The sequence below is a fragment of the Bacillus sp. FSL L8-0199 genome, from assembly GCF_038005705.1.
In the GTDB taxonomy this organism is placed as follows: domain Bacteria; phylum Bacillota; class Bacilli; order Bacillales; family Bacillaceae_G; genus Bacillus_A; species Bacillus_A cereus.
This window is the reverse complement of sequence record NZ_JBBOTS010000004.1, coordinates 1-57,671: the sequence shown is the minus strand read 5'-3', so window position 1 is coordinate 57,671 and position 57,671 is coordinate 1. Positions and strand designations below refer to the sequence as shown.

Here is a 57,671-nt window from a genome sequence, read left to right as displayed (position 1 = left end):
TTCAAACAGTTTATAATTATCGTAACAATAGTCATGATATTTTCCCCCCTCTTTTCTTATAAATTCCATTCTGTTCATTGTTTTCCCTCACTTCTCAAATTATGTATTCTATAAATTACTGTAACAGATTTAATATAACTTTTTGGACTATCTTATCTTGTTACTTGAAGAAAGAATGATGAATACTATATACATATGAGGTTGATATATCCACTCATTATTGGTAGTATCCAAAAAATCTCACTTCTTTTTTCGAATAAGAAGTGAGATTTTTCATTTTTTTGGGGACTTGATTTCTTAGCTTGATGGGCATGGGGTAGCACCACACATCCATCAAGCTATAATTTTAGATTATCCCCAAAATGAAATATTTATCTTTCTATAGTGATCTATGAGCCTTTAACTCATTTTTTTGTTTTGGGGAACAATGAATTTCTTAGCTTGATAGGCATGTGGCGAGACTCCTAAAACACCTATAAAATTTTACAGCTAAAAAATGAGAATATACATATTTTCAAATAAAATAACAAAATTGCGAATATATAGGTTACAATAGATTTGTAGACACTCTCCGAGTCTCCTAAGTATCTATTTTTCGATACGAAGTCTCTTTATAGACTTCGTTTTTTTTATAAATAATGAATTTATCTAAAATCCCCTGCCCCCTCAGAAACACAAACAAAAGTATACATTCAAAACAATGTAAATAAAGAAATTAGGACATCTTTAAACAAAAAATAGATCCAAACTAATTTTTTATAAAAATACAATTATGATAGCTGTATACACAAAATTAAGGAAACTACTTATTAACGTGAAAATATTTGCATAAAATAAACATGTTTTCATACTAGAGAATGAGCATTAATCCCCAATAGTATGAATATGTTAAATTAATGTATTATTTTCTATTTAAAAGAGGATAGCTACTCTATAAATTTTCTTGAACTACTCATCACTTAACGTCCTAACGGACTGTTTGAAGTGGGAGATTCCTGCGAACACCGATGTATCCATCAGTTATCTTAGCAGGCTCTACCCGCAGTCCCTACGGTGAGAACATAAGTATCTTGTACGTTGACTCACCACGCTACCTACTTTAGCTTGGTTTTCGCAATTTTGAGAAGCGTGGGGCGATAGAACGTTGAAGATTTTACGGTTGCAACGTTTTTCTGCAACCAACCTCATATCTTCAGTTTTCGAAGAGCGATCTGTACAAGTAAATGATAGCAAATATGTTGGCTTATGCCAACCGACATTCATCTCCCACCTAAAATTGGTGTTTCACACCTTCACATTTTTGAGGAAGGAGTCTTCTGTCGGAAAACGATAAAATGTTTAACATATATAATGGAGTTGATACAGTGAATCTATTAAAAAGGATATTAACAAAGTTGAAGAAATATGCTTGGGATTTGGTGTAAGTTTGGAGCTGATAGAAGCTGTTATTAGTAAATTGGGGTTTCAACAATGGCCTAAAAATAGTGAAGATAACCTGAGAATGCTTTATCAGTCATGGTGCAAAAATGTTCCGCAAGATAATATACATAAAAGGATTTATTTTGGAAATAAAATGTCAGGTCCATTACCAATTGGAAATCCTTCAGAATTCTTTTCGAATTTTTTAGAACATTCAACGGGAGGGACATGTTGGGGACATTCAATCGGTTTATACAGTCTGATAAAAATTTTAGGATATGATGTGCGCGCTGCGGCAGGATCGATGGTAGGGCTTACTCCACCAGAAAATGGTCCAAGTCATGGCACGGTCATTGTTACAATTGAAGATCAACAATATTTGGTAGATGGTATTTTAATGATTGAAGATATTGTCCCTTTATCCCAAGAACGTCCTTCAATCGGAGGATCTCTACCTTTTACAATCAAGGTATATCCGAATTTTAATGATTTGTGGGATATTGTATTTCGAACGGGTCACAGTGAGAAAGAACTTACCTGTAGGTTAGAGATTGATAATGTCGAATTTTCATATTTACAGGAGCGTTGGGAAAATACTCGAAACTATAGCCCATTTAATAGTAGTTTATTTATTCGTAAAAACATTGGGAAAAAGGCTGTTACACTTAGTCGAAATAAACTTTTTCATTTAAATGAAGCTGGTAATATTACAGTTGAGGAAATAGTAACGAATCTAGAAAAGAAACGAATTTTAATTAACATATTTGATTTGAGTGAGGAAATTGTTAATGCAATACCGTTGGATGACCCTTAAAAAATTGGACTTGTCAACATTTACTGAACACGAAGGGTTCTGTTGCAAATGTTTAGCTTGCTCTTTAAAATTTTGCAGCAGAGCCATAAATATTGGTTTGGGACTTATATTTAAAGGTAAAGCATCAAAAACGGTTGCTTTTTTCTTTGTTTTATAGAAATTATACAATAACCGTATTTAGAGGTTAATTTAGGCCTAATGAAAGCCAAGCATATATATCATATATTAAAATGTAAGACAATCAACGTGTTCTATTTAATCCTCAGTTAACGCTTCTTTTCCCATTAAGAGTATCTCTTGCTATGGATGCTCTCTTTTTATTGAAAAAATTGGACACTTGAATGTGGTTATAAACATGTAATAGCGATTATCTTAGGCTTACTGTGATTGGTTTAGCGTCCTATTTATTGTTAATGAAAGATAAGCTATATTAAAGTTACGGTTCATCTATATACCACTTGCATTATTCGACTTCATAATGTATATCAATCTTTTATTCTTTGTCCCCTTTGATGTAAAACCATTCCTATATTTATCAATGGTACGTCGATCAACATTCAATTCCCTCGCTAGCTGGCTTTTATTTGCTTTCATCTTAAGGTTCACCATTAAATTTTTCAAATTAGGTAAATCTGTAAGACTTTTAACCTCAAATTCTGTTGGAATATCTAGTTTGATATACACACTAACCACCTCAGGGTCAGTATGTAGAATCCTGTTGAAAATGTTCATGTTTATTCAAGCATTACTGTACATATTTAAACTAGCATTTATAGGCTTAAGAAGTTTTTGCTTACTAATTACTGGTGGTTCGCCAATAGTCGAAGTAAAGAAATATATTGAAAATCGAGGTGAAATAATATGACAAAGCATATAAACTCCATTTGTACTTAAAAGAAAAACAAGCATATCTTATGCTTAAAATCTTCGGTTGCGTATGTTTCGTGTACAATAGAATGTTAGCTGAACGAAAAAAAGCGTACGAAAAATACAAAGATGATAAGAAACAACTAAAGAAGCAAAAGCCTCCAACTCCTGCAAAATATAAAGCAGAATTTGATTGGTTAAAAAAAATTTATCGTTTTACGACATTCATCTCCCTCCTCAATTTGTGTGAAGGTGAGATAGCACCAGCAAATAGGTGGGAGATGAATGTCGGTTGGCGTAAGCCAACATGTTTGCTATTATATACCTGTACAGATCGCTCTTTGAAAACTGAAGATATAAGGTTGGTTGCAGAAAAACGTTGCAATCGTAAAATCTTCAACGTTCTACCATCCCACGTTTGCCGAAGTTGCGAAAACCAAGCTAAAGTAGGTAGCGTGATGAGTCAACGTACAAGATACTTCTGTTTTCACCGTAGGGACTACGGGCTGAGCCTGCTAAGATAACTGGTGGATACATCGGTGTTCGCAGGAATCTCCCACTTCAAACAGTCCGTAAGGACGTTAAGTGGTGAGTAGTTCAATCATTGGTTTTTGCAAATGCTCAACTACATTTGCAAACCACCTATAAGAATTTCTTTAATGGTTAAAATGACTTCTCAACATTCAAAAGTAAAAAAGACAGAAAGCCTTATACAACGAATGGAGTAAAAGGAAATATTATGTATCCACCTTGACTGAATACAAAAAAGATTGTAAAAAAAGAAGTAGAAACAGTTGTTGTATTAGACTTTGCGATGGATAGATTATACGTTAGTTCTGAGGATGAGAAACCCAATTATCTTAAGTTCTATCGTAACATGTTAGCCCAATTAGCAAAGACACAACGAGTATTATCAAGGCACAATAAAGGGTATGAACGTTGGCATAAATAGCAAAAAACAACCTCTGAAATAAGGGAGTTAGCTCGACTGTCTTATAACGGATTGATTAGCTATCAAAAGTAATGATTAACCGAGAAGCCCCACTTCAAACAGTCTTTTAAGACGTTAAGTGGCGGGTAGTTCCCTTTTCATAAAATATAATCGAAACTTATATCCTTCCTATATGAAAGTGACTAAATACTTATACTCCTAAAATTTATCGATATAATCATCTCATGACAGTTAGTTTCGTTATTATAAATATTGAGGTGGTACAGTAAAACTGGAACACAGTATAGAGATAAATTATTCTATATATGAGGTGTTTCAGGTGAAAAAACAGTATGATGAAATGTTTAAAAAACAATGTGTTGAATTGGTGGTTAAAGAAGGGCGTACAATTTCCAGTATTCAAAGAGAATTTGACCTGGGGAACGGAACCCTAAATGCATGGATAAAAAAATATTCTTCCCCACTTTTGGATAGTGAGAGATCTGATACGGAAGAACTGCGTTCTTTACGAAGAGAAATCCAAGCGTTAAAAAAGGAAAATGAATTCCTAAAAAAGGCGGCAACCTTCTTTGCCAGCAACCAAAACTAACACGTTTTCAGTTTATAAGACAATATAATCAAATATTTGGAGTGCGCTGGCTTTGCCATCGATTACAAGTGTCTGTTAGTGGTTTTTACGAATATCTTCGCCGTAAGCCCACTGAAAATCAGAAAAAACGTAAAAAGACAGCGGCTTATATTGTCATGCAATTTAAACGTTTAAAAGGTAGAATGGGATATCGAAAACTATACTGTTATCTGGTTAATAAAGGCGCTATGGTTACCTTATCTCAAGTCAGACAAGCTTTATGTCTAGCTGGGGTGAAGTCAAAAATTGTTACGTATTATAAGAAAAGAAAGCAAGAACATCATACCTTTCCGAATATACTGGAGCGCTCCTTTAGCCCTGGTAAGAAAGACGTTCCAACTGTTGTGTGTGATATCACAGAATTTCGTTTAGTGAATGGGCTGAAAGTATATTTTTGTGCCGCATTAGATATTAGCACCCGACGGGTGCTTGGTTATTCGTTGGATACTCACCAAGATGCTCAATTAGTAAAAGATACAATTTAGCAAGTCAAAAATGTTTATGGTGGCCCCAAAAGAATTTTATTTCATAGTGATCAAGGATCACAATTTACCAGTTATACGGTTACTGATTTTTGTAATCAACAAAAGATTCAACAAAGTATGTCCCGCAAGGGGAACTGCTGGGATAATGCCGTGATGGAATCATTTTTTAGCATCTTTAAACGTGAATGTTTACATGGAGAAAAGCTAGTTTCTCTCACTCAAGTCAATCAGTTAGTGAGTGAATTTATTTATATGTATTATCATTCCGTTCGTCCTCACTCAGCATTAAATGGAATGACCCCGTATCAGTATTCAAAATCAATTGCGTAATCTAATTGATGTTCCAGTTTTTCTTGACCAGGTCATATATTATAATTGTAATGATGAATTACTGACTATTAAGTAAGCTTACCCTTGAATTTTTTAGCAACACCTTAGACATGCAATCTTCCAATTCATAAAGGATATATATAATCTCTCCTTTCAATTAGAAAAAGAACTTGTAGAATTCACTACAAGTTCTTTTTCTAATTGAAAGGGTATAACAAGCTATCTCAACATCCAAAGCAGAGAAACCATTTAAATCATGACTTACTTTTACTATACAATAAATTATTCATAATTTATGAGTTTTTGATTAAGTTAATTGTAACGTTTTATTTTTCATTGGGACATAAATATTTTACCCATTCCGCTATATTCGTTTTCTCTAAAATTATTGATCCGTATTTTTTCTACAATTAATGCTTTTTTATCGCTAATTCACATAAAATATACTAAGTCTATTAATTTCTTCAAAATTTATATTTAATAACTTACTTGAAACATTTTCAACAAAATACTTCTCCATACATTTTTGAATGTATAAATCACCGAAAATCTCATGAGGATCATCAACAACATAATTTTTCCCCTGAAGTGCATTACAGTATATACAAGTATTCGCTATGTATATGGAATTAATTGTTTTACTATACTTTAGTTGAATTGATGGATATTTACAAGTTAGGTAGTTATCGGCTGATTTAATATCTCCGATACCGGCAAATACTAATGCAGTAGTATTTCCTAAGCTTTTTAATAATTGATAATGTAAATAGTATGAATATACGTCCGTATTCTTTCTGCATTTCCAACATTTCTTTTTCCATTTGTAAATATTTATTCCATTTTCTTTTATGAAAGATAGTATAAACTTAGATTTAGATAATTTAGATTTACATTTTGGAAAATTAGTGCATCCGCCAAATTCACCATAATCACTTGAACGTAGGATATAAAAACCGTTACAATCATTACATTTCACTTTATTATATCCCAAGAATGTTTCATTAGTTTTAAAAAAATTATTCATAGGTATCTCCTCCATTTATTCTATGATGTGATATCTCACCGTCAATATATTTTAGTGCACCCCCATTTACAGATTGGGATACTGCTTTTTTAAATATTCAACCTGTGCCATATAGTAGTCACGTTCCTCCTCAATCCTTTAGAAATGAATACGCTTCCTTTTAGAGGGTTTGATATACCTTTAATTCCATCATTTCTTCCACGAGTATCTGTAATTACACCAAATTCTTTATATTTTTTTATCCAATTTTTTAGTTGTGTAGAGCTTCTTATCTGATATTTTTCTTTTATCATATTGTAACTTTCTTCCCCGTTTAAATAACTTTGAACAGCTAACAACTTTAATTATTCTGAACATTTATTAAATATTGAACATTTTTTAGTTATGAAAAACCCTAGTCCTTTTTATTATATATTAAATTAGTGTATCAATCTGTGATCTCCTACAGAAAGACCTTGAATCACTTCGTAAGATTGTAGGTTCTTCGCTGTATTTGTTATACCTATATTCAAGGTTATAGCGTTAACAATTTCCATTAACCCCAATACTGCTTTTTTATTTTAAGGCTCCTTCCTCAAAAAATTTTCATTTGCTTACAATTCTAAATCGAAATACTTAATCGCCGCATGATGATTCTTTTCATCATAAAATTTTGCTCCCAGTGTCTCATAAGACTCTTGAACATTTTCATACAATCCTACTCTTTCGAAGTAATCAATTCCTACTAACACCACTGTTTCAAGTATTTGAGTAGGTGAGTACTGTTCAGCTCCTGTAAAATGAAATATCGATGTTTGAACTCTTCTTGATTTAGTTTCTTACTAATATTTAAACCGTTCTCAATGAGTTCTGCTGTGACATCTCGCTCGTTCAATTTATAAATGTTCCAATGCCTTTGCATACATACTTTGTAATGGATTGGGGGCTTTTCAATGACTTCAGATAAATAACGAATTGCTAAAGAGGAGAGGTTTTGTTTAGAATACATCCAACCCAGGTTTTGAAGTACCATAATAATAAACTTTTCTTCTCCGACTTTTTGGAATTTGTCCATTACAGCTGCAAAATGTTCCTCTGCTAATGAGCACTCTTTTAAATTTATACAAGCTAACCTCAGCAAGTTCTCACAAAAGCCGACATTACTCTCATAATCACCACGGTCTAATAACATTTCTTTTGCCCTTGTTGTGTACTGAAAAGAGACTAGCGAATCTCAAATAGGATAACGGAATACACCTAACTTATAATAAAGTTCAGTTTCTACAACTTCATCATGGAAAAGCTCTAAGAACTTTTCGGCTTGATCAAAGTGTTCTTTTGCAACCTTATAACTGCCAGTTCCACTAGCATGGATAGCTATAAAGAAATGTTAATAATAACTTAAAGTGTTGTTAGAAGGAATCTCAAAAGATTCTACTTTATCAAAATCACTTTTAGAAACACCTAAGTAATCAATTACATATTGATGACGCAAATCTAATAATAATTATTATAATTATAAGTTCGGATCTTCTATGTTTTGAATTTTATTATCAATTTCTTCTTTTAAACGATGCGCATTACTTATACGCCGTGCACGAATTTCCACATACAAATCATTTAATAAGCCCAGAATCTGTTCATTTCCATTGGCTGCTATATTCATAATCTACTCCCTGATTACTAAGTATTATACATTATTTTAATAATATAATTGATAATTTTAGTTTTGTTTCCGAATATACACCTAAGAAATACAGGGGTTTTCAACCATTTTATCAAGAATACTGTAAAACAAGAATCGCAAAATGAAATGAGATTCTTGTTTTACTATCTAATACTCTTGTATAAACCTAACAATGCATCTTAGGATGTTTTTTCTTTATAAATAAAAGTAACATAGTATTTAAACCTATATGGAGGGTGTTGCAAAACTCATAAATATCCAAACATGAATGCATAAAAAAATCCGTTTTCCTGGAAGAATGATAGTAATCCAAACTATCTCCAGAAAGGACGGATTTACTAGTATGATAACCAATTTTGATCAGAATCAATCCATTTTACAAATTTTATTTGCGTATGTAGACAGTTTAACCAGTTTAACCATAGAAGGCGTTCCGCCTATTACAGGCCGTCCACCCATTTGTAGAAAAGCTTTACTCAAATGTTTTTTCTTGAAAACCGTATTCCAAATCAATTCTTTACGCAAATTGACTCGTTTTTTGCATCAATACCCTTCCTTTCGTGCATCTTGTGGTTTATCTTTTGTTCCTCATATTTCTACTTTTTCACGTGTAGGCACTTGGTTTCGTGAAGAAGGTATTCCAATCATTCATGAAAAGGTTCTTCAGGAACTTAATTTAGGACTGATTCCTTGTGTCTTAATTGATAGCACGGCCTTACGGAGTAGTTTGTATGATTCACAAGCGAAGTGGGGGAAATCGACTCGTTATGGTTGGTATAAAGGATATAAGGCTCATGTTTGTTCAACACCAGAAGGTGTTGTATTATCTTATGCGTTTACAACAGCGAACGTACACGATAGCAAGATGGCCCCTGTACTACTTCAAGACATAGAAGACCAACATGTGTTGTTTTCTATAGCAGACGCCGCTTATGATAGCCAACACATTTATAAAATTGCAGGTACGTGTGATATCTTTCCGGTAAATCCCATTAATTCAAGAAATGGCGAACAAATTAAAAGTTCACACCGCCGTGTGTTATCACTTTTTGTAACTACAACCTTTGGGAAACAGTTGATGAAAGAGCGCGGGAAAATTGAACAGCAGTTTAGCAATCTCAAAGATAAAGGGCTGGAACAGCCGCGCTGGTATGGACAAAATCGCTATCTACTGCATATCCAGCTAGTTTTTCTGATTCATAACATTGCATATTTATTTTAGTTTTGCAACACCCTCCTATATGTTTACACAATATTTCATGTATTTAATTCTGTTAACATATAAAATTTCAGTTTAGATTTTCTTATCCCAATCAAGCCCTGAAAATGAAAGTTTAGCCTTTCATGTCTTTGTACATTTAGAGTAAAAGGGGATGTGTACTTCCCCTCCATCAAACTATTTGTTAAATTCTCATTTAACGAATAGTTTATCATTGAATATATAGATGTTCTAATGTTAATTGTATAAACTTAAGTAATGGCACGTATCTAAATATATAATGCTTTTAATTAGATACTCCTAAAATTCTAACAGTAAATATAATTAAGGAGTGAACGTAATTGAAACTAACAAATGCCACTTTAGAGATGGATTCTAATGGGAATATTCGGAAAGAAAATAACACGGTTACAATCATTGTACAGCCAAACATAGGTAACTCAGTTCGTCTATTTTGTAAGATTAATCCAGAACAAAATACCATTATTGCTTTTAACACGGCTATTATGGGTATTGTCTGCCCTTGTTGTAATTCAAACACATTTTCATGTTCTACACTTTATTACAAAAGACATAAGTTACTTCGTGAAGCCTATGAACTTTTAAAAGAAAACCCTACTATTCGTTTTAAATTACTATATGACCAATTCGGAGAATTAACAGTAAAATAAATTTAACCATACAGCAGTTCTCTATTCAATAACATATATAATGTAACAAAAGTATTCAATTTACAATAATTTAATCCATAGAATTGAGTATAGTAGAGGTATCAATCATATATTGATACCCCTCTTCTTTTTCAAAAACTAGTATGGTATCTATATATGTAATCAAGCTATTTATTAAAATCGTATTCTAGCTCAAATATTCAAATAGTTAGTTTAAATATTGGTTTAATTATTAGTTTAAAAATTAATTTACATCATTTGATTTGAGGTTTACAACATGAGTAATAGAGAAAAAGAACGTTTTAAGGCTCTTGTAGAAAAGCATAAAAATAATATGCCCTGGTATGTCATAGAATACCTAGAAATGAAGACTGCTCTCTCCCCTGCTACTTTATACGCATATATAACTGAATTTGAAAAATTCTTTAAATGGATTATTCTTAAGCGATTAGCTGTCGTAAATGGTAACGTGGTTACTAATATAACTGATATACCTATTGAGACATTACAAACATTACCCTTAAATGATATAAATCGCTTTCACATGTACTTACAAGGTGAAGGAATTGAAACTAGAGCTATAAAAAGAACCTTTTCTGCCTTAAAATCTCTCTTTTAATATTTAGCGCAGAATTCAGAAGATGAGCATGGAAAAAGCTATCTCTCACGTAACGTGATGGAGAAAATCGAACTACATAAAGAAAAAGTTGATGCTGCAGCAAGAGCTGATGAAGTGGCAAATATTATCTTTAACGATAATGAGGATGTAGCATTCTTACGATTTTTGATAAATGATTATGCAACAATCTTAAAAGAGACCTCTACACGTAAATACAATTATTTTTTACGTGACAAAGAACGTGATATAGCATTAATAAGCCTTATTTTAGGCACTGGGCTTCGAGTATCAAAATTAGCTAGTCTTACCCTCTCAAGTATTAACTTTCGACAGGGAACCATTAAGGTGACTCGTAAAGGTAATAAAAAATCTTCAATACTCGCAACGAAATCGTGTTTAGACGACGTACAAGAATACATGAAAGTACGTTTAGAGAAATATATGTGTCCACCTGAAGAAGATATTCTATTTGTAACTAGGTACCAGGGAAAATACACACAGCTTTCTGTACGCGCTATACAGAACTTAGTAGAGAAGTATTCAAGTGCATTCGATGAAAAACGTAGTCCACATAAGCTACGTCATACGTATGCTACAAATCATTATAAGGAAAACAAGGACTTAGTATTGCTACGAGATCAACTCGGTCACACTTCTGTTGAGGTTACTAGTATCTATACAAATATAAATAATAAAAAGAAACGAGAAGCGATTGATCGTTTAGAAAAAAGACAATTTGAATAGAATTCATAGGTATTATTCTTCATTTTTTGGTGAGATATTAAATTGATAATATAATTAATATAAATAGTAGAACCCCATCCTGAAAAAGATATTGATATTTGGATGAAGGTACTAGACACTATTCAACATACAAAAAATGTTTCTAAACCATCATTTGAAACGTGGTTTAAAGGAAGTATATTCCTTCAACATGGAAATCACTTCTGTATATATAGCCGAACTAAGTTCGCTGCAGACTGGTTAGCGTCACATTATATAGATATAAACATTGAGTCCTTATAAGAATGTACACATTTTGATAAGGATATTCATGCACTTGTTTTTGACTACATGGAAGTAGAAGACGTACAACCAAAAGAAGAGTGAAATCTCACTCTCCTTTTTTCATCACTCAATTGGTTGTCTTTTCTTTAATTAATGCCTTGTTCCCCCGTAGCATCCAATGCCCTTATGATAACCATAACCTTTAAAGTACCAAGTGATACCTGATGATGAATCAGTAAAAGCGTTAGCGAAAATCCCATCTGCATTTCTCAATGACATGTGATAGTCAGATATAACCTGAGGACAACTATCATGATATTCATACATTTTATAAGGCGCCAGCTGTGGTGAATCAATTTTTTTATTAGTATTATCAACTGTAGATGTTGCAGCTGAGGCTCCCATACCTCCTGTTAATACAAAACCAGTTGCTAATGCTCCCACTATTAATTTCTTGAACATAAAAATTCCTCCTTTAATAGTTTTATAACTAACATCTTAACTGCAACACGTTTTACATCATTGTAAATATTTATAATATATTAAAAATTCCATTTAATTATTATGAATATTGGGAACTCATTTTCTCAATGCAAAAAATATTCTAATATGTAATTAAATCAAAACTGTCACTCTTATCAATGTTAGATTGGAAACCTAACATCTTATCGAATTTCAACAAAAGAAAAGGCACTCAAAATTGAACTGTACCCCGAATCATGGACACTTAAAAAAAGCCAACGATAAAAATGAGGTACGGAGAATGAGTAAAATTATTTTTAACGAGATTCAAATGAAACAGCTAGAAAACAATATAAGCCCACCCTATTTTGAAAATAAGAAGTGGACTTTTTCTTTATATTAATCGTATACTATTTAGTTTTACTTAAAAATCCAAGAACTTCGTTGAAAGTACCTTGACCAGCTGAAGTATTCATTTTAAATTGAAATTCATGTCCTAACTCACCAAAAACATTTTTATCAAAGAAAAGACTATCTACTAATACATCTTCCCTTTGTAAAGCAGAAGCTAATGCTTTCCCTTGATTTTCAAATGATGCAGTATTACCATCCGTTATAAAAGTTGGTGGATAATTTTTTGTAACATGATCTAAAATTGAAGCTATTTTTGTTTCGTTTAACCCTTCCCAATTTTTTTCACCTAAATACGCCCAACCAGCAGTACGCATAAATGCTTGTATTTCTTTAGTTGATTCTATTTTAGCTAATGCAGACATACTATATGGACCACAAAATAACAATACACCCTTTATTGTTTTAGGTTCAACAACAGGGGTAATTCTAGTTAACTTCGCATATTCTGTAGATGTTTGAACATTTACAAATTGACCAGATATTTGTGCTCCAGCAGAATCTCCTGCAAAATATACACGATCTAATTTCAAGTCATATTTTTTGGTATTTGCTTTTATATATTTATAAGCTTCACCTAACTGCAGTACTGGTGTAGGATATTGTTTTTTAGGAGCAAGAGCATAATTTATATTTACTACTGTATAACCATGAGCTGCCAGTTCTACTGCGTAGCCTGTAATATCTGATTTATCACCCCCGACAAATCCACCTCCATGCACCCAAAAAATCACAGGAGTTGCTTCTGTATGATTTTTTGGATAGATAAGATCTAAATTTCCATCTGGAAATTTAGAATTATAATTGATATCCTTAACTATTATTGTTTCTTTTAGGGCATTTTCATAATTGGTAGATGGTTTAAACATTCCACCTTCAAAAGCTTTTTTGATTAAAAACGCTTTTGGAATCGGAGAAAATTTCCAATAAATAACCCCAGCGAGAACTAATACGAAAACTATTAAAAGAAATACAAACATTTTTTCCATAAACTTTTAGATTTCCTTTGCTTTATTTGCATTATAAATTTTTCTCCATTCCTTACATGTTTAACTTCAGGCTTTCCTACAAAAAATACTTTTATTCATTTAGTTGCTGTATCGTGTGTTTTGTCTTTTCTAATTGTTTTACTGTCAATTCATATTGAGATGATGAGTAAGCAAAGAAAATAAAATCAATTACTAATAGTTGAGCAAATCGAGAACTAGTTGCTGCACTGCGAATTTTCGCCTCAGGTGCGCGAGCTGTAAATAAAGATACGTCTGCTAGCTCAGAAATTGGACTGGTTCCTAAACGAGAAAGACTAATTGTTTTTAATTCTAATCCTTTGGCTACTTTCATTAATTCCATTACATCACTTGTTTCCCCACTATAAGAAATCCCCCAAAATAATGCATTTTCTGATTGAGTAGCCATTGCGACTGCTAACAAATGTCGATCGGAAATTGCATAAGCTTTTTTACCTAAACGAATCCATTTTTGTGCTACATCCTCTGCAATAAGAAAAGATGCACCTACTCCATAAATATAAATAACTTCTGCATTCTTTAGTAATGTGACTGCTTTTTCAATAGATTTCGTTTCTAATTGTCCCACTGTATCATGAAGTGTTTGTACTGTGTTAGATAATGTTTTATCAATTACCGATTGTACTTTTTCATTAGGTTCTATATCAAAATATCCGACATGATGTATATGCTTTACTTCAGCATATAATCGTGCTTTCAAGTCTGGAAAACCCGTTACCCCTAATGATCGACAAAAACGAACAACAGCTGCACTACTTGCTTCTGCATCTTTCGCTAATTGATGTATTGTCATTTGAGTTACCTCTTTTGTGTGAGAAAGAATATATTGTGCTATTTTTTGCTCGGAGACAGGTAGTTCATCTAAAACTAATTCTATTTGTGTTCGAATACTATTTACCGTCAATCATTCCAACTTCTTTCCATTTTTAATTTAACTCTATCATTTTATTTCTTCTATAAAAAATTCACCTATTACTCTCACTGGGTTTTACTTACCATTTTACGACTTTTTGTAAATGTAACGAGAACAAGTTTTTGTAATTGAATCTTATCCGATATCTATAGTATACAAAAAAACCTACATTTACGCCTATCGACATTCATCACATATCTAAAGTTGATGTTCCACAACTTCTCGTTTATGAGGAAGGAGTCTACTTTTTTAGAAAGAAAAAAGCACGACTACCTAAAAGGTTAATCATGCTTCAAAAAAATTCCACACTATTATTCTTGTTCTGCCATTGCTTCTTTTGGTACACCAAAGAAATATGTGAGAATAAATCCAGCAGCATAGCCTGCAAATAATCCAATAACATAGTTCAACCATGCTCCGTTTGCAATTAATGGAACTAAGGCCATACCAGATGGTCCAATTGCAATTGCTCCAACTTGCCCTAATAAACCTATAACTGCCCCTCCGATACCTCCGCCAATACAAACGGTAATAAACGGACGTCCTAGTGGTAATGTTACACCGTAAATAAGTGGTTCACCAATCCCAAGGACGCCAACTGGAAGTGCACCTTTTATCATATTTGTTAATGCAGTATTCTTTTTACATCGAACCCATAATGCGATTGCTGCCCCAACTTGTCCAGCACCTGCCATTGAAAGAATGGGAAGTAATTGTGTTGCACCTGTTGAATTAATCATTTCAATATGAATTGGTATTAATACTTGATGTAGACCTAACATAACAAGCGGTAAAAATGCCGCTCCAAGCACAAACCCTGAGAATACACTACCATGTACCAATACCCAATTAATTGCACCAATTAAATTATTTGATATAAAACCAGCAAGTGGCATAATCAAGAAAATTGTAATCAATCCCACGATTAACAATACAATTGTTGGTGTAACAATAATGTCTACTGCATCTGGAACAAATTTACGTAATTGTTTTTCGACAATTGATAATATCCAAACAGCTAATAGAACACCAAGTACCCCACCTTGTCCTGGTGATAATGGTTCACCGTTAAATATGTTGTTTATTGGAAGGTTTGATGTCACTCCTGTTAAAAGAGTCACCCCACCAATGACTCCGCCTAGAGATGGAGTTGCTCCAAATTCTTTTGCAGCATTAATTCCTACATAAATAACTAAGTAACTAAATATTGCATTTTTAATGACATTAAAAATGGTTACATATTGCTGCCATGTAGTACTATCCAGATTCCCCGCCGTAATATTATTTGATAAAATCGATGCAATACCAGCAATTAAGCCTGCTCCAACAAAAGCTGGAATTAAAGGAATAAAGATATTTCCGATTTTTCTTAGAAAAGATTTGAAAGGTGTATTATTCTTTTTCTTTTGTTCGGCCTTTATTTTGGCACCTTTTGCTTGTAAACCTTCAGCAGAAGCTGTTGTCGAACTAATTGACTTTTCCTTCCCTTGTGCTACAACAATGCTGAATTGCTCTGCTACTTTTGTAACAACACCTGGCCCAAGAATAATTTGATAGGTCTCATCATCAACAGCTCCAAGAACTCCGTTAACTTTTTTTACAGCTTCTTCATTTATTTGATCCCGATTTACCGGTGTGATTCGAAGACGTGTCATACAATTTGTATAAGATAATACATTACTACTTCCACCAATAGCTTCTAGTATTTCTAACGCAATATTATTATATTTACTCACGATAAACACCTCGCTCGTTCTGACTATTTAACTGCTTGACGAATAAACCCCTGAGTCTCTTCTAATCGCTGTATAGCTTCTTCTTTTGAAAACCCTGCTAAGATCATTACAATTGCAATCTTGGGCTTATTATCGGCCTTCGTTAAATATGATTCCGCTGTTTCATAGTCACAAGATGTCGCCTCCATTACAATACGTTTTGCACGCTCTATAAGCTTTTCATTTGTTAATTGGACGTCTACCATTAAATTCCCATATACCTTCCCTAACCCCACCATAGATGCGGTTGAAAGCATATTACAAATTAATTTTTGAGAAGTACCAGCTTTCAAACGAGTAGATCCAGTTAATACCTCTGGTCCATTATTAACCTCAATCTTAATTTTTGCTTCTTTTCCAATCGCGGAACCCTTATTACAACTTACAGCTACTGTTTGCGCCCCAATAGAGTTCGCATATTTTAAACCGCCAATTACATAGGGCGTACGTCCACTAGCAGCAATTCCAACTACAACATCTGTATTTTTCAAATGAATGTCCTTTAAATCTTGAACTCCTAATTCTTTGCTGTCTTCTGCGCCTTCTACTGCCTTGATAAAAGCTTTCTCACCTCCAGCAATTAATCCCACTACTTCCTCAGGGTCTGTCCCGAAAGTTGGCGGACATTCAACTGCATCTAGCAAGCCAATACGACCACTGGTTCCAGCACCAATATAAATTAAGCGCCCCCCTTTTCTTTTTGCTTCTACAATCGCTTCTACTGCTTTTGCGATTTGTGGAATTTCTAGTTTTACTCCGGCTGCTACTTTTTCGTCCTCATCGTTCATTACTTTCAGAAAATCTATTGTTGACATTTCATCTAGGTTCATCGTTTTTTCATTACGAGTTTCTGTTGTTAAATTTTCTAACATATATACCACCCTTTTTCATCGGAATTTTTTATTTATATCATTTCACGAAAACGTTTTCTTAATTACAAATATAGAATAACATCAACGAAATATAATTTCAATATTTTTATGGTTTTTTAAAATAAAATTTCAAAGACTGTTAAGACCTCAGTAAAATAAAGGGGATTTTTTTATAACATATACACTCTAATGAGTGTCTTTCAATGACTTAATAACCAGTGACGTATAGATGATGAAATGAAGTTGCCGTACGCAAATATATAACCACCAAAGGTTTCAAAAGAAATTAAATAACCTGAATCTATAAAAATATAGAACTCAGGTTCCTTAGTTTTAATGATGATATTAGGTGTAAATATGAATGTAGCTTTAATTGAAAAAACCAGCGAAAATCCACTTAAAAATCACTTGCATCGCAAAAAAAATATAAGTAAATTAGAGCGGGAAATAAAGCAAGAATTAAACGAAAAATTACAAAAAATGGTTCTCGGCATGCGAGAGAACCAAATTGATCCAATTGGAGTTTCTCTATATGCTAACGCGTTTCAATATGAAGAATGGAAAAAAGTAAAAAAAGATTGGTTACATGCTTTATCTAAGGCCAAAATAGAAGTACACACACATATTAAAATAAAAGATACAGGCACAATTAGAAGTTAAATTGCTTAAATATCTCCTTTAAAATTTAATAATAGTTCTTCTTATAACACTAAAAAAATTTCAAGGTCAAAATACTGTTACTCGAGTATGTTCAAATTTCTTTATCCTATTCCCATTAAATACACCTAATTTTTTACTTGTTCATATGAAAATCTATGCTTAATTTTTCATCAATTCCCTATATGATTTTCTAAACATATTGTTAACTTAAATTAAAGTAAAACCCTCTAGTAATGATATTTCAAATCTAAGTTATCATAACTGTCATAATATGTTCTACCGAAAGCATAATCTTTTTTCGATCCCTTTTTAATAATGTACCCGGTTTCTATAAATGGACTCCTCCTATTTTGACAATGAGCACTACGATGACCGTCTCCTTGTCCATGAAGATGCCAAGTCGCACAATATGGGCACCAAACTGCAAGATTTCCACTTTCATCTCTTTCATAGGCTAATAATACAGGCAATGATCTTTCACTTTTATTTAATCTCATATGTATCCTCCTAAAAAATATAATCACTAAATTATAATATAAAGAAATAATATTTAATTAGATATAAGTTATCTTCCGATTACAAAAATTTCTTTTATAATAACTTCAGCTGAATATAGCCATCGTCGTTATCTTTTAAGTTTTCTTTTTGCTCCTTGTTCTTGCCATTTTGCTTTTTTAATTCAGCTTCTACTTCTTTTTCTATATGGAGTATCTTGTCTTTCATAAACCACCGTGGTAGTCCTGAAGGAAAATAATTTCTTTCATAAGCAGTGCGTTCTTTTTTAGGAATACATACGTATTCCTCCCAAAATCGATTTCTAAAATCATCGATTTCATTTTTTGTTAAATGGGGTATCTCATCATAGTCTTTGTTTAAAAGCTCTTGTTCTCTATATAATTGTTCTTTCTCTAATTGAATACGCTCTCGTTCTTCTTCCTCTTTCTTTAATTTTTCTTGTCGGATACGTTTCTCTTCTTGCTCCCTTTGTATTTTTTCTTTTTTTTGCACTTTATCTAACTTTTGTCCATACTTAGCCAAAAGCTTTTGATAAAAATTTTTTTCCTTAGTAATATTTGTTTCCTGTTCATAATGTTGCTGCAATTCCTCTACAAACTCATTTAAACTTCTACTCTCAATCCATTTTTTATACCTATTTTGTTCCTCATTAAAATATATTTCAAAATCATTTTTGTCTCTTAAGAAAGTTGTTGGAAATCCTTTAAATAAAGTTTTTATAACTATATACCACTTATAGCGCTCTTCTTTTAAATAATTCAACCAAGAATACCAATTACCAATTGAAGATAATTCAAATTGAACCTTTTCTGTCTCCAATCGTTCTACTAACATACTAAATTCCTTTTTATATTGATCATATAAATCACACATATAATCCTTTGCCATTTGTTCAGCTAATGTTTCCTCTTGCCATCTGCGCTCATCAGCTTTTTGTTGTTCTATCTCTAGTAGTTTGTTAGTATAGGCTATTTTTATTTCTTCTCTTGTTTTTCTCGCTAATTCTATACTATTTAATGCTTCCTCTATCTGCCGGGCTTTATCAAACTCAATAGCAGCATCTACTAAATTCGTAGGATCAGAATCGCTTCTATGAATTTGACCTTTAAATTCTTCATTTAATTGAGTATTCTTTTTCATCCTCGTATCATTTTCTCTATGTAGTGCTCGCAATAATTCCGTTTCTAATAATACTGGTACAATATCAGGCTCTGCTATTCGGTTAACCAGAAATATATCATCTTGTGTTGAATGTTCTCGGTTCTCTAACAATGCATCTACCCTTAACTTAGAACTTTCAGGAGTTCTTCGAATTAAAAATACATGTCCATTATGATCAACAGTTACAATAACATGGTATACATCCATCAAATAGTTAAATGCTTTATTATTTTCCCCTGTTATAAAGAAATATTCCTCTTTTAATGGAGAAATATATGCATATTCATAAGAATTTGTTTCTGGATTAAAACTACTTATTCTTGTACCACTATAACTATCCGTGTAGACCTTTTCTCCATTTACTTCTGTTTCCTTAGGTGGAAAGAAACTATCTAGTATTAACACCCATGCAGTTGGTACATTTTCTTCAAAATATATATTTGTTCTCTTCGCAATATTACTAATCCGAATATTTGACGCCTGTACCTCGATTGCCAGCTTCAGTTCTTCTTTTCCATCATTTGTTTGCAGTACTGCTACGTCCGCACGTGAAATGTCTTTATGTCTTTTCTCTTCTTTTACGATGTAACCAGCCTTACTAAATAATTCATATAAATATTTCTTAGTCCTAGCATGTGCCAGTGATTCAAATGAAAAACATTGTTCTTTATCTAAATGAAAAAAATACGGATTTTTATTAACTCTCTTAGATCCTTTATTAAACGACAAAATGTCTTGGCAGATTGGACATCTTGCCTGATATAACGCTTTTTTACCTCTTATATACTTAGCTTCCTTATCATTATCTATAACCTTAGAATCTAGCTCTATATATCTTTTCTTTTGAAACTCGATTAAGTTACCACTAGGAAATATCTTCTCCCAACCATCAAAATACTCGATATAAGAATACTGCATTCAATATACACCCTTTCAAAAAGGATTATTATTACCATCCGTTGAATTTATTATAATACTATTCGCGCATTAATATTTATGAATATATACATTTAATTATTAAAAGAAATTCTATGATTACTTATTTTTTATCTTCTGGTTCTTATTGATAAATGGTTTAAAGTTAACTATAGGGCAACTCACATTTTCTATGATAATAATTAAATAGGATTAGGATACTTCTATGAGAGGCGGGAATTTTTCATGAGTGTTTTAGTAAAGAGGGGGAATTTATTTGTACAGAAACTTGTTGAATTTTTCATTATATTGTATTCTAAGTCTTTTTATATATTTAACAACTTATTTCATCGCTATAAAACCCGTTATTATTAATACAACATCCATAAATTATAATAGGATGCAATTTGTTTTGCTGTTACTTCTACTCATTTTAGTTTCTATGATATATGGTTTAATAATAAAAAAATTAATTCGTCATAATTCTAGATCTTCTCATTCAATCACAAATGAAAGTATTTTATTTATATTTAGTCATATTTTTATTGCACTTATCTTCTTTTTTATTATGTCTATTTAGGTTGTTAAACGCGTACTAAATAAGATATACCTTTCTTCAATTTTTAGGTTTTGAACATACCAATACATCTTATACAAACGACAATAGAAATACTAACCTTGAAAAGAAACGACTGCTCCCCTTAAAATGAACATATACCATATACTTATCAAAGGAGGGAAATGTTTTCAAAAAAAGAGAAAAATATCCAATGCGATGTGATTAAGAATTCAGATGAAGTATTTTTATTCCCAGCTAAGTTAAGCAACCATTTTTATCTCATGATTCCTAGAGAATCCCCAGGATCAGATAAAGATTATTTTTTAAAATTCGATTTATATTTTGATTCTCAAAATAAAATGTTACATATTTTTCACGATGGAGCACCTGGATACTATACAGAGGGGTCTGTAGGCTTATTCCAAAGGTTATGCGGATTTATCATTGAAAGTATCTGTTTAAAACTTAACATTGACAATCCTAAAGAAATGTTAGTCCCTCTTTACTTTTATGATAGAGGAATAGGAAAAATTGTTTATCTAGTATTTGGTTATAATAAATCACTTAAACAATATGAACAAACTGACATAGCGCTTAATGAAGAAGAGGAATATGAATTCTTTTTAAATCAACAGGAACTTATACGAGACCAATTTAAATTCAATTAACCCATATAAATAACATGCAAAACAACTCTAAAAACGAGTGCAATGTATCTTCTAATTTTTCCCCTATTAAATATATTTTGCTAAATAATTGTATCTTTTTTGTTCATATGTTTTTTTCTGTTTGGATGTTATAAAATTAAATTATAAAAACATTCAGAAAGGTGTGTTTAATCTGAACTTCTCGAAAGATTTTAATTATAATCATTCTGGGGATTATCTATACCCAGTTGAGTATTATCAGTTCCGTCAATCTAGTACACTAAGTACTTTCAAAATCGAGTTATTGTGTTTTGATGAATCATATGCCTTTCATTTAATTTCAGAGAATGAATTAATCCCTCAAGAATACTGTTTTGTTGCAATTAATGATTGGGAGATTAACGAAGAATTTGGTTTTGATCTTGTAGATTCTAAATCTAAACAGGCAGTATTACAACGTGCGATAGATATGGCAAGTGCCATTGCAAAAAAATATTGTGAAAAGCCTGTTAAACAATAATTATATTGCGTAGTGAAGATCATTCTATAAGGAGATGTTAAAATTGAACTTTAACCATAGTAATAAAAATACAAACAATTATCTTCTTGATCCAGGGACAGGAATTTATTATATCCCTGGTGGCGGTGGCCACTAAAAAAACAACACCTACAGCTTTGTAGGTGTTGTTTTTTAAACTTTTTAGACTTGTAAAATATTTCGTATTTCTTCTATACGTAAATTTGTAAACTTCGCAATATCTTCTATCGGCATTCCATTTTTACTCATACCACGAATGAGTTGTATTTTCCCCTCTTCAATCCCTTCCTTGCGGGCATGAGCATACTTTGCAGCCTCATCCATCAGAGCTTTTTCCCTTGCTTCATATGCTTGTCGGAAAGAAGAATCTTGACTCATACGCTCCCATCTATTCATTGCTTTTTGTAAAATTGGATCTTGGTTCATCGCAATTTCCTCCAATGTTTGGGTTAATTGTTCATCTTCATTCGCTGGAAGTAATAACAACCAACGAACAAATGAATCCTCCCAGGGATTAACTTGTTCACTCCGCCACTGTTGCATCAATTTTGGAATCTCCACAATATGGACTTGGATATCATCACTCAATACCTTCTGTTGTTGTTGATTCCATAGGATTCCTGTTGTATGGAATGCTTCATATTCAGAAAACATAACGAAATTCAACAAATTAATCGTAATGGTTTTATGAAGAGCACTGTATGGCATCCCCTTTTGTAGCTGGGATGTATACAATCTCCCCCAATAATATAGGCTTCTTTTTATCATATTGTGTGCATTATTCAATTGGATTTCAACATTTATTTTTGTGCCACTATCTAGCGTAGCTGAAATATCGAGTATTGATAACTTGTCTGCCTCATGTTCTCTATGCAAATGCGGGTCCTCCAATTGTAAAGAAATAATAGGCGATTCTAACGAATCCTGTAACATCGCATTTAAAAAGGCGATTAGAATATCTTCATTCCCACTTGTACCAAATAATTGTTTAAAAGCAAAATCAATGCGTAAATTCACTAATTGTTGATTGGACATGGGTTTTCCTCTCCCCATCTCATAAGATGTTTTTCTTTCATTGTACAAAAAAGAGTGACACTCATGCAAACAGGCTCCTATGTAAATACACATAAGAGCCTGTTTATAACAACATACAATACAAAATTAAATTGTTGCATAGAACGAAAAAATTGCTGACTGTAAGAAAAAATCAAAATCAGTATACAAAATAACAAAAAAGAATTCAATACTTAAGGCCCACAACACTATGATTATTTTTTCACCAATAAAATGGTAGTTTTCGTTACTGACAATAAGAATATATTAAGTGATTTTTCTGCTTTGTCCCTAGTTATAGCAAGGCTGATAATAGGCCAAATAAAAAAGTTCAAAATCCATCCACAGATTTCGCACCAAAAACAACCCAAAAATACAATCACTAGAAACATAGGAGAGTGTTTCACCACCCATTATAAACCATATCCTCAAATTTTTGTGTCCCGGTTTGAAAATATGTAAAAAATCGCACTTTTATTTTTGAATTTTCTCTCTACTTTAGTTATACTAGGCTAGAAAGAGACACACCTCCTTTAGGCAGTCAATAATTATGCTAACAAAACACACCAAAAAACCAATTCCTATTTAACGGAATTGGTTTTTTTTGCAATTCAGTCAATATAGCAACTTAAACCCACATTTTAAAATGGAGTCTTATCATTCTTAACATAATTTCAAATACATAAACGCAAAAAAACTCTTTATATGTACACATATAAAGAAGTTTTTTAAAAGGATGAAGCACTTAAGTTAGTTAGTTAGTGATGAACACTAATTATATCACAAACTTCTTTTTATATGATATAGGTTAACATCATTACAATAAAATTCATTAAATCCTAAATTTAAAATGGATAAGTGATACAAATAAAAATAGTTCGTATATCAGTATCACTTATATCCACCAAAAAGTCATCTTTTGCATTCCTCTATTCTGTTCAAAGGAAGAAGCTACTTAATAAAACTATGCTCTTATTATAAAATTTGAGTATGTCCCATTAAAAATAAACAAAAAGGAATCTTCCTTTTAACAAAGATCCCTTTTCGATACATATACTTACCACCAATCATTTTAATTATATGCTACAGTTATTTATATTATTTCAACTTTTATAAACAAGGTCCTCTACAATGGATAATTTGACAATCATAATTATTTTTTTAAGGAATCCATGTATCTGTTCGATTATAATTATAATTCATTAATATACCCATTCCCTTCTTCAAAATATTAAAAAATTTAAAAGCAACTCTCAAAAGAATGTTAATGTGGAGGTAGAGCGTTGTATACCTTACTCTAAGTTCATTACATAAATGTGTATATAACTAAATAAGTCTTTTTTATTTTTTGGCGAATAAAAACAAAAAGAACCCCGTTTTAATAAACTGTCCCCCGAATCATGGACACTTAAAAAAAGCCTCATGATTCGGGGGACAGTTTTTTTCATCAAGAAATCTCGTTATTATGGAACTAACGATGGAAATGAGGTACGGAAAATGAGTAAATTTATTTTTAACGAAATTCAAATGAAACAGCTGGAAAAAAATAAAAATGTATTAAAAGCGTCGGAACGTTCGATTAGCTATTGTCCAGATTTCAAAGTAAGAGCAGTAAAAGAAAATCAACAAGGAAAAGGGGCGTCCAATCATGAAAGATAAAAAAATAAAACCAGTAGTTGAAGGTTCAATAGAAGCACTACAAGCGGAAAATGAGCGTTTACGGATGGAAAATGCATATTTAAAAAAGTTGAATGCCTTAGTTCAAAACAAGGAACAATTACCAAACGAGACAAAGAGCAAGGGATCTATGAGTTACGGCATGAATTTCCTGTCAAGGAGTTACTTCAACTCGCAAACATTCCACGTAGTACGTACTATTAGTGGATGAAACAGTTTAATCGTCCTGATCCAAATGCGGAGGTAAAAGAACTGATTCAAGCTATTTATGATGAACACGATGGGTGTTATGGCTATCGTCGTATTCGCGATGAACTTATGAATCGTGGGCGCAAAGTAATTCATAAAAAAGTGTATCGTCTTATGAAAGAATTAGGGTTAAAATGTCTCGTTCGTATGAAAAAATATCGCTCTTACAAAGGAACAGTTGGGAAAATTGCGCCGAATATTTTAAATTGCAACTTCCAATCTGAAAAACCAAATGAGAAGTGGGTTACAGATATTACGGAGTTTAAGTTATTTGGGGAGAAGTTATACCTATCACCAATGTTAGATTTATTTAATGGTGAAATTATCACATATACAATTGATTCAAGACCGACCTATTCCCTTGTTTCAACGATGTTGGACCAAGCCCTTTATTGTGTAACCGACCCGGATAAACTCCTCATTCACTCGGATAAAGGTTGGCACTATCGAATGAAACAATATCGTCATTCTCTTAAGAATTGTGGCATAACTCAAAGTATGTCTCGCAAAGGAAACCGTTATGACAATGCCGTTATTGAAAATTTCTTCGGTATCATGAAATCGGAATTTCTGTATCGAAAAGAATTTGAAACAATAACACATTTCAAACAAGAATTAGCAAAGTATATAGAATACTATAATAATAAAAGAATTAAGGCAACCTGTCTAACTTTCGGGGGTCACTTCATATTATCATGTACTCTTTTTCAGTAAGAGTCTTGGTCTAAGAGCACTTTCAAAAGTGCTCTTATTAATTTATTTAGAATTGTCACCTTTTACATACAATGAACAGACAAGACATAATCAATTTATAATCGTCTACACTCTTTTTACACGATTTCTTTTACTAAATACAGATTTGGTTAAAAATACCCCTTCATAATTCGGATAGATTTACAAGTATTTCTACCATAAAATTCATGTTATTCTTAATTAGTCGAGTATATCATTACTTGACGATTACCCTTAGGACCCTGTAGATAAACGGGGGTCCTTTTGTTTAAATAAGGGTTTTGGTGGAAGAGCGCTCTCCAAGGCGCTCTTTACATTTGTGCATAATTTCTAAAGTGAAACCCATACTATATTTGGGTCTTATTTTCCCAAACCCTCATTTCAGCCTAAGACCTAAACCGCTCTTATATATAAGTTATAAGTTGCGCCAACAAAACCTTTTTGTCATGACTTAATTTTGAAAGACAAAAGGTTGCTCACACATCATTTTATTGAATGAAATGATGTATGAGATTTTTAATTCCACCCTTTACCGAGAAAATTCGATATGATATAATAGTCTTACTTTAATAATCTTTCGACTTTTCTTGAAACGCCCTGTCTCCCAACTGGGCGTTTCTTCAATTTTTATAATAGAACCCTCAGCAATCTGTTAAAATCTAGTTACTGATATTTGTTTCAACCAGCTTGTTCTTCTGTATGAGCTTTTTAGGTACTAATTTTTAGCTAGCAGATATATTGTTATCGCCCTTTCTGATGACTCTCTTCCATTGGAATACCCAGGAACCTATTTATTAAGTGGTTGATATTATTAGATTCCTAAATACTCCTACAAGCAAGGGTTTGTCTTTATTCAATACTTCCCTTTTTCTTTCTCCCTTTCCCCTCGGGCACCCCATTTGAAGTATATGTACTTTCTATTCCCCTATGTATTTCACTACAATGACATAATATGCCGATCTGTAAGCTCCTACCTTATAATAAAGTATCCCCTTTCACTTTTTCATCATCTAAAGAATATAAATTAAAATTTATTTATATAAAATATCAGGTATATAGGATATTAATATAACAACTCATTTTTCAACTCTTCAAGATATACATCCCTAACTAATTTAAAGAAACCTATATATTCTCCAAAGTAATCGCTAAATTGCTTTATAAATTCTTCTCTTTCTTCAATATGATGAGACCATATAAACATACTCCCCATCAATTCTCCTAATTCCCTTTCAATTTCTTTTAATTCATCTGGTGATATTCCTTGCGGGTAATCATTAAACCACTCCAACCAATCCGCAATTAGCTCCTCTACAGAGGATATTCCAGATTCTGAGCAGAAATTAAATTTCCTTTTTCCTGCTGTGATAAATGTGTCTAAATCATTTAAAATTAGACGGATTATATATGAAGTACTCACATTTCCGATACTATGTTTCATATTTTCTCCTCCTTATCATTTTTTTCTTCCAATGAAATGTGTTTGTTGTACCATTTATTTATTTTTCCTTTGTAATACTTTTCGACTTCGTAATCCGGAATCCAAATTTCACGATCATAGATTTTACTCATTACCCTTTCTAAAACATCCTCATGTTCTCTCGGTTTCAATCTACGGTTATGCACCTTAACCTTCTCTATATAAGCCTCTCTCAGCCAATTTGATATGATTTCACGCTGGTTTTGCTTTAGGTGAGACCATTTCTTATTCGTTTGTAGCAATTGCCCCTTAGAATCCCTTGTGTGATTCTTTATAGAACGCCACCTTCCCTACTTTATTTTTACATATTTCTTATTCGAACCGAAACACAGCGCATTTCAAATCGAGCCACAGCTTATGTCGTGCCAATTTTACAGATTGAGCCTTTCGGGAAATCATTTATTCTTTTACATAATGTCAATGATTCAATTCCCCACTCTTCTATTGCATCCGTACTACTCATAATTTCGTTATCCAATAGATTAAGCTCTCCCCAATCAACATCTTCAAAATTAAATCCGTCCATCTCTAACTACTGCAACATGCCTCTTTCGTTCCCTTTTACCGCAAATAAATTATGATTCTCTACCTGATGGACTTCTTCTAATACTCCTACATTTAGCTAATTATGTTCAGTTACCTCAATTGTACTATTCTCAGATATATAATAATAGATATCTTCTTTTAAAATATAAGTGGGATACATTTTTTAACTGATTTTTCTGAATTTTATTGAAAAATAAATATAAAATAGTTAAATACAAAGGGGGTTTTGTTACAATGGTAATATATAACATTAGCATACTTCTATAGGATGGAGGAATATATAATGATTGTTTCAGTAAAGGGGAACGAGCAAGTTACCAAAATGTTAAATGACTGGTATATAGAGATACGTGCCAGACATGTAGGAAAGGCACATAATTTAAAACTTGAGATTGATCAAAAAATACATACCATTGAAGAAGATCAAAACCTACTTTTATACTATGCTCTTTTAGACTTTCGTCATCAATATATGCTTGATAGTTTAAGTATTGGAAAAGATAGTTTTAATAAAGTAGATTCATTGGGTGTACCTGCAGATCAGTTTCTACAATACTCCTACCACTTCTTTAAAGCTATTCATTCAAATATTACAGGTGATTTTACATGTGCAAAAGAACATTATAATCAAGCTGAATTACTCTTAAAACACATTCCCGATGAAATTGAGCATGCTGAATTCTATTTTAAATTATCAACTTTCCTTTATCATATTTATAAACCGCTTGCTGCAATTAAAGAAGCTACCAAAGCAAAGGATATCTTTAAAAAGCATGCAGGATATGAAACTAATATTGGATTATGTGATAATTTAATTGGATTAGCTTGTACTCATTTAAAACAATTTGAGGAAGCTGAAGAACATTTCATTACAGCTATTAATACATTTAAAAAATCTGGCGAAGAAAAGAATATCACGTTTATACGCCATAACTTAGGTTTAATGTATTCAGGTCAAAATTTATCTGAACTAGCAATACGATACCTCTCTGAAGTAACACAAGAACTCCCTAAAGATTATAAAGCAATCTTTATTAAAGCTAGGGAGCATATGAAAATCGGTGATTCCAAAGAAACTTCTAATCTTATAGTAAAAGGCTTAGAGATTTGTAAAGAGCTAAAGAATGAAGAATACGAACATCACTTTTTAATTTTAGAAAAATTAAATGAAAAGGTCTCTGCTGACGAATTAGAGAAGACAATTAAAACAGGAATTTCTTATTTTGAGAGAGAAAACCTACATGAGTACGTACAGGAATACGCTAAAAAATTAGCAGTTTTATTCCACCAAGAAAATAACCGTTCAAAAGCAAGCGATTATTTTTATCTTAGCCATCAAGCAGAAGAACAAAACTTTGAAATGGAGGCTTTAAAATGAAAAAAGTAATGTCTAGCTTAATTGGATTCACAGCCGTATTCACGTTTATGTTTAACGCTAACAATGTAGCTGATACACAAAAAGCTCTTAGCGAGGATACAATCGTACAATATGCTCACGGCCATACTGGTGGATGATAAATAAACAAAGGTCTTCACTTCATTGTGAGGGCTTTTATTTGTATATGGAATCTCTGCGTAAGAATAACAATACATTAAAATCCTAAAATTTTTATATATCAAAAATGTTATAATTATACCATTCTTTTTGCATCCATAAGAAGGATCTAAAAAGATTAGAACATTTAAAGAGAGGAAGAAACTATTAATGCATACACAAGAAAATTTTTATAAGAAGTTAATAGAGGGAAAAAGATTAGTAACGATATTTTTACTAAACGGAGTAAGAGTACCTGGAATCATTATCGCTGTTGATAAATTTTCAGTGCTAGTTTCCAGTCACGGAAAGCAACAATTCATTTATAAACATGCTATTTCAACAGTTTCTTTATGAATAGCAGTTTAAAATTCAATTTGAATTATGTTTATTTATGAATTATTTAATAATAAAAAAGGAATCCTCAGCAAAAGGATTCCCCCCAGGAAATATGCATAAATAAAAAGAACTAAGTTTATTATAATATAAAATTAAACGAAACATATTGAGAAAAAATAAGATTGAAGTTTGATAGGAAAGAAAAATGTTTGTTATTGTTGCTTTGAAATAAACTTTGATTAAAAATACCTCACAGACTCGTACTTTATGGTAAACAAGGAGAATTCATTTTGAAAAAAGATTGATCAAAATGAATTCTTATCTAACAAATTTAAGTTTCTATACTATAAAAAATTTGGTCATTTTCTATCTTTATTCTTCAACAAACGCGCCCTTTTCTTAAACAACATGCATCGTATTATAATTTAGATATAAAGACAAAACCCTAAATTACGAAGTGTCTTATAACTCTTTGGTGTGCTCATACACTACCGATTGATACGTTTCCGGATTAATTCTCAAGAATGTCGTGTAACCTCTCAGCAAACTCTTTATGATGCACTGTGTTATAGCCCACATGATGTCCTGGAAACTCTGCGAATTCTGTTCCGAGGTGTTCTGCTAAGTTGAATGCGCAATGGTAAGGAAAAAATTCTCGTGAAATACTCCCACCGGCTGGACGTACCTGTATCGATGCAGGTTTTAATAGGGGCTTTAATGCATCGATGTTTAATGTATAGCTGAGAATTCCCGGGATTTCATACTCAGTGAAATAAATCGAATTGCTGAGTAGTCGCTCTGTTAGCATATCCTTCGATGGTCCGGAATTGCTATCATCAATATTTGACAATAACTTCATGACCTCACTTTGATGATTCCCTTTAAGGTCTTCCATGAAATTTATAGCCTGCTTCAACTCATTTTCAGGTAAAAGTTGTAATAAAACCGGTTCGTGTGGGATTAGTAACTGTACCTGCTCAGGATGGCGTATACACAAATCAAGTCCGATGACAGCACCAGAACTACTTCCGAATACATAAGCCGGTTCATTCGTCAGATTGGCTAGCAGCCGGTGAGCGTCTTCGCTATGTGTGTGGACATGGTAATCCTCAGTTATATTGACGAGATTGCTACGGGAATGACCACGACGATCGTAAGTAACAACGGTATACCACTTAGCAAGATGGTCTGCGATATTATGGAACTTGTCGGCATCACCACCCCCACCATGAATCAAAAGAAGAATTGGACCCGAGCCACGCATCTCATAATAGATGCTTGCTCCAAGTACTTGCAATGTTCCGTTTTTTACTATACTCATTTGTACATTCTTCCTTTCTTTTGTCATCTCCCTTAACATTACATGATTGGTGAATGATATAAAATGCAGGAAATAACTAAGAAACAAAATCACCATAAGAAAAAGCAATGTGTGGCTTTAAAATAAAGTTTGATTAAAAATATTGTGTTAAACCGTATTCTATGATGAATAAAAAGAAACCATTTTGAAAAAAGTTTAATCAAAATGGTTTCTTATCCAGCAGGTTTATGTTTCTGTTTTATAAAAAAGTTTGATCATAGCTTATTTACAATTCTTTGATTAAAGAGATAAAGCATCGCGTCTTTTTTATAAACATAGCAACTTTATTTCAAAACTACTGTTATACTAAAAATACAAAAATATATGCAAAATCACAAATAAAATAAGGGCAGCTATATCAGGCTGCCCTTATTTTATCTTTAATCTTATAATCTGCTATTTAGTTTGAGCTAATTATAAACCTAGTACACTAACAATCTGGCATGCTTTGGAATTTGCAATATGATAGTACATCTCTAACCCTTTTCTTTCTGAGCGTAGAATCTTGCCACGCATCTTAGACAAATGCTGAGATACGGTTGATTGCGGTACTTTTAATAGATCTGTTAACTCTGTTACATTACAAACTTTGCGATGTTCGAGCTCCTTCACAATTTGTAACCTAACTGGATGGGCCATAATCTTTAATAATTCTACATCCGCCTCTGGGATTTTGTACATTTCATTACTTACTTGCATTGTTGTCATTTTAATTTCTCCTTTTATAATTATATTTTATTTTAATTATCTATTTTTAAATATGTTTTGTTTGCTTGAATACATTGTTCATAACCACTATGTTGTTTGTTCTTTTGTCTCCCTATCAGATTTAATATATAGAAGTATTATGATGGCTAAAAACCCAACAAAAGATAGCATAGGAATCGAGATGAAACCAAACAAATTCAAATGATCTTCTGTACAAGAAACACCTACTGAACATATCTTCAGTTCACTTGTTGGAAAAGCCTGAATCGTAATTTGATAGACAGCTATTATTAATCCAATACATGCAAATGGAAATGCATATACACTTACATTAGGATCTTTTCTATACATTCCTATTCCCAATATTAACACTAATGGATACATGGCCATCCTTTGATACCAGCACAAATCACATGGAGGCAGCTTCATCCACTCACTAAAAATCAAACTTATGAGCATTGCACTAGTAGCTATCGTCCAAGCAATTGCAATGTGATACTTTTGAATGATCGACATCTTATTTTCGCCTCACCTGTTTTTTTAATGCAAAACCTTTGCTAATATATGACTAGTTTATTACCGTGTTTCGAGTACCCTGTTTCAATAGAAAGTATCCAATCATTAATATCTTCCCAGTCGTATCCCCTCTCTTTTAATTCTAGAGGAAAAAGATTTTCAAAATCATCACGCATTTCGTACATGGTTTCTAATGCTTTTTCAAGCGGACCAAATCCATATACCACGTGTGTATGTACTTTTTTGTTTTTCTTTTCTGCTACAACTAAATATACATACCGTCTTTCTTTCGCTAAAACAAACTTCAAAAATCCAGGTACTTGACTCACCTTTCACACTCCTTTACGGTTTTCCTTACCAAGCTTAAAAAGATATAAGTAAGGAAAACTACTAAGTTTTAATTCACTAATTTAATAAATGTCCCGCTTTTTTGCTTTGAAAATACAAGAAAACGCTCATCATCACAATATTTATTACACCAGCTGCAGCACCAATTTTGCCGATAACATACACATATTCATTATTACTAACTGGCAATAGACTCGCGAAAATAAATAAAATTGAAATGATAAAGGATAAGAGCATATTTCTTTTGTTTTCATCCATTTAAAAGACCTCCATTTTGCACAAATATTTGTATTGCAATGGATTAAGATGCTAAGCCGCATCATTACGGTTATAATGATGTTTCTTTTCATCCACATACCCTTTTATGTTCCAAACGCCAGTCTTTGATGCTTTTGCTTCTTTTTCGCTTTCTAGCATTTGTGGTAGCAAAGTAGTGTTAGGTTTTGAAATGTAAGCTACAATACCATATCCTGATTTGATCATTAACTCGTTTATATGTATCCCTTCACAAAATACATATGCTAATTTCCTGCCATACTTGTCCTCTTTGGGTCCACGATCATAAACTATTGTTACATTTTTCCCTTTTAACTGTTTCTTTAGAAATGAAGATGCTTCTTTTCCCATCTTTTGCGGTGGGATTTTTTGAGATACAGACTCAGGGGTATCCAATAACAGTAATCTTACCGTCTGTTTCTGCCCGTTTACGTTCACGTCTATCGTATCTCCATCCTTTATATGTATTACCTTCCCTTTAACAGTCTCTAAGCCTTTTAATTTCTCATTATAAGCTTCTGGAATATCTACAATACCTTTCCCTACTGTGTGCTGTTGTATTCCGTTTTGTACTGCTTGGGCAGGTCTCGAATCATTTTTTGTTTGCACGGAACTGCTGCATGCTGACATTTGAATTACGAATGATGTTATACAAATAGCTTTAATCCATATTTTCATATCGAAATTTCTTCCTCCTACTTAAAATACGTAAATAGCTGTGTCTAATAAACAAACGGACTTTCCAATGTATTTACTTCTCGATAATTACAACATAGGCAAAACTGTATCCATTTTGGATGATCATTATATAGTTCTCTAAATGAACTTTTCTTACAATTCGGGCATGTTGACGCCATGCTTTTTTCATTCTCTTCCTGACTTTTCAATTTTTCAAAAGATACATTAGCAGATGCTATATTACTGGTACACAATATATATCCCCCTTTTGAGTCTTGAAATCTTAAAAATACATAAAAAAGGACACACCTATGGCATATGTATGCGTAGGTGTGTCCTTTTGCAAGATAGTTTTAGAAGTATTTTGTTACTTTCATCATATCATAGTTCTTATTAATTTTATATATGAAATTTAAGATTTTGAGATATTATTTCTTCTTATATATAAACGTGACTCTCTTCTGTGTAGAGTCATATGTTAATTTTGCATCGAATGATTTCCCTGTTTTTTTCGATATAAATCCTTTTATTGTATCCGTCATATTCTTTTCTAATAATTTGTTGATTTGACTAGCTGTAATTCTTTTTTCAAGTATCATTCCTGAAATAATGAAATCACAGAACTAAGCTTCATTCCTCCCACTTCTTTAGAGGTGGGAGGAATGAAGTGTTTTTTTCTTTATAGAACATATGTTTATATTGTATAATATAAATAATAAAAAAGAAAGGGGTGACGGGCAATGACAAAACCAAAGAAAGATTATTTTATTATAGAACTGAAATTAATTGTGGATACATGGCAAAAGGATATTTTACTCAAACGTTTTGAAATTGCTCGTAAACTCTATAACAATACGTTATCTTACGCAACGAAGCAATATACACTCATGAAAGAAGCTAAATCCTATAGAAAACAATTACGTTGCTATCAGAAGGCAAAAAAAGCAAATCATCCAAAAGAATGGAAAGAAATCGCAAAAGAATTAGATAGCATTCGTCAATCCTTTGGATTAAGTGAATATCAACTTCATGCTTATATCAAAAAACACCAACACAATTACAAAAAACATATAGATAGCAATACCTCCCAAAAAATTGCTTCTACGGTTTGGAAAGCTATGCAAGACGTAATATTTAAAGGAACGAAAGCACACTTTAAACCATACGGAATGCTTCGTTCTGTAGAAGGAAAATCCAATAAAACTGGTATTCGATTCAAAGAAAACAGGGTCTATTGGAATGGATTACTCCTTCCTGTTCGTTTTCGTAAGAATGATTTATTTATAGAAGAATCACTCGCTCTTCATACGATAAAATATTGTCGTCTTGTCAAAAAAATGATTCGTGGAAAGGATACCTTTTATGTACAACTCGTGATGGGTGGCATTCCTCCTGCAAAGAGAATCAATAAAACAGGAGCCTTTCGACATTCCTACCAAAAGAAAAAACGAGTAGGCATAGATATCGGTCCTTCTACGATTGCCATCGTTTCAAAAGAAACCGTTTCTATCCAACAACTTGCTCCTGATGTTCCTTTATTTGAGAGGGAAAAAAGACGTATATTACGCAAGTTGGATAGAAGTCGTAGAAGTACAAATCAAAACAACTTCAACAAAGATGGTACTGTAAAACGTGGCATCAAGCTACATTGGACATGTAGTCAAAACTATCAAAAAACAAAAAGTCTATTAAATGAGTTGTATCGAAAAAAAGCTTCTTATATCAAAGAAAAACATGGTGCATTGGCAAATAGCATCTTATCCTTAGGTGATGAAGTGTATATTGAAACGATGCACTTTAATGGATTAGCAAAACGTACAAAAGAGACAAAAACAAATCAACAAGGCAAGTTCCAATCCAAAAAGCGTTTTGGTAAAAGCATTGGGAATCATGCGCCTGCCATGTTAGTGGAAATTATCAATCAAAAATTGAAGTATGGGAAACAAGAGATACAAAAAGTAAATACGATAAATTTTAGAGCCAGTCAATATAATCATGTTACAAATAGTTATGAAAAGAAAAAACTCCATCAACGATGGAGTCAAATCGGAAATCATCTCGTACAACGAGATTTATATAGTGCCTTTTTATTAATGAATAGTGATGTAAATTTAAAACAAACCAATCAAAACCGTTGTATACAAACGTTTGATATCTTTTTAAAGCTACACCATCAACATATAGAATCCTTGCAACAAACAAAGAAAAAATACCCACTCAGCATGGGTATTCTATAAAATAAGGAATCATTCCTTCGTAGGTAGAGCTACCTACCTTCGTTAAAACTTATTGCGAACACAACATCAGTTGTGTAGATAAGAAAGTCTTATGGAACAGAAGATAAATCAAAGGTGTTGTACACAGAACATAGCAATACCATCTGTGGAGAGCTTTGTAACGCTTCTTTCAAGTACATAAGAACCCCACCGCTTTAGCTGTGGGAGTAGTCAGCTTATACGATGGTTGAAAAATTAAAGGTAAATGTTCTAACTGAAACACTTTATACTTTGGATCCATCTCTTCCGGATTTTTCAGTTCCAGTAAATGTCCACGGCACCAACTGACAATATAATGATCATTTTCATAATAACCGTAATAAGGTTTGCTACCAATGTACTTTTGTGAGTGACGGAATCGTGGCGATTTCATAATTTCATTGGCCACTTTTGGTTTTTCGGCAATAAATAATGTTTTCCCCATAACTTTTTCCTCCTTAAATAAAAAAGGACACACCTACGCTATGGTTATGCGTAGGTGTGTCCTTTTGCAATATGATTTTTTAGTATTGGATTACTTTATATGATAACATTCTCTCTATTTATATACAAATAGAATTGTAGCTCAATAAGGCTGCTAAACATCTATTGTTAGATTTAAACACATTTAAACCTATAAATAATATAAAGATTGATGAATTTCAATATTTCTATTGTTATGAGTTAACTCAGTATGACTTAACTCATAAAGTTGCAGGCCAATAACCTATAACTTTGCATAAAATTTTTGGTTTTAAAGCTTAATATTGCAAAATTTCCTTTCAAAATAACTCATATATTCGCAGAAAGTTTTTACAATATGAAGTCTTGAAATAAAATTCGATTAAAAATATTCCTCTCCCTGTCTTAAAAGGGGTACGGCCACACATCCATCAAGCTAAGGTTGGGTTTGCTATGAACTCTCGTTCATGTTGCCTACATGCTTGATATTTTGCTTATTTGTTTTAAAAATACGCACACCAAATAAACCTCAATCAGGGATATTTTTAAAATTATGCAGTTTTCCGCCTTAGATTGGATACAGTACATTGATAAATGACACCTAAAATATCAAAGACTGTCTTTTTCTCATATCGATGGGATTTCCGTCCGTTTTTCTGTAAGAGGTCGAACAGGCGAAGGGAAATTTTGGATACTTCTTAGGTGTCTTTTTGTATAGCTTCATATACTAAGTACAGATGATCTTGAATCATATAAATCGCTTTATATTCACTTAATTCTTTTTGTTTTTTCTGTATTAACATCTGTCGCATTTTGAACATAGTGGAAGAACAAATAAAAAACATGTTTTTTATTTATTTGTAGGGCTAATGCTACCAATGAATAATAATTAATCAAGAATTAAACAATAAGGGAATGATAAAGAAAGGAGGCATCTTATGGCACAGACAATTCGTATGTATTTACCAAAGCAAAAAACAGGTTGGAAGTTTTTGAACTGGAACTTTATTGGGGAGACAATGCCTACATATCCAGTAGTTCATATCTCTGCTTGTGAAGCCAGACTTTACGATGATTCTTTAGGTACTGACTTGCAGACAATAGAACTGGTCAAAGGTGATGCAAGTATATACGCAACGAGTGTTGTACCATCAATAAACTCAGATGGTACGTTACATGTTGATTTTCTTTTGGTAGTAGATTGGGATCATGAACTAAATGTTGCTTGTGATATTACTCTATTTGACACACCAGATGGTGGATTAATAGTGGGTGGTAGGGGTTAAATGAATGAAACTGTTGCAAGGTTTATAGCACAGCGGATAAATCTCTGACTTATTTTACTGTTAGTAGCTTATGAAGAAGAACATCATTCCTTTGTATCAAGAAATGATGCTCTTCTTTTAGTTTTGCTTGTTTTTGAAATGAAAAATTTTTATAATGATGAATTTATTTATTTTTCTTCATCACAAAATCTTTTTGTTCTCCTTTTAGTTTGTAATACTTAATGTTCAGACGAATAGCTACTACAGAGATTATAATAAACCCAATTACATATAACATGTCCCTTTCTCCGTTTCTTATTGTTTAGCGAACTTATTATGTAAATACTTCACATGTTTCTTTTTAATATCCTTATCCGTAATGTTTGCTCGCAACATAGTTTGATAAATATGTTGTACCTCATCATTTGTTAGTTGCACCTCAGTATATGATTCAATACAACTTTTTAAGTCGTTATAATATAGGGCGTGTTTACCTTTAAAATGAATATCTACTCTTTTTAAACTGCATTTTGGATGAAACGCTGCTATAGAGATGCACGGCAGCTGTTGTTCCATCGCCCATTCAATTGCTTTTATATGCTTATAGTTTTGTCGAAATGGATTTTGAAAAGAGGATTTCTTTCTAAAAATACCCTGTGTCCACCTTGCCGCTTTCTCACTTCCATAGGATCCAGCCCTCATAGTTCTTCGTCTCTACAACAAATACACCTGTTTCAGCGATAACAATATGGTCAATTTGCGTTGTATCACCGAACTCCGTATAAACCGTCACATTATGTAACACAAAGTAACTTTTTGGATCTAATTTACTTAGTATACGTTTTACCAGTTTCTCTCCCGCTTTTCCTTTCCATTTTCGTACATGTTTTTTCACAACACTATTCAACGGTATTAGAACCGCAATAAGAATCAATTCGAATATCAATACTTTCATAATAGAGTCCTCCTTTTTACACCCTTGCGTTTCTGCGCATTAAACGATAGACATGCGTTTCTAATCCTAAAATAAAATATGAGATACATAAGCCTTTTATCACCATCTCTACGACTCCTAATGCTAATGAAACAAGGAGTCCTCCCCTAAACTGAAATGGTCTTGTCACTCTTCGATTTACTGGTTTTTCAATGACGCCAAAGTTGGCCCAGGTAGGCAAACGTTTTTCCACATTTTTCACGGTGCCCATTAATCCGTATTTTAACGATAAAATGAAACATCCGATTAATAAATAAACAACAGAAGAAAAATAGATAGATAAGCCAATAACAGTAATTGTGAGCAGCCAACCTATTAAAATGGAATTTCGCAAAACAATATATTCTCGATTTCTATTCAATACAAACAGTCCTTTCAAAATTAATAAGGTTGTTTTTATATGGAAAATATTTACATTTAATTATAAGCATGATATGATACGTCTATATTAATTTTTGAACTAGCCTAAAAAGGATTGTGATAGACATGTTAAAACTTGTAGTAGATAATACCGTAACAGAACAAGAAACAGATTCAGCTTTTTCAAACTTTTTCACTTGCAAAGACTGTGTATACTATCTTTCAAAATCAGATTCTTGCAGTCTACAATTAGCAGCTGATTCAAATAATCCCCTTATCCCTTATGAGTGTGGGAATTTTGAGGAAACCTATGAAATCGGAACGGAAGATCCATTGAATTCACACATACATCAGCAACTTCGTGAAGAAAAAGCGCAAATACTAGCTGAAAGTTATCCAGCACAACCTTCTATTGATCCAATTCACAAAGACGCAATATGGTATGGATCAGTAAACTATGGTTGTTGGATTATAAATGATTCGAAGAAACGTTTTGCACTTGCAGAACAGGTTCCTTTCGGTGATAATAATATGTCATCTAAAAAGTACGCATCTCCTTTCCCTTTACATGACCATGGTGCAAAAGAAGGTATCCGACACTATATGTGTTGGTACGTAAATGAAAAAGGAATTGGCGAATACCATCTTCTTATTGGTGGTGTCATCATGAAAATTGCAGAAGGAGTTAAGAAACTTGGATTCAATTACTAATCGTATCTACAAGAAAAGAATGTTAGAACATACCATACTATTTAGTTTGGTACAGCTGGTACCACTGATCGTATCTACCGGTATCATATATATATTGCTGGAACTTACTGATACAGAGTGGAAAACCTGGTTTAGTTATGAAGGAATCTTTGCAGCTCTTTTCCTTATAACGAGGTTCCAAGTTTTCCAGAATAAGAAAAGTATTATTTCTTTAAACCAATATGAAAAGTGGTTTTCAAAGTTAAATATTTTCTTGGTCTCTATATTTCTAGTATTATTTACATCCATACCAACTCTATTAAAGATTGCCTTCATTCTACAAATGACTGTTATTCTATTTCTACTAGAGTACCTTTGTTTGTATATTAATCGTTTACCGATACATAATTTATATAGAGTACAAGAGATCATTTGTGATAAAAAGCAACTCAAAATTGAACGAATTATTCCAAACAATGAGGAACACGGTACTCATACAATTAAAACAAGAGATGGGCAATACTTTTTATATACCGCGGTGTATTTGAGCGGCATACTATCGCCAATTTCAGAAGAAGTATTTGAAGAATATGAAAGAAAGAACCTAATGGGTAGATAAAAGGTACTGAATGTAGATTCAGTACCTTTTCTATCTTTATATATAGTTATTTACATATTAGCAAATAGCCATGGAGCGAGTACGGCTAACATACACAGCAAACAAGATCCCGTTATGACACGGTTGGCCCAACGGTAATATTCCGGCTGTTTTGTACTCTCATGAATTCTTCTTAAACGAATACCTGCGATTAACATAAATGGTGTGAAAATAAGTGCTGTTGCTTTAAACAGGTCTAAAAAATCCGTAAAGATGTTCATAAACGAAAATACATCGGAACTAAATAAGAAGTATACACTTAGTCTCATCGACATCATGCTGATAAATGAGAAAATCATACTTCCGGTTGCCCACTTCATCCATTGACCATTCTTTGTAATTAATGCCATAACCATGACAATAACTCCTAATACGAATGAAATAGAAAAGATATTGACTCCTACTTTAAAAGCCAGCGCATACAATCCTTCAATCTTTTGAATGATTGATGATCCAAATGAATCATCTTTCTCTGTTGTTTTCGTTCGATTGTTTAGTCCATCTGTAAATGATGACGAAACATCATTTCCTTTTAACTCATTAAAATCTACTTTCACAGAAGCTTGAGCTGCTTGTAAGGGTACAAGTAATAAAATCATCAAAACAAGCGTGCATAAGACTCCTATCATTCCTTTTTCTCGTTTCATCACACATCACCCGCTAATTTTGGTTTGATGCTCTTTAATTTGATTTCATTTCCTTCTGCAGCATAATAAAGATCTGCTGCATAATAGATATTTGCTTTTGTATATGCCCCCATAATTGCATTTGCAATTTCTTCTTTTTCTACTGCCACATATGTTTCATTTTCATTGTAAAACTCAATTTCAATTCGGTTAATATTATTATTTAATACTGTAATATGTAGTTCTTTTAAGCTATCTAAGCGATTCCCTAATCCACATACCAACTTAAATACTTTATTTGCAATTGTTGGTGGTTTTACATACGTCGTATTAAAATGAATCGTTTCATCATCTATCACACCATCTTCCTCGACTTCACACGTCATAATGAAAGAATGATTTTGTTTTTCAATTTCTTGTTGACTCAACTTGCGATCAATTACATACTTCACGCTTGTTGACAGGTTTTCTATATATTCATCCAGTTCGGTATTTGAAATTTTAACCTCTGAAAATTCCGGAAAAATCATGTAAGCATGGATGTTTGAACTACTTTTACTTACACGTAATACCTGGACTTGCTTCTTTTCATAACGCACCGTTTGTTCTAATTTTTCTACTACGTTGTTGCTTATATGATTTATTACCATATATCATCACTCCTATTTACTTTAATTAAAAATCCGTCATGTAAGATTAACGATTTAATACTATTTATTTAAAGCATTGTAATATTGCGGAGAGTTCTCAGTTCTCCTGTTTTAAGATTATTAATCACTTAATCTTAAACATTTTAATATTACAATGACGTACACAATGTCTCATTATAGTCGAATATCTTTATATGGTGAATCATTCTGTCCCACTCATTTGTACAAAAATAAAAAAATATTTTACTCTTGTACAAATGAGTGGAAAAATGCTGTATTTCATGCTATTTAACTAAGAAAATACAACTAGGAAATAGAATTATATATTCCCTAGTTGTCTATTACTCCAATCAACTAGTGTATAAGAATAAGGTGAATCGACCTCTAATTTCATATACAGTAATTGATTTTTCGGTAATATCTCTCCCTCTGTATGAATCCAATAACGCTTTTTATTAGACATATTTATGACACGTGTTAGTCCTTGTTCTTGTTCTATTACTTTTGCAGTCCACCTCACAAAATCCATATCTTCAACATCAGCTACTCCTTGTTGAACAGGAAAAACGTGTTCCGTTTCCGGTGGAATTGAAACATATTCTGGTTGTGGATACATGTCCTCATATTCGAATAATTCTTCAGGTATATCCTCATCACTTGGAAAAGGAATATCACAAACAACTTCAGTAGTAGGAGTATGATGAAAAGATTCAGCATACTCCACTTCTTCTATATCCTCATTTTTGAACCTGTTACTCTCTTCCTCACCCAGATTCTTATGAACAGATGTAGCAACTAAATCATATATACTTGCTACATCCTTTTCTAAGGTGATTTCTTTTGTTGGAACAGTAACACGCTCTTGTTCCCTTCCAATAGGCTTGTTTTCTCTTGGGCACCAATAAACAGGGCGTTCCACCGGTTTATTTTCCATTTCTTTTTTCTTGGCTTCTTCTATTAGAAATTTTTTCTTTGAATTACGAACTACTAAAAACACATAACAAAATAGACCAATAAAAATTTTTGTAAACATAATATTCCCCTCTCGATCATCCAAATAAATCGAACTCAAACTGTCCATCGATTACTTTGTTTTTTCGTTTTCCTTTCTTTTTAGAAGAATCTACTTCAACAATAACTGAATCCCAGAATGTGATATCCTGTTTTTGTACAAGCATGCGCTTATCAGTATTCAGTGTTGTTAAAGCTCGAATGACACCTTCTATTTCTCCATCTATTTCAAGTACATTCTGCTTCACTCGAACACCAGGTACTTGCTCTTTTTTAATACATTCAACGGCCCTTTGTACAAATTGAGCCTCTTTCATAAATGCTACGTCCATCGTTCCTGGTAATTTCTCCACCCAATTCGTAAATTGAATTTCAATTGATTCAAATACAGGCGCAACGACATTACCTATGTTTGCAAGAACCCGCTTCGATTCATCAGATGCTGCTTTTGTCCATTCCTCTGTTGAACCCTTTAATTGATTTCCACTCTTAATGTTTTGAATTAATAGAGTCTGTAGATCTCCATTATCACCAAGCATTGCATTCAGCCCATCGCTTGTAGCCTCACCGTTCATTGCTTCAGCAGCTTTATTCTTTTGGGCAATTAATTGCGCCATCTGCTGCTGGAACGTTTCTCGGTATCCAAGATAGAAGGTCCTACATTGTTTAGTTTGTCCAATACGACAGTGTCTTCTAGCTGCCTGATTCAACGCGAATAAACTAAATGGTAATTGATAAAATATCAATGTAGGTGTTGCCAGTAAATCAAGACCCACCTTCACTAATTCTAGCGAGCATATAATTACATTCACACCGCTATTCACTTGATCTTTTAGCCATTCACTACGTTTTGGCGGAGTAACTGTATTGGTACGGAGAATAGCTACTTTCGCACCAGGTATTTGCTCTACAACCTTCTGTAAACGGGGTTGAACGTCTCGTTCTTTTACTGTAGATCCTGTATCACATACGTATACGATTGTTGGACGGCCCTCAGAAATTTCTGTACGCAATATATCTTGCAACTCCTTCTCTTTAGGCTGTATACAATCCTCATCAAATTTGAATGTATCATTAGACCAAACCAGTTCTTTTTCTGCATCATCTAAGTAATAGTTCGGATAATGGATCATATTGTCTGGATATGCATTACCTGTACGAATATAAGAAAGCCACAGTTTTCCGGCGTCTGGTGTACCTTTCGCTGCTTCAATTGCTTTTTCAAACGACTCTTTCATATGCTCATAGGCTTGCTTTTGTTCTTCCGACATATCGACAAGAATCGTAGGTACATTAATTAACTCCACAGGATTTGGCCACACATCTTTTAAGCGTACATTAATGGTTGTATCCATTAAAAATTGGGTAAACACATAAGGTGAAATACCAGGTACAACCTTAGTTTTATCTAATATACCTTGTGCTCCGCGTGAAGCTATATTAGATGTAACCTCACCATCATGGTAATATGTTCTCTCGATGTTTCCGTAGGTTTCATTCCATTCCATGAAAGAACTGTATTCAAAACCACTTTTCACCATTTTTTGAGGGAATAAACGCCATAACGTATAGAATACATCGCTTGCGCAGGATAAGCAGCCAGCGCCTTACCGTATTTCTATGGTAGGTTTCTGTCTACTCTCCCCCAGAACCGTACGTGCAAGTCTCCAAGCATACGGCTCACTATTATCCATCTAATTAAGTCGTCCATATTGTAGTTTCATATGACAGTCATTGCCTTGTCCCCTTGCGCATAGTGCAATAGTTTTCCGGTTACGAGCTATCATAATTCGCTCCCAATGTTTAAGATTTTTCTTTTTCTTTAAGTCTTTTAATCTGCGGACATGATGCATTTCCAAATCGACATTCGTTGCGCCACAGTGTTCACATACTCTTGCTTTAAGTCTATCGATTGTGCTAGTCACTCCGCTGTATTTCCACGTATTAGGCAGGGAATCAACTAAATTGTCTTTGCTAATTTTTACATCTCTAGTGAAAGAGCTTATTAGCTGTCTTGACTTTGTTCCCTTCTTTGTTTCATATTGAACAGTGAAAACCCCATTAACATTAAATTTAGCAATTACTTTTCTGACTGAAATTTTGTACTTAGCAGAGAATGTTTTGTACATGCTATATTCCATGATGTATGCCATTTTATTCAGCACACTAACATTGTTTGCCATTTTGTAGTAGTTATAGAAACCACGTAATTCCGCGTCATAGATGCTTAGGATTTCTAGGTCATCATAATTAATTAATTCAGTTCTATGGAGTGTTCTCCAATCGTTACCATCCATCTTTAAAATTTTCTTTTCAAGAAGTTTATTTATCCATTTTCCCTTCGGCACATACAGCTTAATCTTCCCATTATTTTGTCTTTGAAGTTTGCCGTCTTTTCCTCTTTTCGCTTGATTACTTTTACTTACTGTAATATCGAAACCGAGGAAGCGTGCTTTCTCCCTATAACTATGGGTAATAAGTGTTTTTTCATCTGATAGTTCGAGATTTAGCTCGTTAAAGAGAAATTCTTTTATATCCCTTTTTATTTGCTCCGCATCCTGTTTACTTCCTATTACTCCGATTAAAAAATCATCAGCATATCTAGTGTAGTAAAGCTTACGAAAACTATTATCAAACGGATCAGTAGCATTCATGTTGTTTCTTCTTTTAATTAGTTCGTTGTATGCTTTTTTATGCTCTTTTTTCTCTTCATCATTCATCTGTTTCCATTCATCATCAGATTTCTTTAACTTTGTTAGTTGCCATTCTAAGGCTCTATATTCATGAGTTCTTTTGCGTTTTTTACCTCTGTTGAACTGTTCAGCATATGTCTCCATATACGAATCCAATTCGTGAAGATAAATATTCGCTAGAATAGGACTAATGATGCCACCTTGAGGTGTTCCACTAAATGTCCTATGGTACACCCAATCCTCCAAATACCCTGCTTTTAAGAATTTCCATATTAGACGAATGAACTTTTCATCTTTTGTTTTTTTCCTTAGCAGTCCTATTAGAATGTGGTGGTCGATGTTATCAAAGAAACCTTTAATATCCCCTTCAACAAACCATTTCACACCCGTGAAATTCTTTTGTATCTGGTTTAAAGTTGTATGACAGCTATGCTTTTGTCTAAAACCATGCGATGATTTTTTGAAAACTGGTTCATAAATGCCTTCGAGTAATCTGCGAGCAACTTCTTGAACTAATTTATCGTCTACCGATGGAATACCTAATGGTCTTTGGCCTCCGGATTTCTTGGATATATATTCTCTTCTTGATGGATTAGGTTGGTAACTTTCATCCTTTAATTGTTCAATAATTTTGTTGATTCTCCCAATACTCATCCCATCAATCGTTTTTCCATCTGTTCCTTTCGTCATATTTCCTTCTTTACTAGCTATGTGGCTATATGCGTCAAGAAAGAACTCCACATTATAAAGGTGTCGATAGATTCGATTAAATGTAAAATTTTGATTTTTAATGGACTGTTTAACTAGATTGTCCATAATTACTTTCGGGATTTGCATAGTGTATTACACACCTTCCTAATTTTATTAATGGACTGGATAACCTGACCCCTTCGCCATGTACTAGGCTTTCCCTAGCTCAGACTACTATGGGTTCTCCGTTGTCATATCAGATATTCAAACATCAGATATGTTATAGCCTTTTGATACAGGCATTCTGACTTAGACAATCCTCGCTTAGCATACTTAGTAACATAGGAATGATTCAGTGTCGGATACGACTTTCGCCATTTACCATTGATTATGGTTGGGAGACCACTGAGGTATAATCTTTAAGATGGAAAAGCAGTCTCAAAGATAGTAACCATTTGTTGGCCGAGCGGACAAATGGTATATGGTCAACAGACGTTTGTAACTATCTTCCGTCTATGTCTTCGCTAGGACCCCTCTGGCTATCATTCACGCAGTATAGCATTTATCCTCGTCTGAATCTTTTCATCTAGCCATTCAGTTGCACCGTGATAGTTAGGTGACTTATGACATTACCACCATGCTGTTGTCCCCGTTATTGGTTTCCCTCACGAGTAAGGTTGGTGATGATAGGTTCTGTTGATACCTCTACTAACCTACGATTCTCCTACAAATCGAATTACTAAGCACCCTTACGAGCGCACGCGGCCACCAAATAATGTACCTGTTCCAGCTACAACTTTCTTACAAACCTTTGCTAAACTTCCTAAGGCAGTTCCTTGTGCTGTTTCACTTTTTAATTCGTGGACTTCGTCACAAATTAAAGCATCAAAAAAGTGTTTCATTTTTCTACGAATATACTCAACAGTAGCTACCTTTCGATATGCTCTTCCTGATTGCTTCGCATCATATGGCTTCACACGATTCTCTAACTCTAGTTGTTTTTGCAGCGGTTTATTTCCCTCTTTTATTGCTTGCAATAATTTATTTTCATATTTGGTCCAATCTTTAAAACTTGCATATTTTGTTTTTACTTTTGGACTCCAAATATTTGAATTACAATCAGCACATACACTGTTTTTATTTGTTTTCGAATCTAAGTCACTTCCTGTAAAATCTTTATACTGACAGACTTCTTTCTGTTCGCCATTAGCTTGGTGAACCATGATAGAAGATGTTTTTTTACGTAACTTAGCACCACAATCTGGACAGTAATATCCATTCTTATAATATCTTTGCACCTCTTCCTCCGACTTCTTGGGAAGTGCAATTTTCTTATAAGGCAATGGCATTTGTTTGATAGAATCCCCTCGCATCGTTGTAAAACTAATGACAAAAAAGGTTGGTTTTTCTGGTTTTGGTCTTCCTGCCTGAATCCAAGATTGATGAATGCGTATTAAATCCTCTGTACGTTTAATCAGATGTACGTCTGCGTCTGGTATTAAGTGTCGTATTTCTTCTTTTGCCCACTTCTCAGTAAGAGTCGGTGGAACAAATACGCAGGTACGATACCCTTTTTTCCCGGTTAAATGGAAATATCCATCTACTGTCGCTGTCATAATTGCACTTTATGTGTGGCATCTCAATCCGTAAGGATTGAGGTAGCCACTACCCATTTCGGGTGCGATAGGTAAGACTTTGAAGTAATCTCCACCTTTTCCCCCGCCCCACACCGTACGTGCGATTTTCACCGCATACGGCGTTCCATCGGGAAACCATATTTCAAACTGTTGTCTCAGTTCTCCATAAAGACTGTTATAGCATTACGACTATAACCGCCATTACACTAATTTGTTCAAATACGAATAAGAGTTAATTTATCCTCGAAAGCCGTACTTACTTAACCTCTTTAAGCAACTTTCTAAGTTGCTCTATTTTCTTTCCACCTTTTGTATTGGTAACGGGATTTTCGTTGTGAACCAGCTTGTGGCATGTTTTGCACAAGGAAACCAGATTTATCACCTTATTGACTTTATTAAGCGGTAGTTTAGGGTTTTTATGATGTGTGTTAAGATTCCATTCATTTAGCTGAACCTTACAACAGTTACATTTTCCCCTATCTCTGTTAAATGCGTATTCTCTATTCAGATAGAATTCAAAGTTATATATCGGATAACGGTTGTTGAGTTGGTAGAAAGGAATCTCTTCTTGGAAGAAATTCGGTCTTTCTAGTGCCTCACGTTTGCCGGTTGTCCGTTTATAAATACTTCGGCCATTATCTGTATAGGGCGACATTAAGAGATTCACTTTCATCGCATTACGTTTTGGCGTAAATGCAAATTTGGTGATTCCTACTTTAGCTCCATGTTCTTCAATGAAGAATACTTTACTTTTTTGCTCTTTGTGTCTATCTCTTCTATTTAAGAGAGTATCCGCTGGAGTGGTTAGTTGATAATATCGTCCACGTCGATTGTTCATAAACAACCATGTTCTCCATTGGGCGTAATGAATACGTTTGTCAAACCCTTGAAATATAGTAGATACATTGGCGATTTTATAATAATTTGCTATGCCAACAATCTTTGAGTTGATACTCTCGATTATGGCAACCTGTTTGGATTTATTACCACGATGGTCATAAAGGGTTTTAATATTTTTATTAATCTCCTTTATTTTCAACTTGGCTTTATCCATGTTAGGGATAGCTTTTCCTTGTATGTTGCCTTTTCTAAGCCGATGTTCTTCTGCAAAAATCCAGAATCCTAAGAAATTGACTCTATTCGTTCTCACATCAGTAATTAAGGTCTTCTCTTTGGACAGCTCCAGTTTCAATTGGTGGTTAAAATATTTCTCCACTTTTTTGAGAATCCGCTTGGCATTTCCCTCGCTTTTACAAAGGATAACCCAGTCATCTGCGTATCGAATTAGAAATGTATCTTCATGTCTTTGTCGGACACGTTGTAGTCCATTTCTAGAAACGTCTTTGACCTTGTATCTAGCTGGATGCTCTTGGAACATTCTAGCAATCTCCCAATCAAAATAATTAAGATAAATGTTAGCCAAAAGAGGTGAGATGATACCGCCTTGTGGTGAACCACTAACGTTATCTCTGACCTTTCCTTCTTCCATAATTCCTGCTTTTAGCATTTTCTTAATCATCATAAGCACTCTTTTGTCTCGGATTCCTATTTTCCACATTATTTCAATCAACTTATTGTGATTGATGTTATCGAAATACCCTTTAATATCGCCTTCAATTACCCAATAGGTTTTGCTTCTCCTGATACGTTCAAGTGTTTCAGCAATAGCTTGCTCAGCTGAACGCATTGGTCTGAAACCAAAGCTATAATGATAAAATTTAGCTTCGGCTATGGGTTCAATGACAATTTTGGCTATTTCTTGTATGATGCGGTCTATCATGTTAGGAATACCCAAAGGACGTTGCTTACCATTTGATTTTGGAATGTACTTTCTTCTTACTGGACTAGGTTGATAGTTATTAATGTTCCTACGAATTAGAGACATCAACTTATCTCTGCCCATTTGAAGATAGTAGTCCATAGTCTTACCATCAGTGCCAGCAGTTTTGCTTCCTTTATTACCCTTGATATTATGAATGGCGGTCAGTATAGTCTGCTCGTTCTTCATAAGTTCAATTAGGTTATAGAAAGGTTTACTACTTTCTTTGGCTATTCGGTACATGCTATCGAGTGCTAGTTTTAGCTCTTTTTCGTTTTGTGGAAATTGTTTATTATCCTTCATTTTTATATGGATCGCCCCCTTGATTAGAGAAATGGACTATCCGAAATGAATTAACTCTTTTACTCTCACATGGTTCGTTTGAACATTTCCTCAATTAGTGCAATACTTCTCGACTAACACCCTTCCCTAGAATAGTTTCTCTCCTCTCCTACACTTCGTTGCAGAAGCAACTTATAGCAAGATACAAACGGCTATTCATCATAGGTACTATGGTGTCGCTGACTTCCAATAAGTTTCATAGGCTCCAATACCTCCGCTTATTGGCTCTCGCACGTTCCCTTTAAACCAGCCCTTCTTTTACATTCCTTAGATGCCCTCTATACTCCGACGCTACTTGTTCATGAGTAGACTATTCCTAACTCTCATGAATCTTATATAAACTCTGGAAAGACCTATATAAGCAATTTCTCCTCAGGCAAGAGAGAAATATCTTCACGCAAGACCCAATCATATATCTCGTTATTAGATTGGGGAATGAGTAACGGAGCGTACATACGAGGGTTCGATTTCGCTCATCATAGAATGTTTTTAAAGCCTACCGCCCTAAATCCACGTTTAACGAGTTCGCTTCAAGGACGGCTTCACCTAGCTTCAGACCCCTATCACATTGGAATGATAGGCGCATGTAGGAGTCTCATAGACATGACTTGAATTGGAATATTAGTCATGACAGGGAATTTTCACCCTGTAAATCGTTTAAAGAGTTGTAACCAATCTTAATAAGATTTGGCCCCCGCTTTTCGTGTTTAAGCTACACTTATAGCGGAACGTGCCGCACTGCCGGACGACATTTCCCCCTGTATAATGATTCCTTTTTGTACTTGTAATGCTTTTGCTGCACCTGTTGCTACATGTGCCTGTACAGGGAATAATGGTCTCTTGTATGTATCAAAATGAGATAATGCCTGATCTTTCATTGGTTGATGCAATGGCTCATCTAATTTTGTTACCTTATCAAGCATGACAGGTGAATATTCCAGTAGATATTCATTTAAATCTTGTATTTTATTAATTTTTTCGCCTGTACCCTCTTGTGGAAATTGACATTTTCCAGAGCGAATCATTTCTGATAAAAACTCTTTACAATCCTTTTCTTTTAGTACAACTTGTGCAATAGATAGAGAAGAAAATTCATTCTTATCAAAATATACCTCTAATGGCTGTAATAGATTTCTTGTTAGCATCTCCTCATAAATTGGCTTCGCCCATTCTTCTAAAATTGGCAAGCCGTACGGAGGGGCCATTAAGAAGTCTCTCACTTGCATTTCTGGTGCTTCGTCAATTGCAACAATGTATTTCGTCTCTAATTGTTTGGAAAACGCAATAATTGCTTTCTTTTTATTGATAGTTTGCGTATTAATAAATTCAAATTGTCCTTTTGAGATCACATTCACTTTTTTATCTAATGTGTAATGTGATTCTTCCCTTTTTCCTTCTCCAAAATACAAACGGCTAGTTCCCATCGATATGGCAGCCCTAAATGACTTTAATGTACTATCATTCGCCCCTAGTACTGCAAATTGTATTTCACGATGATGGTTTATTGCCATAGCAAAGCAAAAAGCTGAATGTGAAGCAGTTCCTGTCTCCAATTGCAGCATCGCTGGTGTTTGTTCCTGATCAAATGTATCTTTTTTAATTATTTCTTGTAGCATAAGTTTCCCTCCTAAAATAAAAAACGCATCATAATCGATACGTTTCGTGTCCTACTCATTTAATTTATGTTTTAAAAATCTATAAACTGTTTCCACTCTGGTAATGATTGTTCAGCTGCAGATAATATATCGTCTACACCATGGAATACTGAGAATTGCTCTAATACTTCCAAATGTGTACCTGCACCTAATTGAGAAGCACATAAACAAATGACTGTAAGTACAATAGCAATACGAAACATACGATTACTAAATTCCCATACGATAAATAATGCTCCTATTCCTAATAGTACAGACATAGCCTTCTTCCTTTCCTAGACAAGTTCTTTGACTTCACCTTTTGGTGTTGCAATGATAAATTTCGCGCGACGTTTTTGTAAAACAACTTCTTTTGTTGTTTTTTCCAATTGCTCAAATGAATGTTCATAATACACATTTTCAGATCCACGAACTGCATGGAGTGTATCACCTTCACCAAGCAAACCGTCTGCCACACCTGTTATCAGCAATAGTCCTAATTGTCCGGAAGCAATTGGCATTTTTGCTCTTTCAGCATCTGTTTTCTCCTCTTGAAGTGAGTAACCATTTCCTCTATTTAAACGCTTCTTAAATGTCGAGATACCTTCCGATTTCCCCACACCTTCATAAGCACTTTTATAATCCACGCGAGATGTGAAAATAAGTTTGTTTTGATGACGCAATTCAGGTATAGTCCAATCCTTATGACTCACCATTTGTGCTAATGTACTCACATGTTTTCTTACGAAAGCAAGATCGGACATATTTTCACAAAAATTCGCAAATCGATCATTGAAATATGTATCATTTTTCGTAGCTGCACGCTTACGGCCAATAAAAACACATTGCTTAAATTGCTCAAATTCTTCATTTTCATCACCAAAACGCATCAAGCCTATTTCCTCGTAATTCTTTGCTAAAAAATAACTGATATCGTCTCTAGCGAATCTGTCGTACGGAATGACATACACCATAATCCCACCATTTTGTAAATAAAGGTGAGCACGCTTTAGGAAGTTGAACTCCATTTTCTCTGATTTTTTATTTTCTGTACGAAGCTCCGTATTATAAGGGGGATTTAAAAAAATAAGCGGAAAGTAGTCATGACTAATCATCATGTTTTCAAAGCTTGAGCGTACCACTACATCTAATTGCTCTTTTGCTTTGCCAGATCTATTTTCATCCAGCTCTACACCATACGTATGAAACTGAACTCCCTCCTGCTTCATTTCATCTGCAAAACTTCGTAAAATTGTCCCTTCTCCACAGCATGGATCAAAGCAAGCATAAGCTCGCTCTGATTCCATTTGTAATAGTTGCATTAAGTGTTTCCCTTCTGTTAGTGGTGTTGGATAAAATCCCGCCGCTAAATCATTTCCTATTCTCATAATATTTTCCTCCAAGTTCTTTTTTTGCAATAAAAAAAGGAAGATCCAAGTATATACATCACTCAGTTCTTCCTTTTACCCTCTATACACTACCTCGACATAATTAGAATGGTAGTTCTTCATCTGTAATCTCCGTTAGCTCATCCAAACCAGCGAATATATCATCCGGTTCTTGAAATGGCCCCCTTGTTTCCTGCTCTTTTGGATCATCTAATATTGTCCAAATTTTATCCTTTTTCATACTTATACCCCTCTATCTTTCTTATTTTTCAGTTTCATAAACCACTTCTTCATAATCGAAGAAAAAATCTTTTAGCTTTCGCATGATTTTACGAAACTTCGGTTCAGCTACAATCTTTGTACCATGGTAAAAACTTTGTTGCCCGACAAAGCGCCATAAGATAACATAGCCTATCTTCATTTCCTGAATCCCTTCAATATATAACGCGATTTCTTGAGTGGCTTCTTTTTCATTAAGAGCATGTGGTTTGAAATATTGAAATTTACCATCTGGTAATATAATTTCTGCTTCAAAACACCCTCTCATTTGATTTACTCTTGCTCTGGATTCAGATGACATTGCTGGTGCAGCATATGACTTCTGATTATTTTCCATTCGTGTTTTATGCTCCTCTACTGTTGGTACTAGTTTTAAGTGTCTACAATCTTTTTTCATTTTACTATCTCCTCTACTGTTTAATTTGTTATTTTATGAATCATAAATAACCCCGCCTGCAAACTTGAAAACAACACAAAAAGGGCTTCTTCAAGTCGATTAATAATGTGCATAGCGAAATAAGCTATATATACACTAATCGGCTCAAAGAAGCCCTTTCACAAATGAAACAAGACGCAACTTGCTTCTACAACTCAACCACAACACAAAAAAAGGTGTGGGAATAAACGGAATCAAATAAACTAACAATATACCCATATATTACACAATTTAAATTTTTATATCAAGATTTTTTTAAAAATATGAAAATATTACTCTTGTACTATTAAAATACGACCCTTCGATAAGTAAAATATGCAAATAGAGAGTCTAGCTTTAGTTCCTAGCACTCTACTAACTAATTTATAAGGAGATGTAAACTATGTTGAAACATATCAAACAGGCTAAAAATGAAATCTTACTTATGGCGATTCTATTTTCTCTATTTTTTATAATGCTTTTATATAATGAGGGGGCTGCTGTACTTAGCGTATCTGCGTGTTTATTTAATATTATTGCAAAGGATTTATTCTCTCAGAGAGCATAAAAACCACATATAAATCATTATTCAGAAACAGGCATAATAAAAAGAAGAAAAAACATCCTACAAAATGTTTTTTCTTCTTTAATAATCTGGTTGATCACTACATTTTTTCTAATATTCCTTGTCTCTCATACCACTTAGACATTTTTTCTACTGCATTTGCAGATAACCGCTTGGTTTCTCTGTTACAAAATCTAGATAATGTAGGTGCCGATATTCTTATTTCTTTTGCTAATTCTCGTATAGACTTATTATCAACTTTGCGTTGTTTAAGTATTTTCTCTCGAACAGCCTCTTCATCAAAACTATTAAGCTCTTCACTATTTTTTTTCGGAGGCATATTAACAACATCCTTAGCCCTTTCAAAATACTCTACAGATTCTTCAGTATTATTTTCTAACTCTAGTGTTTTTTTCTTAGGTAAATTATACATTGACTTAATTAATTCTTCCGGTGGAAGTATAGTAATATTTAAATTCACCCAATAATCTTTAAACCAATTCTTCTTATTAAAACGTTCTTCATCTAATGTTACTGTATACTCCCACTTAGAAATTACGTTCTCTTTTTCTAAGTCAGTAAGAACATTCTCTAGGTGTTCTCTAATCCGACTCGGTTTCCACGTAAGCGGGATTGCCATAACAGCTAATAGACCTTTATCTCCTCCAATGGAGTATGGTCGCTTCAAAGTTGAATATATTTGTCGTATTCTCCATTGCCATGTTAGATAACGAATTAAACGTTTATGATACTTATGTCGATAACTATTATACTCAAGTGCCTTTTTAGATAATAATGCTGTGGTATTATTTGAACCATATAAATAACTTGTTAAAAAACTCCCTGGTTTGATACGGCAAGATTCAATGCCCATATATTCATTTGTTGTATTGTGTCTCCATAATACAACTGAATCCAAGACAAATAACCGTTTGACAACTTCTCTCTTTACTTTATATTTTTCATCATGTTCATTTTCTTCATTTAAGACTACTACTTCATTATCATCATTTAAATAAATGAAGATACTTGCTAGTGCTGCAATACGCTTAGCAACCTTAATTTTATCTTCAGGTCTGTAGTATTCTCCTTTACTTACTTTCTTTTTTGGTACATTGCACATATCCAAAACTTGCTCATATGAAAATTCTATAAATTCATCTGGGGATTTTGCTTGTGCTAGCCACTGTATAGTAATGGAGTCCAATACATCAGCTGTCAGATCATCCATATTGCTCATTACATCATTCACTAAAGTATTCCAACGAGATGCTTCATCATCTTTAATAAGCTTTAAATCTTCATCTCTGTGAGAAGAGAGTTGAGCTATTGCATTACTTTCCTTTGTTTCAATAGGATAAGATTTTACCCCCATACCTGAGTCTTCTTCAAAGTGATTTTTAGAGATTCCATCACGTAATTTAAAATAAACCGCGGAATTATTAACTTCGAAATATTCTTTATCAATTGGTTCATCCGTTTCATCGTCATTTACGTCTTCCTGGATGATTGTTCCTTCTTTAAACTTATTAACATTCTTAAACTCGTCTTCTAATACCTTTTCAATAGCTGCATGAATTTCATCTTTATATTCTTTTAACTTAATACCAATTTGTAATGAGGTAATTCCTTCTTCATTCTTTTTACTCAACCATGATACTAATGCCGAAAAAGATGGTGAAACATGTTGAGAAGTTACAACCTTAGTATTATCTTTTTCTACATCTGAACTAAAAGCAGTCCATTTTTTCCAAACTACTTTATTGTTTCCGTATAAAGGCTCAGATATTAATAATGCATCCGTAAACAGTTGTGTTAATCTCTCCACATTATCACTCCTTCCGTAATTTCCTTTCAAACAAACATTTAATCTATTACATATATGTAAACACTTATTGTTTTCTAGTTTTGGTAATATTCAAGCAAAAATGAAACGAATTTTCTTTGTTTACAACATAAAATAACATTAATTATACATTAGTTCTCAATAGGTCTTCAATCAATCTAATGAATTAAGATATGAAACACTTTTTACCATATAGTGAACCTTCCCTATAAATTATGAAACATTTTTATCTATTCGTTCCCATATTCTCATAAAAAGTTCATATGAATAGAATTTATATCGCATATACACCAGATCCTTTCAAATTTATTTGAAATAAATTTGCCATATCCTTAACCTAAATCCGAAAACATGAGACATCAATCAATTTTTCTTAATTTAAATACGTAACACAAATTTTTTTCAAAAACCTTATAAATCCATAGGTATCCACGTTTTATCTTTATTTTAATACATACAATCATTGAATTTTAACAACCCTCTTTTGCCATATCCTTGACCTTAATATACATATGGAACAGTCAAAAAACCTTATGTACCAAAGGTTCACCTTAGTTTTTTTGTAAATTTCATTATATATCAAACATGAAACGCTTTTGCCATATCCTTGACCTTCCAAAACTCAAAACATGAAACACCTTTTACCATATCCTTGACCTTAAAGCTATTACATTTTCTCCTATAACCCTTTATATAAAGGGATTTACAGTATCTTTCCCTAATGAACGACCTATGATTAAAACATGAAACACTTTTGCCATATCCTTGACCTAAAATTATAAACAATTCCCCACAATCCTCTATATATCAACAATCTTCCCGTGTTTCATTATCGTGTTTATACAATTAGGACATGAAACGTTTTTTACCATATCCTTAACACAATTTTTTTTCCATAGATTCTCCGATCCCTTATAATCATTGGGTTTATAACGTGTTTCATGTTTTAAAAATTCCTCTTAAAGGGGCACCTTTCAACATTTTTCATTTTGCTATAATCAAAATTGGTATATTTTATAGTATTTTGGCATATATTTCTGAATTTGTAGAACGGAGGTGAAAAAGATGGGAAAGTCATTTGTAATACGAAATCAACGTAGTTTAAATGGAGAAACAACCAATGCTGTGTTAGTAACACTAAAATCTTGGCAAAAATTTGTGGAAACATTTGAGGAGAAATACTACAGCTATAAAGATACATATTTAGAAGATATTCTACAGCACATGACATACGAAGATCGCATTGCTGACGTAGAAGGCTTTGTTGAAAAAGCTAAACCATCTTTTTCACGTCGCGCAATGTCTGCAATTGCAGAAAAAACCGGAAGAAAACATAAATTATACGGTATTACGAATGCAGATCTTGAAGTATTCTTGTACTTACATAAAAAATGCTATACAAATGGTGTCATTCCAAATGTAACAATACATATGATGTGGGAAGATTACAAGCAATATAAAGAAGAATTTGCTTATATCCAACACTCTCAATTCTATATTGCATTAAAGAAATTAAACTTACATAACATAATCTCTATTGAAAATGGCTTAGATGGCCGATATACAATCAAACTGACTCATTTTCTGAATGAGGAAACAGAAAAAGCAAATCCGTACGTATATATTAGTCCTGTTGTATTTACAAAGGATTTCTTTAAGCTATCTGTAGCAGCTAAGAAACTATTCTTAGACATTGCGATGCAACAACATACGGAAACAACACTAAAGCGTTCTTTG

General features: G+C 33.2%; 46 protein-coding genes and 20 pseudogenes (1 of these 66 running past the window's edge). 26 read left to right on the top strand and 40 right to left on the bottom strand.

The genetic code is table 11. From position 1 onward, the window contains the following. Positions 1–78 (bottom strand): annotated as a pseudogene (locus NST86_RS32040) (class I SAM-dependent methyltransferase); it reaches 610 nt to the left of the window's first position. A 1,330-nt stretch (positions 79–1,408) separates the two neighbouring features. Here NST86_RS32040 and NST86_RS32035 point away from each other — a divergent pair. Continuing rightward, positions 1,409–2,233: an arylamine N-acetyltransferase gene (locus tag NST86_RS32035; protein ID WP_254914319.1), complete on the top strand. Its 825-nt coding sequence runs from the start codon at positions 1,409–1,411 to the stop codon at positions 2,231–2,233. Between the two features lie 492 nt (positions 2,234–2,725). Here the strand turns inward: NST86_RS32035 and NST86_RS32030 are convergent. Further along, positions 2,726–2,917 (bottom strand): annotated as a pseudogene (locus NST86_RS32030) (IS21 family transposase); the annotation flags it as partial. Positions 2,918–3,014: 97 nt separating this feature from the next. Between NST86_RS32030 and NST86_RS32025 the strand changes: the two are divergent. From NST86_RS32025 to NST86_RS32000, 6 genes and pseudogenes are all read left to right on the top strand, one after another. Continuing rightward, positions 3,015–3,098 (top strand): annotated as a pseudogene (locus tag NST86_RS32025) (IS200/IS605 family transposase); the annotation flags it as partial. A gap of 19 nt (positions 3,099–3,117) precedes the next feature. Next, a pseudogene (locus NST86_RS32020) lies at positions 3,118–3,345 on the top strand (helix-turn-helix domain-containing protein); the annotation flags it as partial. A gap of 350 nt (positions 3,346–3,695) precedes the next feature. Beyond that, positions 3,696–3,974 (top strand): annotated as a pseudogene (locus tag NST86_RS32015) (RNA-guided endonuclease TnpB family protein); the annotation flags it as partial. A gap of 397 nt (positions 3,975–4,371) precedes the next feature. Continuing rightward, positions 4,372–4,641: a transposase gene (locus NST86_RS32010; protein ID WP_086424393.1), complete on the top strand. Its 270-nt coding sequence runs from the start codon at positions 4,372–4,374 to the stop codon at positions 4,639–4,641. Positions 4,642–4,709: 68 nt separating this feature from the next. Then, positions 4,710–5,165: a transposase gene (locus NST86_RS32005; protein WP_254914320.1), complete on the top strand. Its 456-nt coding sequence runs from the start codon at positions 4,710–4,712 to the stop codon at positions 5,163–5,165. Positions 5,166–5,195: 30 nt separating this feature from the next. Then, positions 5,196–5,495, top strand: a pseudogene (locus NST86_RS32000) (transposase); the annotation flags it as partial. 427 nt (positions 5,496–5,922) lie between these two features. Here the strand turns inward: NST86_RS32000 and NST86_RS31995 are convergent. The 3 genes and pseudogenes from NST86_RS31995 to NST86_RS31985 all read right to left on the bottom strand — a co-directional run bounded on the left by NST86_RS31995 (position 5,923) and on the right by NST86_RS31985 (position 8,164). After that, a complete protein-coding gene (locus tag NST86_RS31995; protein ID WP_086424394.1) occupies positions 5,923–6,519 on the bottom strand; it encodes a topoisomerase DNA-binding C4 zinc finger domain-containing protein in 597 nt (198 codons plus the stop codon). Positions 6,520–6,608: 89 nt separating this feature from the next. Further along, positions 6,609–6,857 carry a helix-turn-helix domain-containing protein gene (locus NST86_RS31990; protein ID WP_254914321.1) on the bottom strand — a complete coding sequence of 83 codons (249 nt, stop codon included), beginning with the start codon at positions 6,855–6,857 and terminating at the stop codon, positions 6,609–6,611. Between the two features lie 247 nt (positions 6,858–7,104). Next, positions 7,105–8,164, bottom strand: a pseudogene (locus NST86_RS31985) (response regulator aspartate phosphatase). 364 nt (positions 8,165–8,528) lie between these two features. On the opposite strand from NST86_RS31985, the gene NST86_RS31980 reads away from it, so the two are divergent. The 4 genes and pseudogenes from NST86_RS31980 to NST86_RS31965 all read left to right on the top strand — a co-directional run bounded on the left by NST86_RS31980 (position 8,529) and on the right by NST86_RS31965 (position 11,720). Continuing rightward, on the top strand, positions 8,529–9,407 hold the full coding sequence (locus tag NST86_RS31980; RefSeq protein WP_327953197.1) for a transposase: 879 nt from the start codon (positions 8,529–8,531) through the stop codon (positions 9,405–9,407). Positions 9,408–9,745: 338 nt separating this feature from the next. Then, positions 9,746–10,075, top strand: coding sequence for a hypothetical protein (locus NST86_RS31975; protein WP_254914322.1), 330 nt, complete (start codon positions 9,746–9,748; stop codon positions 10,073–10,075). A 277-nt stretch (positions 10,076–10,352) separates the two neighbouring features. After that, a pseudogene (gene xerS / locus NST86_RS31970) lies at positions 10,353–11,438 on the top strand (tyrosine recombinase XerS). A 102-nt stretch (positions 11,439–11,540) separates the two neighbouring features. Further along, on the top strand, positions 11,541–11,720 hold the full coding sequence (locus NST86_RS31965) for a DnaA N-terminal domain-containing protein (protein WP_254914288.1): 180 nt from the start codon (positions 11,541–11,543) through the stop codon (positions 11,718–11,720). Between the two features lie 132 nt (positions 11,721–11,852). On the opposite strand, the gene NST86_RS31960 is transcribed toward NST86_RS31965, so the two are convergent. The 5 genes and pseudogenes from NST86_RS31960 to murQ form a co-directional block, all read right to left on the bottom strand. Continuing rightward, positions 11,853–12,164, bottom strand: a complete 312-nt coding sequence (locus NST86_RS31960; RefSeq protein ID WP_086423662.1) for an LCI fold-containing protein — start codon at positions 12,162–12,164, stop codon at positions 11,853–11,855. Positions 12,165–12,574: 410 nt separating this feature from the next. Further along, positions 12,575–13,596, bottom strand: a pseudogene (locus NST86_RS31955) (alpha/beta hydrolase). Between the two features lie 59 nt (positions 13,597–13,655). Continuing rightward, the gene (locus NST86_RS31950; RefSeq protein ID WP_086423115.1) at positions 13,656–14,507 is read right to left on the bottom strand and encodes a MurR/RpiR family transcriptional regulator; all 852 of its coding nucleotides are present in this window, start codon (positions 14,505–14,507) and stop codon (positions 13,656–13,658) included. Positions 14,508–14,827: 320 nt separating this feature from the next. Next, positions 14,828–16,252: a PTS transporter subunit EIIC gene (locus NST86_RS31945; RefSeq protein ID WP_086423547.1), complete on the bottom strand. Its 1,425-nt coding sequence runs from the start codon at positions 16,250–16,252 to the stop codon at positions 14,828–14,830. Between the two features lie 23 nt (positions 16,253–16,275). Next, positions 16,276–17,163: an N-acetylmuramic acid 6-phosphate etherase gene (murQ, locus tag NST86_RS31940; protein ID WP_340935291.1), complete on the bottom strand. Its 888-nt coding sequence runs from the start codon at positions 17,161–17,163 to the stop codon at positions 16,276–16,278. 345 nt (positions 17,164–17,508) lie between these two features. On the opposite strand from murQ, the pseudogene NST86_RS31935 reads away from it, so the two are divergent. Further along, positions 17,509–17,823: pseudogene (locus tag NST86_RS31935) on the top strand (Ger(x)C family spore germination C-terminal domain-containing protein); the annotation flags it as partial. 227 nt (positions 17,824–18,050) lie between these two features. Here the strand turns inward: NST86_RS31935 and NST86_RS31930 are convergent. Together NST86_RS31930 and NST86_RS31925 are read right to left on the bottom strand one after the other, a co-directional pair. After that, a complete protein-coding gene (locus NST86_RS31930) occupies positions 18,051–18,320 on the bottom strand; it encodes a hypothetical protein (protein ID WP_086423550.1) in 270 nt (89 codons plus the stop codon). Between the two features lie 94 nt (positions 18,321–18,414). Further along, positions 18,415–20,418: a competence protein CoiA family protein gene (locus tag NST86_RS31925; RefSeq protein ID WP_086423551.1), complete on the bottom strand. Its 2,004-nt coding sequence runs from the start codon at positions 20,416–20,418 to the stop codon at positions 18,415–18,417. Between the two features lie 274 nt (positions 20,419–20,692). Here NST86_RS31925 and NST86_RS31920 point away from each other — a divergent pair, with 274 nt between their 5' ends. From NST86_RS31920 to NST86_RS31910, 3 genes are all read left to right on the top strand, one after another. Next, positions 20,693–20,995 (top strand): hypothetical protein, encoded by a 303-nt coding sequence (locus NST86_RS31920; protein ID WP_086423552.1) that lies wholly within the window; start codon positions 20,693–20,695, stop codon positions 20,993–20,995. Between the two features lie 161 nt (positions 20,996–21,156). Beyond that, the gene (locus NST86_RS31915; protein ID WP_086423553.1) at positions 21,157–21,642 is read left to right on the top strand and encodes a hypothetical protein; all 486 of its coding nucleotides are present in this window, start codon (positions 21,157–21,159) and stop codon (positions 21,640–21,642) included. A gap of 163 nt (positions 21,643–21,805) precedes the next feature. Next, complete coding sequence (locus NST86_RS31910; protein ID WP_086423576.1) at positions 21,806–22,141, top strand: hypothetical protein; 336 nt, start codon at positions 21,806–21,808, stop codon at positions 22,139–22,141. Positions 22,142–22,321: 180 nt separating this feature from the next. Here NST86_RS31910 and NST86_RS31905 read toward each other — a convergent pair whose 3' ends face one another. Continuing rightward, complete coding sequence (locus NST86_RS31905; protein WP_086423554.1) at positions 22,322–23,194, bottom strand: Rpn family recombination-promoting nuclease/putative transposase; 873 nt, start codon at positions 23,192–23,194, stop codon at positions 22,322–22,324. A gap of 1,515 nt (positions 23,195–24,709) precedes the next feature. On the opposite strand from NST86_RS31905, the gene NST86_RS31900 reads away from it, so the two are divergent. Together NST86_RS31900 and NST86_RS31895 are read left to right on the top strand one after the other, a co-directional pair. Continuing rightward, positions 24,710–24,871 carry a hypothetical protein gene (locus NST86_RS31900; protein ID WP_176342983.1) on the top strand — a complete coding sequence of 54 codons (162 nt, stop codon included), beginning with the start codon at positions 24,710–24,712 and terminating at the stop codon, positions 24,869–24,871. Beyond that, positions 24,837–25,852 (top strand): annotated as a pseudogene (locus NST86_RS31895) (IS3 family transposase); the annotation flags it as partial. The gene NST86_RS31900 and the pseudogene NST86_RS31895, both read left to right, overlap by 35 nt. A gap of 1,081 nt (positions 25,853–26,933) precedes the next feature. Here the strand turns inward: NST86_RS31895 and NST86_RS31890 are convergent. From NST86_RS31890 to NST86_RS31880, 3 genes and pseudogenes are all read right to left on the bottom strand, one after another. Then, positions 26,934–27,311, bottom strand: a complete 378-nt coding sequence (locus NST86_RS31890; RefSeq protein ID WP_086423555.1) for a hypothetical protein — start codon at positions 27,309–27,311, stop codon at positions 26,934–26,936. Then, on the bottom strand, positions 27,308–27,625 hold the full coding sequence (locus NST86_RS31885; protein WP_086423556.1) for a transposase: 318 nt from the start codon (positions 27,623–27,625) through the stop codon (positions 27,308–27,310). Before NST86_RS31885 ends, NST86_RS31890 begins: the two co-directional genes overlap by 4 nt. A gap of 80 nt (positions 27,626–27,705) precedes the next feature. Continuing rightward, a pseudogene (locus NST86_RS31880) lies at positions 27,706–28,038 on the bottom strand (helix-turn-helix domain-containing protein); the annotation flags it as partial. 141 nt (positions 28,039–28,179) lie between these two features. Between NST86_RS31880 and NST86_RS31875 the strand changes: the two are divergent. The 3 genes from NST86_RS31875 (at position 28,180) to hfq (ending at position 29,787) form a co-directional block, all read left to right on the top strand. Beyond that, a complete protein-coding gene (locus tag NST86_RS31875; protein WP_086423557.1) occupies positions 28,180–29,274 on the top strand; it encodes a Rap family tetratricopeptide repeat protein in 1,095 nt (364 codons plus the stop codon). Beyond that, on the top strand, positions 29,271–29,411 hold the full coding sequence (locus NST86_RS31870) for a hypothetical protein (protein WP_176342985.1): 141 nt from the start codon (positions 29,271–29,273) through the stop codon (positions 29,409–29,411). Before NST86_RS31875 ends, NST86_RS31870 begins: the two co-directional genes overlap by 4 nt. A gap of 190 nt (positions 29,412–29,601) precedes the next feature. Next, on the top strand, positions 29,602–29,787 hold the full coding sequence (hfq, locus tag NST86_RS31865; RefSeq protein ID WP_086423558.1) for an RNA chaperone Hfq: 186 nt from the start codon (positions 29,602–29,604) through the stop codon (positions 29,785–29,787). Between the two features lie 493 nt (positions 29,788–30,280). On the opposite strand, the gene NST86_RS31860 is transcribed toward hfq, so the two are convergent. The 7 genes and pseudogenes from NST86_RS31860 to NST86_RS31830 form a co-directional block, all read right to left on the bottom strand. Then, positions 30,281–31,090: an alpha/beta fold hydrolase gene (locus NST86_RS31860; protein ID WP_086423559.1), complete on the bottom strand. Its 810-nt coding sequence runs from the start codon at positions 31,088–31,090 to the stop codon at positions 30,281–30,283. Positions 31,091–31,543: 453 nt separating this feature from the next. Further along, positions 31,544–31,837 (bottom strand): ArsR/SmtB family transcription factor, encoded by a 294-nt coding sequence (locus tag NST86_RS31855; protein ID WP_000210395.1) that lies wholly within the window; start codon positions 31,835–31,837, stop codon positions 31,544–31,546. 87 nt (positions 31,838–31,924) lie between these two features. Continuing rightward, the gene (locus NST86_RS31850; protein WP_000022641.1) at positions 31,925–32,353 is read right to left on the bottom strand and encodes a disulfide bond formation protein B; all 429 of its coding nucleotides are present in this window, start codon (positions 32,351–32,353) and stop codon (positions 31,925–31,927) included. A gap of 41 nt (positions 32,354–32,394) precedes the next feature. Then, positions 32,395–32,682: a hypothetical protein gene (locus tag NST86_RS31845; protein WP_086423560.1), complete on the bottom strand. Its 288-nt coding sequence runs from the start codon at positions 32,680–32,682 to the stop codon at positions 32,395–32,397. A 76-nt stretch (positions 32,683–32,758) separates the two neighbouring features. Next, positions 32,759–32,959: a hypothetical protein gene (locus tag NST86_RS31840; protein ID WP_086423561.1), complete on the bottom strand. Its 201-nt coding sequence runs from the start codon at positions 32,957–32,959 to the stop codon at positions 32,759–32,761. 51 nt (positions 32,960–33,010) lie between these two features. After that, positions 33,011–33,655: a thermonuclease family protein gene (locus NST86_RS31835; protein ID WP_086423562.1), complete on the bottom strand. Its 645-nt coding sequence runs from the start codon at positions 33,653–33,655 to the stop codon at positions 33,011–33,013. Between the two features lie 428 nt (positions 33,656–34,083). Beyond that, positions 34,084–34,275, bottom strand: a pseudogene (locus tag NST86_RS31830) (topoisomerase C-terminal repeat-containing protein); the annotation flags it as partial. 120 nt (positions 34,276–34,395) lie between these two features. Between NST86_RS31830 and NST86_RS31825 the strand changes: the two are divergent. Further along, complete coding sequence (locus tag NST86_RS31825) at positions 34,396–35,892, top strand: hypothetical protein (protein WP_086423564.1); 1,497 nt, start codon at positions 34,396–34,398, stop codon at positions 35,890–35,892. Positions 35,893–36,070: 178 nt separating this feature from the next. Here the strand turns inward: NST86_RS31825 and NST86_RS31820 are convergent. Together NST86_RS31820 and NST86_RS31815 are read right to left on the bottom strand one after the other, a co-directional pair. After that, positions 36,071–36,355, bottom strand: a pseudogene (locus NST86_RS31820) (type IA DNA topoisomerase); the annotation flags it as partial. A 568-nt stretch (positions 36,356–36,923) separates the two neighbouring features. After that, positions 36,924–37,208 (bottom strand): annotated as a pseudogene (locus tag NST86_RS31815) (IS4 family transposase); the annotation flags it as partial. A gap of 102 nt (positions 37,209–37,310) precedes the next feature. Here NST86_RS31815 and NST86_RS31810 point away from each other — a divergent pair. Continuing rightward, entirely contained in the window at positions 37,311–37,658 is a 348-nt protein-coding gene (locus tag NST86_RS31810) for a hypothetical protein (protein WP_086423565.1), read from the top strand. 294 nt (positions 37,659–37,952) lie between these two features. Here the strand turns inward: NST86_RS31810 and NST86_RS31805 are convergent. Both NST86_RS31805 and NST86_RS31800 read right to left on the bottom strand, forming a co-directional pair. Beyond that, positions 37,953–38,592, bottom strand: a pseudogene (locus NST86_RS31805) (nuclease-related domain-containing protein). 16 nt (positions 38,593–38,608) lie between these two features. Next, positions 38,609–38,992: a hypothetical protein gene (locus tag NST86_RS31800; protein WP_086423566.1), complete on the bottom strand. Its 384-nt coding sequence runs from the start codon at positions 38,990–38,992 to the stop codon at positions 38,609–38,611. A gap of 125 nt (positions 38,993–39,117) precedes the next feature. Here NST86_RS31800 and NST86_RS31795 point away from each other — a divergent pair, with 125 nt between their 5' ends. Together NST86_RS31795 and NST86_RS31790 are read left to right on the top strand one after the other, a co-directional pair. After that, entirely contained in the window at positions 39,118–39,702 is a 585-nt protein-coding gene (locus NST86_RS31795; RefSeq protein WP_044798494.1) for a hypothetical protein, read from the top strand. A gap of 19 nt (positions 39,703–39,721) precedes the next feature. Further along, the gene (locus NST86_RS31790) at positions 39,722–40,300 is read left to right on the top strand and encodes a hypothetical protein (protein WP_086423577.1); all 579 of its coding nucleotides are present in this window, start codon (positions 39,722–39,724) and stop codon (positions 40,298–40,300) included. A 50-nt stretch (positions 40,301–40,350) separates the two neighbouring features. Here the strand turns inward: NST86_RS31790 and NST86_RS31785 are convergent, their stop codons facing one another. The 12 genes and pseudogenes from NST86_RS31785 to NST86_RS31730 form a co-directional block, all read right to left on the bottom strand. Next, positions 40,351–40,986: a hypothetical protein gene (locus NST86_RS31785; protein WP_140159059.1), complete on the bottom strand. Its 636-nt coding sequence runs from the start codon at positions 40,984–40,986 to the stop codon at positions 40,351–40,353. After that, positions 40,986–41,615, bottom strand: a complete 630-nt coding sequence (locus NST86_RS31780) for a hypothetical protein (protein ID WP_000236379.1) — start codon at positions 41,613–41,615, stop codon at positions 40,986–40,988. The genes NST86_RS31785 and NST86_RS31780 overlap by 1 nt, the downstream gene beginning before the upstream one ends. A 319-nt stretch (positions 41,616–41,934) precedes the next feature. Continuing rightward, positions 41,935–42,648, bottom strand: coding sequence for a transposase (locus NST86_RS31775; RefSeq protein WP_086423567.1), 714 nt, complete (start codon positions 42,646–42,648; stop codon positions 41,935–41,937). A 16-nt stretch (positions 42,649–42,664) separates the two neighbouring features. Continuing rightward, positions 42,665–44,212, bottom strand: a pseudogene (locus NST86_RS31770) (DEAD/DEAH box helicase); the annotation flags it as partial. A 108-nt stretch (positions 44,213–44,320) separates the two neighbouring features. After that, positions 44,321–46,156, bottom strand: coding sequence for a reverse transcriptase/maturase family protein (locus NST86_RS31765; RefSeq protein WP_086423569.1), 1,836 nt, complete (start codon positions 46,154–46,156; stop codon positions 44,321–44,323). A gap of 614 nt (positions 46,157–46,770) precedes the next feature. Beyond that, positions 46,771–47,634 (bottom strand): annotated as a pseudogene (locus NST86_RS31760) (hypothetical protein); the annotation flags it as partial. Positions 47,635–47,902: 268 nt separating this feature from the next. Beyond that, complete coding sequence (ltrA, locus tag NST86_RS31755; protein ID WP_000654328.1) at positions 47,903–49,768, bottom strand: group II intron reverse transcriptase/maturase; 1,866 nt, start codon at positions 49,766–49,768, stop codon at positions 47,903–47,905. A 770-nt stretch (positions 49,769–50,538) separates the two neighbouring features. Beyond that, positions 50,539–51,423 (bottom strand): annotated as a pseudogene (locus tag NST86_RS31750) (hypothetical protein); the annotation flags it as partial. A gap of 71 nt (positions 51,424–51,494) precedes the next feature. Continuing rightward, positions 51,495–51,722, bottom strand: a complete 228-nt coding sequence (locus tag NST86_RS31745) for a hypothetical protein (RefSeq protein ID WP_086423571.1) — start codon at positions 51,720–51,722, stop codon at positions 51,495–51,497. A gap of 15 nt (positions 51,723–51,737) precedes the next feature. Then, positions 51,738–52,829, bottom strand: coding sequence for a DUF6094 domain-containing protein (locus tag NST86_RS31740; RefSeq protein WP_340935284.1), 1,092 nt, complete (start codon positions 52,827–52,829; stop codon positions 51,738–51,740). Positions 52,830–52,932: 103 nt separating this feature from the next. Further along, positions 52,933–53,070, bottom strand: a complete 138-nt coding sequence (locus NST86_RS31735; RefSeq protein ID WP_000710812.1) for a hypothetical protein — start codon at positions 53,068–53,070, stop codon at positions 52,933–52,935. A 21-nt stretch (positions 53,071–53,091) separates the two neighbouring features. Continuing rightward, positions 53,092–53,505, bottom strand: a complete 414-nt coding sequence (locus NST86_RS31730) for a DUF6018 family natural product bioysynthesis protein (RefSeq protein ID WP_042596302.1) — start codon at positions 53,503–53,505, stop codon at positions 53,092–53,094. Positions 53,506–53,926: 421 nt separating this feature from the next. Between NST86_RS31730 and NST86_RS31725 the strand changes: the two genes are divergently transcribed. After that, entirely contained in the window at positions 53,927–54,091 is a 165-nt protein-coding gene (locus NST86_RS31725; protein ID WP_000912109.1) for a hypothetical protein, read from the top strand. Between the two features lie 97 nt (positions 54,092–54,188). On the opposite strand, the gene NST86_RS31720 is transcribed toward NST86_RS31725, so the two are convergent. Next, positions 54,189–55,916, bottom strand: a complete 1,728-nt coding sequence (locus NST86_RS31720) for a helix-turn-helix domain-containing protein (protein ID WP_340935281.1) — start codon at positions 55,914–55,916, stop codon at positions 54,189–54,191. Between the two features lie 1,083 nt (positions 55,917–56,999). Between NST86_RS31720 and NST86_RS31715 the strand changes: the two are divergent. After that, a pseudogene (locus NST86_RS31715) lies at positions 57,000–57,671 on the top strand (hypothetical protein); the annotation flags it as partial.

Coding starts and splice junctions, on each gene's coding strand:
- NST86_RS31780 (WP_000236379.1), bottom strand. CDS start 41,615: ATGGTAATAAATCATATAAGCAACAACGTAGTAGAAAAATTAGAACAA.
- NST86_RS31855 (WP_000210395.1), bottom strand. CDS start 31,837: ATGACAACAATGCAAGTAAGTAATGAAATGTACAAAATCCCAGAGGCG.
- NST86_RS31965 (WP_254914288.1), top strand. CDS start 11,541: ATGAAGGTACTAGACACTATTCAACATACAAAAAATGTTTCTAAACCA.
- NST86_RS31905 (WP_086423554.1), bottom strand. CDS start 23,194: ATGTCCAATCAACAATTAGTGAATTTACGCATTGATTTTGCTTTTAAA.
- NST86_RS31790 (WP_086423577.1), top strand. CDS start 39,722: ATGTTAGAACATACCATACTATTTAGTTTGGTACAGCTGGTACCACTG.
- NST86_RS31840 (WP_086423561.1), bottom strand. CDS start 32,959: ATGGATGAAAACAAAAGAAATATGCTCTTATCCTTTATCATTTCAATT.
- NST86_RS31775 (WP_086423567.1), bottom strand. CDS start 42,648: ATGTTTACAAAAATTTTTATTGGTCTATTTTGTTATGTGTTTTTAGTA.
- NST86_RS31745 (WP_086423571.1), bottom strand. CDS start 51,722: ATGTCTGTACTATTAGGAATAGGAGCATTATTTATCGTATGGGAATTT.
- NST86_RS31995 (WP_086424394.1), bottom strand. CDS start 6,519: ATGAATAATTTTTTTAAAACTAATGAAACATTCTTGGGATATAATAAA.
- NST86_RS31960 (WP_086423662.1), bottom strand. CDS start 12,164: ATGTTCAAGAAATTAATAGTGGGAGCATTAGCAACTGGTTTTGTATTA.
- NST86_RS31860 (WP_086423559.1), bottom strand. CDS start 31,090: ATGAGTATAGTAAAAAACGGAACATTGCAAGTACTTGGAGCAAGCATC.
- ltrA (WP_000654328.1), bottom strand. CDS start 49,768: ATGAAGGATAATAAACAATTTCCACAAAACGAAAAAGAGCTAAAACTA.
- murQ (WP_340935291.1), bottom strand. CDS start 17,163: ATGTTAGAAAATTTAACAACAGAAACTCGTAATGAAAAAACGATGAAC.
- NST86_RS31730 (WP_042596302.1), bottom strand. CDS start 53,505: ATGAAAAAAGATTGTAGACACTTAAAACTAGTACCAACAGTAGAGGAG.
- NST86_RS31740 (WP_340935284.1), bottom strand. CDS start 52,829: ATGAGAATAGGAAATGATTTAGCGGCGGGATTTTATCCAACACCACTA.
- NST86_RS31825 (WP_086423564.1), top strand. CDS start 34,396: ATGACAAAACCAAAGAAAGATTATTTTATTATAGAACTGAAATTAATT.
- NST86_RS31725 (WP_000912109.1), top strand. CDS start 53,927: ATGTTGAAACATATCAAACAGGCTAAAAATGAAATCTTACTTATGGCG.
- NST86_RS31835 (WP_086423562.1), bottom strand. CDS start 33,655: ATGAAAATATGGATTAAAGCTATTTGTATAACATCATTCGTAATTCAA.
- NST86_RS31850 (WP_000022641.1), bottom strand. CDS start 32,353: ATGTCGATCATTCAAAAGTATCACATTGCAATTGCTTGGACGATAGCT.
- NST86_RS31980 (WP_327953197.1), top strand. CDS start 8,529: ATGATAACCAATTTTGATCAGAATCAATCCATTTTACAAATTTTATTT.
- NST86_RS31870 (WP_176342985.1), top strand. CDS start 29,271: ATGAAAAAAGTAATGTCTAGCTTAATTGGATTCACAGCCGTATTCACG.
- NST86_RS31810 (WP_086423565.1), top strand. CDS start 37,311: ATGGCACAGACAATTCGTATGTATTTACCAAAGCAAAAAACAGGTTGG.
- NST86_RS31925 (WP_086423551.1), bottom strand. CDS start 20,418: ATGCAGTATTCTTATATCGAGTATTTTGATGGTTGGGAGAAGATATTT.
- NST86_RS31915 (WP_086423553.1), top strand. CDS start 21,157: ATGTTTTCAAAAAAAGAGAAAAATATCCAATGCGATGTGATTAAGAAT.
- NST86_RS31765 (WP_086423569.1), bottom strand. CDS start 46,156: ATGCAAATCCCGAAAGTAATTATGGACAATCTAGTTAAACAGTCCATT.
- NST86_RS31795 (WP_044798494.1), top strand. CDS start 39,118: ATGTTAAAACTTGTAGTAGATAATACCGTAACAGAACAAGAAACAGAT.
- NST86_RS31735 (WP_000710812.1), bottom strand. CDS start 53,070: ATGAAAAAGGATAAAATTTGGACAATATTAGATGATCCAAAAGAGCAG.
- NST86_RS31785 (WP_140159059.1), bottom strand. CDS start 40,986: ATGAAACGAGAAAAAGGAATGATAGGAGTCTTATGCACGCTTGTTTTG.
- NST86_RS31875 (WP_086423557.1), top strand. CDS start 28,180: ATGATTGTTTCAGTAAAGGGGAACGAGCAAGTTACCAAAATGTTAAAT.
- NST86_RS31900 (WP_176342983.1), top strand. CDS start 24,710: ATGAGTAAATTTATTTTTAACGAAATTCAAATGAAACAGCTGGAAAAA.
- NST86_RS31930 (WP_086423550.1), bottom strand. CDS start 18,320: ATGAGATTAAATAAAAGTGAAAGATCATTGCCTGTATTATTAGCCTAT.
- NST86_RS31890 (WP_086423555.1), bottom strand. CDS start 27,311: ATGAAACATAGTATCGGAAATGTGAGTACTTCATATATAATCCGTCTA.
- hfq (WP_086423558.1), top strand. CDS start 29,602: ATGCATACACAAGAAAATTTTTATAAGAAGTTAATAGAGGGAAAAAGA.